This is a genomic window from Rhodococcus sp. A14, from assembly GCF_011603105.1.
GTDB lineage: Bacteria > Actinomycetota > Actinomycetes > Mycobacteriales > Mycobacteriaceae > Rhodococcus_F > Rhodococcus_F opacus.
Genome location: NZ_JAAOQS010000007.1, coordinates 112899 through 159415 on the forward strand (window position 1 = coordinate 112899; position 46517 = coordinate 159415).

Here is a 46517-nt window from a genome sequence, read left to right on the forward strand (position 1 = left end):
GGAGCGGGCCAAGCAGGCCGTCGTCGAGCGCGCCGAAACCTACGACCAGCGGTGGTCCGACCACGCGCCGGTCACCGTCCAGTACCGGTGACGGCCGGTATCTGATTCGTGTCGTCACGGCGCACGTGAAAAGATCAGTACTCATGTCGACCCCTGCAGCTCAGAAACCCACCGTGAAACCGCGGGTGCTCTCCGGCATCCAGCCCACCGCCGACTCGTTCCACCTCGGCAACTTCCTGGGTGCCCTGCAACAGTGGGTGCCTCTGCAGGACGACTTCGACGCGTTCTACTTCATCCCGGACCTGCACGCGATCACGGTGGCGCAGGACCCGAAGGAACTGCGCCGTCGTACGAAGATCGCGGTGGCGCAGCTGCTGGCGCTCGGAATCGACCCCGACCGTGCCACGCTGTTCGTGCAGAGCCAGGTGCCCGAGCACGCGCAGCTGGCGTGGGTCCTCAACTGCATCACCGGTTTCGGTGAAGCGAGCCGGATGACGCAGTTCAAGGACAAGTCGGCAAAACAGGGCAGTGAGAACGCGAGCGTCGGCCTGTTCACGTATCCGGTGCTGATGGCTGCCGACATCCTGCTCTACCGCCCGCAGCGGGTCCCCGTCGGCGAGGACCAGCGTCAGCATCTCGAACTGGCCCGCGATCTCGCTCAGCGGTTCAACACCCGGTTCGGGAAGGCGTTCGTGATTCCCGAGGCCCAGATCATCAAGGGCACCGCCAAGATCTACGACCTGCAGGATCCGACGTCGAAGATGAGCAAGTCCGGTCCGAGCCCGGCCGGCCTGATCAACCTCCTCGACGACCCCAAGGTGTCGGCGAAGAAGATCAAGTCCGCGGTCACCGACAACGAGCGGGAGATCCGCTACGACCCGCAGGCCAAACCCGGTGTGAGCAATCTGCTCACCATCCAGTCCGCGCTGTCCGGGACTCCGGTCGAGACGTTGGTGGCCGGGTACGAGGGCAAGGGGTACGGCGACCTGAAAACCGATACGGCAGATGTCCTCGCCGAGTTCGTGACACCGTTGAAAGCGAAGGTGGAAGGGTACCTCTCGGACGAGGCAGAACTCGATCGGATCATCGCCGCCGGTGCTCACCGCGCCCGTGAGGTGTCGTCGCAGACTCTGGCGGCCGTGTACGAGAAGGTTGGGTTTCTGACACCGAAGGGATGAGCACTGTGGCTGACGAACCGAGTTTTCTCGACAGGCAGCGGGCAGCGCGCCCCTGGTTCGACCATCTGATGCGGGCCGGACAGCGGTATCAGCAGCAGAAGGGTGACTATTACGCGGCGGGGATCACGTATTTCAGTGTGCTCGCACTGATTCCGATCCTGATGGTCGCGTTCGCCATCGCGGGTTTCGTCCTCGCCGGGCAGCCGGAGTTGCTGCAGGAACTGCAGGACAGCATCACCAAGAACGTTCCCGGAAGTCTGGGTGACACGCTCAACACGGTCATCGATTCGGCGATCGCGTCCCGTGCCAGCGTGGGTGTTCTCGGTCTGCTCGGTGCCGCGTACGCGGGACTCGGGTGGATGGCGAACCTGCGCGACGCGCTGACGGCGATGTGGGAGAGCCAGCGCGAGTCGAAGGGATTCGTCCGGACCAAGCTGGGCGACGCGGCCGCGCTGCTCGGGCTGGGTCTGGCGATGGTGGTCTCTCTCGGGTCCTCCGCGCTGAGTAGCGGTCCCGTGGCGCGCACCGTCGTCGAGGTGCTCAACCTCGAAGACGTGACCGGGATCGACGCCGGGTTACGCGCACTGTCGACGGTGGTATCGCTGGTCGCGACGTGGGCGGTGTTCGCCTGGGTGATCGCCCGACTGCCGCGAGAGCCCGTCACGTTCCGCAGTGCGCTCAAGGCGGCCCTGCTCGCGGCCGTGGTGTTCGAGATCTTCAAGCAGGTCGGTGCCATCTACCTCTCGGCGGTGACCGCGGGTCCCGCCGGTGTGGCGTTCGGCCCGATCATCGGTCTGCTCGTATTCATCTACCTGACGTGCCGGATGCTGCTCTTCTCGACGGCGTGGGCCGCGACCACCCGCGCCAGCCTCGCGCTCGCCTATGTGCCGCCGCCGGATCCGGCCGTCATCAACCCCCGGATCGAGGTGCACGAGGGGCCGGGCGTGCGTGGGGGACTCGCCCTGGTCGGTGTGGGCGCCGTCGCGGCGCTCGGGTTGTCCGGACTGTTCACCCGCAACAAGCGCTGAGGCGGGTGCCGCTGCCCCTCAGCGTCTGCGGGACAGCCGGCGTGCGCAGAGCACCAGCACGAGGACGACGGCCGCCCCGACGATCCCCACACCTGCCCGCAGGGCCAGCGTGTTGTCGGGGTGGTCGGAACCCGACGCGACGACGGAACTCGTCGCGGCCGCGGAATCCTGTTGCGGCGGTGCGGCAAGCACCGCGGCAGACCCTTCGTCGGCCGGATGCAGGTCCTCGAGTGACCCCACCCGGGCGTCGCGGTCGAGGGCGAAACCGTAATCGAGCAGTCGTGCCGCCTGCTCCCACGGCCGGATCGGCTGGGCCTCGGCGCCCATCAACGTCACCATCAGGCGGCGACCGTCGTGATCGGCGCCGCCGACATAGGTGTGGCGGGCGTCGTCGGTGAATCCGGTCTTGCCGCCCAGTGCGCCGTCGTAGTTGTAGAGCAGCTGATTGTCGTTGGCCAGTGCGAACGGGGGCCGGTCCTGATCGTCCGGGATCGCCGGGTCCTTCGGGAAACCCGGGAACTGCACCGTCTCGGTGGAGATCAGCTCCGCGAACGTCGGGTTCTTCATCGCGGTGTGGAAGATGAGCGCGAGGTCGAACGGCGAGCTGCTCATGCCGGGGCCGTCGAGCCCCGACGGCGTCGCGGTCCGCGTGTCGTGCGCGCCGAGGGTGTCGGCGAGGTGGTTCATCTTGTCGACCGTGGCGGCGTCGCCGCCGAGTTGCCGGGCGAGGAGGTGGGCCGCGTCGTTCCCCGACGCCATCACCAGGCCCTGCATCAACTGCCGGTTCGTGTACTGACCGTTCTTACCGATCCCGACCGCGCTGCCCTCCACCGCGGCGTCCTCGGCGGTGGCCGTCACGGTCTTGTCGAGATCCAGTTCGTCGAGCGCCACGAGAGCCAGCAGCATCTTGATGGTGCTCGCCGGCCGGTAGCGGCCGTGCGGGTCCTTCGCCGCGAGCACGTCGCCGGTGTCGATGTCCGCGACCACCCAGCCGGACGCCGCGATGTCGGCGGGCAGCGCGGGCGCGTCGTCGGGAAGGATCACCCCGCACCCGGCCAGCTTCGGCCCGCCCACCGGCTCGTCGGGCACCGACACGGCGCTCGGTGTCGGATCACCCGGCTGGGGTACCTCGGACAGGTCGATCGCAGGCGCGGGGGCCGACCGGTTGGGGCAGTTGTCGGTGTTCGGGGTGGTGAACGGTGCGGAGGTGGGGGAGGAGGGCACTGCGGGCGGAATCGCCCCGGCAGCACTCACCGAGAGTCCGGCCAGCAGGGTTCCGGACACGACCGCGGTACACACTCGACGCCACATCATCGAAGAGGCAGCGTATGCGACGACAGGTCGACTTCCGAAAACGGACGCGCGTCGACACGATTTCGTGACGTCGGCGCGACCGTCCCGGAAGACGGACGCCGGATCAGATGAAACCCATGCCCCGGACGGCGTCGCGTTCGGATTCGAGTTCCGCGACAGACGCATCGATCCGCGTCCGCGAGAAGTCGTCGATCTCCAGCCCGTCCACGATCTGCCACGCCCCGCCGACCGAGCGAACCGGGAACGAGCTCACCAGACCCTCCGGCACGCCGTAGGCGCCGGGGGAGGGCAGCGCCACGGACGTCCAGTCGTCCTCGGGGGTGCCGAGCACCCAGTCGTGCACGTGGTCGATCGCGGCGTTGGCGGCGGAGGCCGCGGAGGATGCGCCGCGAGCCTCGATGATCGCGCTGCCACGGTTCGCGACCGTGGGAATGAAGTCGCCGGTGAGCCATTCGCGGTCGGCGGCGAACTCGGCACCGGACCGGTCACCGACCCTCGCATGGAAGATGTCGGGGTACTGGGTGCTCGAGTGGTTGCCCCAGATCGCGACGCGGCTGATGTCCTTCACCGCGGCGCCGGAGTGCCGTGCCAGCTGGGCGATCGCGCGGTTGTGGTCGAGCCGGGTCAGCGCCGTGAACCGGTCCGCAGGGACGTCGGGGGCGTTGTTCGCGGCGACCAGCGCGTTCGTGTTGGCGGGGTTGCCCACGACCAGCACCCGGACGCCGTCCGCGGCAACCTGGTTGATGGCCCGACCCTGCACGGTGAAGATCTGCCCGTTCGCGGCCAGGAGGTCGCCGCGCTCCATGCCCTTGGACCGGGGACGTGATCCGATGAGGAGGGCCACGTCGGTGCCGTCGAAGCCCCGCTTCGGGTCGTCGTGGACCTCGATGTCGCGGAGCAGGGGGAAGGCGCTGTCGTCGAGTTCCATCGCGGTACCTTCGGCAGCGGACACGGCGGACGGAATCTCCAAGAGCCGCAGCCGAATCGGGGTGTCGGCTCCGAGCATCTCGCCTGCGGCGATCCGGAACAGCGCCGCGTAGCCGATGCTGCCTGCCGCTCCGGTGACCGTGACCACTGCGGGACTGGGCGACTGCGCCATGGGTGAACCTCACTGTCCGTCGGGAGCATCTGCTTTCGACACTAGCGCGGAGATTTCACCGTGGGACCGCGCGGACAGTGAGGTTGGACACGACGCAGGGCGCCCCCGACCGGTGTGGTCGGGGGCGCCCGGGAACGTGCTCGGCAGACCCGGGGTCAGCGTGCGAAGAGCAGCGCGCGCTTGACTTCCTGGATCGCCTTCGTCACCTGGATGCCACGGGGGCACGCGTCGGTGCAGTTGAACGTGGTCCGGCAACGCCAGACACCGTCCTTGTCGTTGAGGATGTCGAGACGCTCCGATGCACCCTCGTCACGGCTGTCGAAGATGAAGCGGTGAGCGTTGACGATGGCGGCGGGACCGAAGTAGCTGCCGTCGCTCCAGTACACCGGGCACGATGTGGTGCAGCAGGCACACAGGATGCACTTGGTGGTGTCGTCGAAGCGTGCCCGGTCGTGCTGCGACTGGATGCGCTCACGGGTGGGCTCGTTGCCGGTGGTGATGAGGAACGGCTTCACGGCGCGGAACGCGTCGAAGAAGGGCTCCATGTCGACCACGAGGTCCTTCTCCACCGGCAGGCCCTTGATGGGCTCGACGGTGATCGTGACCGGCTTGCCGTCCTTGGGCAGCATGTCCTTCATGAGGAGCTTGCAGGCCAGACGGTTGACGCCGTTGATCCGCATCGCGTCCGAACCGCACACGCCGTGGGCGCAGCTGCGGCGGAACGTCAGGGTGCCGTCGAGGTAGCCCTTCACGTACAGGAGCAGGTTCAGCATGCGGTCCGTCGGCAGAGCCGGAACCTGGAAGCTGTCCCAGTGCTGGCCCTCGCCGGACTCCGGGTTCATTCGCGCGATCTTGAGGGTGACCATGACGGCGCCCTCGGGCACGGGAGGGAGATCCGACTTGTTCTCGCTCTTGTCGACTGCAGGTGCGCTCATCAGTACTTCCGCTCCATCGGCTCGTAGCGGGTCTGGACTACCGGCTTGTAGTCGAGACGGATGTCGGAGAGCAGGCCGTCGCCCTCCTTGTATGCCATCGTGTGCTTCATGTACTCGGCGTCGTTGCGGTCCGGGTAGTCCTCGCGGGCGTGGCCGCCGCGCGATTCCTTGCGGTTCAGCGCGCCCACGACGGTGACCTCCGCCATTTCGAGGAGGAAACCGAGCTCGACGGCCTCGAGCAGGTCGCTGTTGTAGCGCTTGCCCTTGTCCTGCACCGTGATGTGGTTGTAGCGCTCCTTGAGTGCGCGCACGTCCTTGAGTGCCTGGGTGAGGCGCTCTTCGGTACGGAACACCGAGGCGTTGTTGTCCATGGACTGCTGCAGCTCGCTGCGGATGTCCGCGACACGCTCGTGACCGTGGTCCGACAGGATGGTGGCCATCCAGTCGTCGACCATCTTCTCGGGCGCCTCGGGCATGTCGACGAACTCGCTGTTGTTGGCGTGCTCGGCGGCGGCGATGCCGGCGCGGCGTCCGAAGACGTTGATGTCGAGCAGCGAGTTGGTGCCGAGACGGTTCGCGCCGTGGACGGAGACGCAGGCGCACTCGCCGGCGGCGTACAGGCCCTGGACGATCTCGTCGTTGTTGCGCAGGACCTCACCGTTGATCCGGGTGGGGATGCCGCCCATGACGTAGTGGCAGGTGGGGTACACCGGCACCGGTTCCTTGACCGGGTCCACGCCGAGGTAGGTGCGGGAGAACTCCATGATGTCGGGGAGCTTCTCGTCGAGAACTTCCTCGGGGATGTGGGTCACGTCGATGTAGACGTAATCCTTGTTCGGCCCCGCGCCGCGTCCCTCGAGGACCTCGAGAACCATCGACCGCGCGACGATGTCACGGGGGGCGAGGTCCTTGATGGTGGGGGCGTAGCGCTCCATGAACCGTTCGCCGTCGGCGTTGCGGAGGATGCCGCCCTCACCGCGCACGGCCTCGGAGATGAGGATGCCGAGCCCGGCCAGGCCTGTCGGATGGAACTGGTGGAATTCCATGTCCTCCAGCGGAAGGCCCTTGCGGAAGATGATGCCCATGCCGTCACCGGTGAGGGTGTGCGCGTTGGACGTCGTCTTGTACATGCGTCCCGAGCCGCCGGTGGCGAACACGATGGACTTCGCGTGGAAGACGTGGATCTCGCCGGTGGCCAGCTCGTAGGCGATGACGCCGGTGGCGACCGGGCCGTTCTCCGTCTCGGTGATCGCGATGTCGAGGGCGTAGAACTCGTTGAAGAACTCGACGTCGTGCTTGACGCAGTTCTGGTAGAGCGTCTGCAGGATCATGTGACCGGTGCGGTCCGCGGCATAACATGCGCGGCGCACGGGGGCCTTACCGTGATCGCGGGTGTGACCACCGAAACGACGCTGGTCGATCTTGCCCTCGGGCGTGCGGTTGAACGGCAGACCCATCTTCTCGAGGTCGAGCACCGCGTCGATGGCCTCCTTGGCCATGATCTCGACGGCGTCCTGGTCGGCGAGGTAGTCGCCGCCCTTGACCGTGTCGAAGGTGTGCCACTCCCAGTTGTCTTCCTCCACGTTCGCCAGCGCGGCGCACATGCCGCCCTGGGCCGCGCCGGTGTGGCTGCGGGTGGGGTAGAGCTTGGTCAGTACCGCGGTGCGGGCGCGGGGACCGGCCTCGATCGCTGCGCGCATGCCGGCGCCGCCGGCGCCGACGATGACCACGTCATAACGGTGTTCCTGCATGAAGTCTGTGCTCCCCTAGCTCGCCGAGATATTGGGGTCGAAGGTGAAGATGACGTACGTGCCGAGGCCCATGATCAGGATCATCGAGAGAACGAGGATCGTGGTCAGCCAGAAGCGCGTGGAGTCCTTGCGGGAGTAGTCCGCGATGACCGTGCGGAGTCCGTTTCCGCCGTGCAGCTGGGCAAGCCACAGCATGGTGAGGTCCCAGAACTGCCAGAACGGGCTGGACCAGCGGCCTGCGACGAACGCGAAGTTGATGCGGTGCACACCGTCGTCGAGCATCAGCATGATGAAGAGGTGGCCGAGCACGAGGAAGATCAGTGCGAGTCCGGAGAACCGCATGAACAGCCAGGCGTACAGCTCGAAGTTGTTCTTCGAGGTCCGGCGCGGAGAGCGCGGGTTGTCCAGGCTGGCGGGACGGTCGTAGGTCTTGCCGAGACTCTTGGCTTCTGTCGTCATGTCAGTGCCCCGCAAACATGTTGTAGAAGATGCGGCCGGCGCCCGGGATCATCACCAGGAACCAGATCGCGAGGATTACCCAGAGCATCAGGCGCTGGTACTGCGGTCCCTTGGACCAGAAGTCCACCAGCATCACCCGGACACCGTTCAGTGCGTGGTACAGCACCGCGGCGACGAGTGCGAGCTCCATGAGCCCGACGATCGGGTTCTTGTAGGTCTCGATGACACTGTCGTACGTGTCGGGATTCACGCGCACCAGCGCGGTATCCAGCACGTGCACGAATAGGAAGAAGAACGTCATTACGCCTGTGATCCGGTGCAAAACCCAGGACCACATTCCGGGGTCGCCCCGGTAAAGCGACCGTGTGCGCTCCTTGGCCGGAGCGGCTTCAGTCGTAGTACTCATCGAGTGCTGTGCCTCCAACGTCATTGGTGGACGTGTCGAGTCTGCGCAGCGTTGCGGACATACCACAACTGGGGACCCGACGTGATCCTGAACCGACTTCTCTGAACTCTAAACCCAACGGAAACGGGGGAACTAATTCGAGTCGGGGTTCGTACGCCCCCCGCAAATGAAGTTAGGTTTGCCTCTCCAATACGAATTGGGTCGTCCCGGGCGATTCTCTGCATCCATTCAGCCCACGTGATTGGATGGGAAACTATGGTCGAGATCGATTGGAAACTGTTGCGCGCCAACGCGCATGAGGTGATGGGCCGGGCCTACGCGCCCTACTCGGGCTTCGCGGTGGGGGCGGCGGCGCTGGTGGACGATGGACGAATCGTCGTCGGATGCAATGTGGAAAATGTCTCATACGGGTTGGGGCTCTGCGCCGAGTGTGTACTGGTCGGTAACTTATTTGCCGGAGGTGGCGGGCGATTAATTGCCTTCACCTGCTGTGACGCGAGTGGCGACATACTCATGCCGTGCGGACGCTGCCGGCAAATTCTCTTCGAGCACGGCGGCCCCGCACTGCTCGTCGACCACCGGGCCGGCGTGCGCCCATTGGAACAGCTGCTGCCGGACGCTTTCGGTCCGGAGGAGAAGGGGAGAATCAGCCATGCATGACGCCTCGTCGATCATCGCCGCCAAGCGCGACGGCAGGGAACTGTCCGGTGCAGAGATCGACTGGGTGGTCGAGGCATTCACCCGGGGGGTCGTGGCCGACGAGCAGATGTCGGCGCTGGCCATGGCGATCTACTTCCGCGGGATGACACGCGAAGAGGTGAGCCGCTGGACCACGGCGATGATCTCGTCCGGTCGCCGCCTCGACTTCACCCACCTCGGCCGCCCCACCGTGGACAAGCACTCGACGGGTGGTGTCGGCGACAAGATCACGCTTCCGCTCGCGCCGCTGGTCGCCGCGTGCGGCGCCGCGGTTCCGCAACTGTCGGGACGCGGGCTGGGTCACACCGGCGGAACCCTCGACAAGCTCGAGTCGATCCCCGGCTGGCGCGCCGACCTCGACACCTCCGAGATGGCCGAGATCCTGTCCGATCCCGCCGTCGGAGCCGTCGTGTGCGCCGCGGGCTCGGATCTGGCACCGGCGGACCGGCGGTTGTACGCGCTCCGCGACGTCACCGGGACGGTCGAGTCGATTCCCCTGATCGCCAGCTCGATCATGAGCAAGAAGATCGCCGAGGGCACCGGCGCGCTCGTGCTCGACGTCAAGGTCGGGTCGGGCGCGTTCATGAAGAAGCTCGACGACGCGCGCGAACTCGCCCAGACGATGGTCGACCTCGGGAACGACGCCGGAGTGCGGACGATGGCGTTGCTCACGGCGATGGACGCGCCACTCGGCCACACGGCGGGCAATGCGCTGGAGGTGCGGGAATCGCTGGAGGTGCTCGCCGGGGGCGGCCCGTCCGACGTCGTGGAACTCACTCTCGAGCTCGCGCGAGAAATGTTGAAGGCAGCCGGAATCGACGGTGTCGACCCGGCCGACAAACTGCGGGACGGGTCCGCCATGGACCGCTGGCGGAGGATGATCGCCGCCCAGGGCGGCGACCCCGACGCGCCGCTGCCGACGGCCCGGCACACCGAGGTGCTGCTGTCCGAGTCGGACGGGGTGGTGTGCGGTCTCGACGCCATGGCGGTCGGGCTCGCCGCATGGCGGCTCGGCGCGGGTCGGGCGCGACAGGGCGAGCCGGTGCAGGCTGGGGCGGGCATCGAGTTGCACACGAAGCCGGGGGAGACGGTGTCGGTGGGCACCCCGCTCGTCACGCTGCACACCGACACGCCCGAACGGTTCGCCGCGGCGAAAGCCGCACTTTCCGAAGCCTGGACCGTCGTGGCCGACGCGCCGTCGGTGGCCACGCCGCTCGTCATCGAGCGGATAGAGGATCCCTCACGCTAACGTCGACGCATGACCGCACTGGATCTGTCGGCCCTGCGCCGAGCGCCGAAGGTGTTGCTGCACGACCATCTCGACGGAGGTCTCCGGCCCGAGACGGTCCTCGAACTCGCCCGCGACTGCGGCTACGACGCGCTGCCCGCCGACACCGCGCCCGCGCTCGCCACGTGGTTCCGGGAGGCCGCCGACAGCGGTTCGCTCGAGAGATACCTCGAGACGTTCGCCCACACGGTCGCGGTCATGCAGACACCCGCCGGGCTCGAACGCGTCGCCCGCGAATGCGCCGAGGACCTCGCCGGCGACGGGGTGGTCTACGCCGAGGTCAGGTTCGCCCCGGAGCAGCACCTCGAGGACGGGTTGACCCTCGACGAGGTGGTGGAGCAGGTCCTGCTGGGATTCGAGGCCGGGGAGTCGGCGGCGGAGGTGCGCGGTCAGAACATCCGGATCGGCGTCCTGCTCACCGCGATGCGGCACGCGGCGCGGTCCCGGGAGATCGCGGAACTGGCGATCCGGTTCCGGGACCGCGGTGTCGTCGGTTTCGACATCGCCGGCGCCGAGGCCGGGAATCCGCCCAGCCGCCACCTCGACGCCTTCGAGTACATGCGGGGCAGCAATGCACACTTCACCATTCACGCGGGTGAGGCGTTCGGTCTGCCGTCCATTCACGAGGCCATCGCGTTCTGCGGGACGGACCGGCTCGGTCACGGGGTCCGGATCACCGACGACATCACGATCGGCGACGACGGCGTCCCGGTGCTGGGAAGGCTCGCGAACTATGTGCGGGACAAAAGGATTCCCTTGGAACTGTGTCCCAGTTCCAACGTCCAGACCGGGGCCGTGGACGCACTCGAGAATCATCCGTTCGACCTGCTCGCCCGGCTGCGGTTCCGGGTGACCGTCAACACCGACAACCGGCTGATGAGCGATACCAGCATGAGTCAGGAGATGCTCCGCCTCGTCGAGACGTTCGGTTACGGCTGGACAGATCTCGAGCGCTACACCATCAACGCCATGAAATCGGCCTTCATCCCGTTCGATCAGCGGCTGCAGTTGATCGACGAGGTGATCAAGCCGGGATTCGCCGTGCTGGTGGGCTGAGCGCCCCGAGGGCGGACGCTCACACCGTCCGCAAGCGGGCCTCGAACTCCCGCTCGAGCGTCCGCCACGCCTCGGCCTCCGCGTCGAACGGTGCACTGGGCGCCATCCGCGTCGGATCCGGGTTGAGGACGAACGAGACGTACCAGCCCAGCGGCTCGGACGTCGCGAGTGCGGTTTCCACCGAATCGTCGTCGGCGAAATCGGCTGCATCGGTGAACAATTCGACGGCGAGGTCGAGCTGATCGGCATCGACGGACTCCGGGCCCGCGGCCAGGTCGTCGGCGAGACCGGGCAGGACGTACACATTCTCGTCGGTGACCTCGACCTCGAGCGATCCGTCGACCGCCGCCACCTGGATCTCCTCGTACGTGCTCACCTGCGCGAGGGCGTGCTCGTGGTTGTCGGCGAGATACCGAGCCAGCGCGCGTTCGGACGTGAAGACGAAGATCGCGCCGTCACGCCCGAGGAAGATCGCGTCGTCGTCGAGGTAGCAGCGGAGCGTGAAGTAGGTCTCCCCGGACGTGATGATCTTGACGGGGTCGACACCCACCGCCCCCCAGAACGAGTCGTCCTCCTCCTCGTCCTCGGTATCGAGGTCGAGCGCGACGAACTCTTCGTCTTCCTCCGCCTCTTCGGCCACGTCGTCCACGTCGACGGTGTTCTCGTCGGCGGCCACCAGTTCGGCCTCGGCGACGGCTACCGCCTCGGCGTCCACCTCGGGGGTGGCGACGATGTTGTCGACGGCGTCGAGGACGTCATCCCAGCCCTTCGCGATGGCGGTGCCGATCTGGGCCCACAGCTCCTCGCCCTCACGGCCCTCGAATGCGCTGGCGCCTGCGGGCAGCGCGCCGAGAATGGGATTCGCATTGAAGAACTTGGTGACCGCGTCCAGCTCGCAGACCTCACCGATGTTGCGCACCATGTTGAGCGTGTCTTCGAGTTCGCTCACGACGAGGGCCTCGGGGTCGCTCGCCGCCAGCTCCGGAACACCGATCAGATCGAAGCAGAAGTTCTCATCGGGCTCGAGTTCGGCGGCGGACAGTCCGGACACCACACTCCAGGCAGGGTGCTCGACGAGATCGTTGTCCGTGTTCGTGCGGATGAAAGCAGCGAGTTCTGCCACTGATTCGAACCCATAGAGGTCTTCCTCGTGACCAAGGAATGCTTCCCACTCGTCGTCACCCTCACGCCACCGTGGTGCCCACAGTGTCACGAGGTCGCCGTCGGTGAGACCGAGTTCGATCGGGACGATGTCTCCAGCCATGGCGCGAAGCCTATCGACCCCGCGGCCAAAGTTATACCCGGGCTGTGTGCGGACCGTTTCCGACGCCCGCCGCCGCCGTGTCGCAGCAGCTGCGACCGAGTCGGCCCAACGGGGCGAACGGCGCGTATCGGAGCCTTACCATGACTTTCACAATGCGTCGAACCGTTCGAGGAGGGTGCGTGTTCCGGGCCGGCGAGGTAACTCGACGACCCCGCCGGCGACGGTCGTCCGTCTCCTCGATCGCAGTGCCGGGGATGTGCGCGGCGACCATCGCGTGCGGCGGTCAGACGCCTCCGGTTCGGATTCGCCGGAGTGGGGGACTGAATGGTCCAGCGCCGAACGGCTGTCGTCGACCGCTCGGCTCGACGGTCCCTCACCCGTCGCGCTGTCCATGCCGTTCGCCCCGTCCCCCGTCGCCGCGACGGACGGTCGGAACGATCTGACGTTCGAGGTCCACGTGACGAACACCGCGGCCGTTCCACTGGTCGTGCAGCGCGTGCAGATCGGCTCGGCCGACGGAGCGGACAGCGACCTCGCGAACTACGAGGGCGGGTCGGTCGCGGCGAACATGAACCTCGTGGGTGACAACGCGACCCCGACCGATCGCCTGCAGCCGGCCCAGCTCGGTTTCTTCTTCGTCGACGTCGCCATGGACGAGGCGACCCCGGTGCCGGCAGGGATGAAGGCGACGGTTTCGGTCCGTGCGCTGGAGACGCCGCCGCCGGATCAGCCGATTCCCGGCCTCGCGGGCATGGTCGACGAATCCGGCGGTCCCGTGCCTGCCACCCTCGACACCTCGGTGACCGTCCAGGTCTTCGACGGGACGGTCCCGGTGATCGGCCCGCCCCTCCGCGGGGACGGGTGCGCGGCGATGGAAGGCTGCTGCGCCGACAACACCCATCATCGCCGCGGCGTCTGGTCGGTCGACGGACGGCTGCTGAACTTCGAGCGATACGCGATCGACTTCCTGGGGGTGGACCGCGAGGGCTTCGCGTACCGGGGCGACAACACCAAGGAGAACTACGTCGGGTGCCGGGCCGACGTGATCGCGGTGGCCGACGCGGAGGTCGTCTCGGTTCTCGACGGCCAGGAGGAGAACATGATCGGGGAACCGCGGCCCGAGCGCAACCTCACCGAGGCGACTGGCAACCACATAGTCCTGGACCTCGGGAACGGCGTGTACGCGTTCTACGGCCACTTCGTGCCGGGCAGTATCTCGGTGAAGGAGGGCGATCACGTCGAGAAAGGGGCGGTGGTGGGTCAACTCGGCAACAGCGGACAGTCGACGGCGCCGCACCTGCACTTCTGATGGACAACACGAATCCGGCGTTGGCCGAGAGCGTGCCGTTCGAGTTCGACGCGGTCGACCTGGCAGGGCACGCGACGCTCGAGGACGTCACGTATCTGCCCACTCCGGAACCCCGTACCGACGAAATGCCGCTCAGTCAGACGGTCGTCGACTTCGCTGGGGAGTGACCGTCACACCTTCCCGAACCCGTCCTGCAGCGTCGTCATGCCCCGGGTGCGCTGTCCGGTGGCGAGCCGGGCGGCCTCCTGGGTGGTGCTCGTGATCATCGTCGCGAGTGTGCCGGCCTCGAGCGTCGAGATGGAGTGGTCCATCCAGAGATCGGTCAGCGTGCCTTTCCCGTCATACTGCGGCTGTGACCTGATCGGACTCGCTCGACTCGGCGATACTCGCGGTAGCCGCCCTCAAGTCGTTCATCGTCATCCCCAGTCGGATTTGATCCGTGAATCTTTCGGGGCAAACCAGGTCCTTCAGGTCCGGGTAGCCGATCCCCTGCCTCTGGAATTTTAGGATGTTAGTCTCTCAGTCATGGCGGGGAGGGTGGTGAAGCGGGCGTTCAAGTACCGCTTCTATCCGACCGCGGTGCAGGCGGAACAGCTTGCTCGGACGTTCGGATGCACCCGGTACGTCTACAACCGGGCGTTGGCCGAGCGCTCGCGTGCCTGGTCGCAGGAACGGCGGCGGGTCACCTACGCGGACACCTCGAAGATGCTCACCGGATGGAAGCGGGACACCGAGACCGAGTGGTTGTCGGAGCCGTCGAAGGGGCCGTTGCAGGAGTCGCTGCGGCAGTTGCAGGGCGCGTTCGACAAGTTCTGGCGCAAACAGACCCGCTACCCGCAATTCAAGAAGAAGGGCCAGTCGAAGGATTCGGCGACCTACTACTCGAACTGCTTCACCTACCGCGGCGGGCAGATCCGGTTGGCCAAGCAGTCCGAACCCCTGGACATTCGATGGTCGAGGCCGCTACCGGAGGGGGCCGCGCCGTCGCAGGTGACGGTGTCGCGCAACGCTCGCGGTCAGTACCACATCTCGATCCTCGTCGAGGACACGATCACCGAGTTCGGGCCGACCGATCAGGTGGTCGGGCTCGACGCCGGGATCACCAGCCTCTACACGCTCTCGACGGGAGAGAAGATCACCAACCCGCGCCATGAGCGCAAGGACCGTGAGCGGCTGGCGAAGGCGCAGCGGGTGCTGGCCAAGAAGGAGAAAGGATCCTGTAACCGGGCCAAGGCCCGACAAAAAGTCGCGAAGATACATGGCCGGATCACCGATCGGCGTCACGATTATCTGCACAAACTCTCCACTCGACTGGTGCGCGAAAACCAAGTGATCGCCATCGAGGATCTGAGTGTGCGGAACATGGTCAAGAATCGGTCGTTGTCTCGGGCGATCTCGGATGCGAGTTGGTCCGAGTTCCGGTCCATGGTCGAGTACAAGGCCGATTGGTACGGGCGGCGGGTGGTGGCGATCGACCGGTTCTATCCGTCGTCGAAGACCTGCTCGGTGTGCGGGGGAATCGCCTCGGAGATGCCGCTGACCGTGCGGGAGTGGGCGTGCCGATGCGGCGCCGTCCACGACAGGGATGTGAACGCGGCGAAGAACATTTTGGCCGTCGGACTGACGGTGGCAGCCTGCGGAGATGGTGTGAGACCGCCCCGCACATAAAGTGTGGGGAGGCAACTATCTGTGAAACAGGAACCTCGGGACGCGAGTCCCGAGGGGAATCTCGGTCGTTCACGGCCGAGAGGACGTCAAACCGGTCACCATATTGGATGGGACGGCCGCCCGCCGCCGGTGAGACCCGATTCGGTTCCGCCCCCGATTCGCCGAGAATTGCTCTCCTGCGAAATCTCGCCCCGCGCCCCCTTATTCTTCGAGAATGAACACGCACGTCGTCGACCACCCGCTCGCAGCGGTCCTCCTGACAACGATGCGCGATGCGCGCAGCGACAATGCCACATTTCGCGCCGCCTTGCGAAGGCTGACACACATGTTGGTGTACGAGGCGATGCGCGAGGCTCCGGTCGAGACATTCGACGTGGTCACGCCCATCGCCACGACCGACGGGGTGCGGCTCACCCATCCGCCGTTACTCGTTCCCGTCCTGCGCGCCGGACTGGGCATGGTCGAGCAGGCCAGCAGCCTGATCCCGCAGGCGCGAGTCGGTTTCGTCGGCATGGCCCGGGACGAGGAGACGCATCTGCCGGTGCCGTACCTCGAGTCGCTCCCCGCGGACCTGTCCGGCATCCCGGTGTACGTCCTCGACCCGATGCTCGCGACCGGCGGTTCGATGGTGCACACGATCGAGTTGCTCGTCGCCCGCGGCGCCACGGACGTCACCGCCGTGTGCGTCGTGGCGGCGCCCGAAGGTGTTGCCGCCCTCTCGGCGTCGGGTCATCCCGTGCGACTCGTCACCGCTGCGGTTGACGAGGGGCTCAACGAGGACGCGTTCATCGTGCCCGGCCTCGGCGACGCCGGGGACCGTCAGTTCGGGCCGCGCTGACTCCTCGGCTACAGGGCTTCGGCGAACTCGCGCAACAGGTTCAACCGGGTCGCGGCCCTCTCGCGGGCTGTGGGTAGCGCCGATCGATCGGGCACCGGGACGACCGCCTCCAGGTAGCACTTGAGCTTGGGTTCGGTTCCCGAGGGACGCACGACCATCCGGACGGTGGACCCCGCGAGAACGACCGCGTCGGTGCGGGACTGCCCCCGCAGTTCCGCCAGATCCGTGGCCTCGACGGGTTCGCCGGCCAGTTCGGCAGGCAGATCCGACCGCAGGCGTCGCATCATCGCGGTAATGTCCGCGAGGTCGGTGACACGTCGCGATACCTGGTCTCCGGCGTGCAATCCGAATTCGAGCGCGTAGTCGTCCAGCCTGTCGAGGAGTGTCGACCCGTCTGCCCGCAGCGTCGCGGCGAGGTCGGCGGCCACCACCGCGGCGGAGATGCCGTCCTTGTCGCGCACCGACTCCGGGTCGACGCAGTGACCGATCGCTTCCTCGTACGCGTACACGAGACCCTCGCCGGCCCGCACGAGCCACTTGAAACCGGTGAGGGTGCGGGCGAAGCGGGCGCCGCGGGCCTCGGCGAGCTTTCCGAGGAGGGCGGACGAGACGATCGTCGTCGCGACGAGCGAATCGGCCGGGGCGGACGCGAGGACGTGCTCGCCGAGCAGGATGCCCGTCTCGTCGCCGCGGAGCATCCGCCAGCCGTCCGGTCCGCGCACGCCGACCGCGCACCGGTCGGCGTCCGGGTCGAGGGCCAGCGCGATGTCGGCGCCGACCTCCGCGGCGAGAGCGAGGACGGCGTCCGCGGCCCCCGGCTCCTCGGGATTGGGGAACTGGACGGTCGGGAAGTCCGGGTCCGGGTGGAACTGTGCGGCGACGGTGTGGACGTCGGTGAATCCGGCGGATTTCAGTGCGGTGACCGCGGTCTCGCCGCCGACGCCGTGCATGGCGGTGAGCGCGATGCGCAGTGTCCGCGACCGTCCCGTCGGCAGGGACGCGACCCGGTCGACGTAGCGGTCGAGGAGTTCCTCGGACGCTGGTGTCACCGGGGTGCGCGGCACGAGGTTCGCCGGCCCGACCCGGGTGATCGATGCTTCGATCTCCCGGTCGGACGGAGAGATCAACTGGGCGCCGCGGTCGAGGTAGACCTTGTATCCGTTGTCGGCGGCGGGGTTGTGGGAGGCGGTGATCTGCACGCCGGCCGCGGCGCGGAGGCGGCGGACCGCGAACGCGACGATCGGCGTGGGGAGCGGGCGGGGGAGGAGGACGACCGAGAATCCCGCGGCCGCCAGTACTTCCGCCGCGGCGACCGCGAACTTCTCGGATCCGTGCCGCGCGTCGCGCCCGACGACGACGGTGGAGCCGCCCAGGCACCGGTCTTTCAGCCACGCGCTCAGCCCGGCCGTCGTGCGGATCACGACGGCGAGGTTCATGCCGTTCGGGCCTGCCCGCACCGGCCCGCGCAGGCCCGCGGTCCCGAAACTCAGCGGAGCGGCGAATCGGTCGGCGAGCTCGTCTGCGGAGAGATTCGCGAGTTCCGCCCGGGTTTCGGGGTCGGGATCGGCGTCGATCCAGTCCGCGATCGCATCGTTCATAAGCGTTCCACCAGTTCTCGCAGGAGACCGCCCATGCGGTCGGCGGACGCCCGGCCCGCGGCGAGGACCTCCTCGTGGTTCAGGTGCTCGCCGGTGATGCCGGCCGCGAGATTCGTCACCATCGAGATCCCGAGGACGCGGGCGCCGAGCGCCCGCGCCGCGATCGTCTCGTGGACGGTGGACATGCCGACGAGGTCCGCGCCGATCGTCCGCAGCATGCGGATCTCGGCGGGGGTCTCGTAGTGCGGGCCCGGCAGCCCGGCGTAGACGCCTTCGGTCAGCGACCCGTCGATGTCGCGGGCGAGGGCCCGCAGTTCGGGGTCGTACGCGTCGACGAGGTCCACGAACTCCGCGCCCACGAGAGGTGATCGGGCCGTGAGGTTGAGGTGATCGCTGATCAGCACGGGTTGTCCGACGGTGAAGTCCTCGCGGATTCCGCCGGCCGCGTTCGTCAGGATGACGGTCGTCGCTCCGGCGGCGATGGCCGTCCGCACCGGGTGGACGACGGACGACAGGGGATGGCCCTCGTAGGCGTGGGTGCGGCCGAGCAGGACGAGGATCCGCTTGCCGCCCACCTCGACGGAGCGGATCGTTCCGGCGTGACCCGCGGCGGCGGGCGGTGTGAACCCCGGTAGATCGGCCATCGGGACGGTGCAGAGTGATTCGCCGAACCGGTCGGCGGCGGCATTCCACCCCGATCCGAGGACGACGGCGATCGAGTGTTCGGCGCAGTTCGTGTGCGCGGCGAGCGCGGCGGCCGCGGCGTCTGGCGTTCCCATGAGGCGATAGTCTTCCACTCATGCCCTATCTCGATCGCGACGGCGACGTATTCATCCTGTACCTCGGCAGCGAGGGCGAGACGGACAACGAGAACCGCTTCCATCCGGACTGGATCGACGCCACCCACGCCGCGCTGGACGAGGTGGAAGCCCATGAGGGTCCCGCCGCGCTGGTCACGACCGCGACGGGCAAGTTCTTCACGAACGGTCTGGACACCACGTGGATCTTCGCCAACACGGACAAGCTCCCGGAATACCTCGACCGGGTGCACACGATCTACAGCCGCCTCCTCGCGTTCCCTATGGCCACCGTCGCCGCCGTGCAGGGGCACAGTTTCGGTGCCGGCGCGATGCTCGCCACGTCGCACGACTTCCGGGTGATGCGCGCCGACCGCGGGTTCTACTGCCTCCCCGAGGTGTCGCTGAACATGCCCTTCACCGTGGGGATGTCGGCGCTCCTGAACACCCGTCTGCCCAAGCAGACCGCGGTGGAGGCGATGACGACGGGCCGCCGCTACGGCGGTTCGGACGCGCTCGCCGCGGGCATCGTCGACGAGATCGCGGACGGCGACGGCGTCCTCGCGGCCGCGGTGACACGAGCCGCCGCACTGACCGCCACCCGCGGCGCCAACCTCGCCGGGATCAAGCGCGGAATCCATCACGACGCCCTCGCCGCGCTCGCCACGGTGACGGACAAGAGCAACTTCAGCTTCGGGTGAGAGAATGAGCACGTGAATGCGGATGTCGAGGCGGCGGTCAGGTCAATCGAGACCGATCTGATCGCGCTGTCCCATTCGATCCACAGCGAACCGGAACTGGCGTTCGAGGAGTTCCGGAGCGTCGCGAAGATCACCGAACTGCTCACACGCAGCGGGTTCGACGTGCAGTCGGGCATCGCGGACCTGCCCACGGCGTTCGACGCCACGTTCGGCAGCGGCGACCTCGTCATCGGTATCTGCGCCGAGTACGATGCGCTCCCGGAGATCGGTCACGCGTGCGGGCACAACATCATCGCGGCGTCCGCGGTCGGTGCCGGCTTCGCGCTCGCCACGGTCGCCGGCCGGCTCGGGATCACGGTGCGGGTCATCGGGACGCCCGCCGAGGAGAGCGGCGGCGGAAAGATCGCCATGCTCGAGAAAGGCGTCTTCGACGATGTCGCGGCCGCCCTGATGGTGCATCCGGGTCCGATCGACATCACGGGAGCGACGTCCCTCGCGCTGGCCGACATCGCGGTCACGTTCACCGGCCGCGAAGCGCACGCGTCGGCCGCACCGGAGTTCGGGCGCAACGCCGCCGACGCCGCGACCGTCGCCCAGGTCGGGATCGGCCTGCTGCGCCAACACCTCTCGCCGGGGCAGCAGATCCACGGGATCGTCTCCGACGGCGGCACCGCGCCCAACATCGTTCCCGCACGCGCCGAAATGCTCTACTACCTGCGCGCCGAGACGGCGTGGGCGCTGTCCGAGCTGACGACACGCGCGGAGGCGTGTTTCGCGGCCGGCGCACTCGCCACCGGGTGCACGCACGAGATCCGGACGGTGTCGCCCACGTACACGGAACTGACGCCGGACCCGTGGCTGGTCGCGACGTACCGGGAGCAGATCATCGACATGGGACGGACACCGTTGCCGCTCGAGTGGGAGGGCGTCCGTCCGCTGGGCAGCACCGACATGGGCAACGTCACCAACGTCCTGCCCGGAATTCATCCCGTCATCGGCCTCGATTCGGGCGGCGCGGTGACGCATCAGCCTCGGTTCGCGGCGGCGTGCATCACCGGGTCCGCCGACCGCGCGGTGATCGACGGAGCGATTGCGCTGGCTCGCACGGCAGTTCGCGCGGCAACGGACGACACACAGCGGGTGCGGTTGTTGGAAGGAGTTGATCGCCGGTGAACGCGGCAGTCGACAAATGGATTCTCGCTCACACCGACGAACTCTCCCAGTGGCGTCGACACATCCACGCCAATCCCGAACTCGCGCGACACGAGTACGCGACGACGGAATTCGTGGCGACCCGGCTGGCCGCGGCCGGTCTGTCGCCCGAACTGCTGCCCGGCGGGACGGGCCTCACGTGTGATCTCGGACCGTCGGACGGTCCCCGCATCGCGTTGCGCGCCGACATCGACGCCCTTCCGCTCCAGGAACTCACCGGCGCCACGTACTCGTCGACGGTGCCGGGCGTGTCGCACGCGTGCGGACACGACGCCCACACCACGATCCTGCTGGGAACCGGTCTGGCGCTCAGCGAGATCCCCGACCTCCCGGTGGGTGTCCGGCTGATCTTCCAGCCCGCCGAGGAGGTCATGCCCGGCGGTGCGCTCGACGTCGTCGCTGCCGGACGGCTCGAGGGGGTGTCGCGGATCTTCGCCCTCCATTGCGATCCGCGGCTCGCGGTCGGCCGGGTCGGGGTGCGGCTCGGCGCGATCACGTCCGCGGCCGACACCATCGAGGTCGTGCTCGACTCACCGGGCGGCCACACGTCGCGTCCGCACCTGACCACCGACCTCGTTTTCGCGCTGGGCACCGTCGTGACCGGGTTGCCGGGCATGCTCAGCAGGCGGATCGACCCCCGCACCGGCACCGTGATGGTGTGGGGTGCCGTGAGCGCAGGCCGGGCGCCCAACGCTATTCCGCAGACCGGCATGATGACCGGCACCGTGCGGACCGGCGATCACGAGACGTGGGAGATGCTCGAGCCGCTGGTCCGGGAGATCGTCCACGGTCTGCTCGCGCCCACCGGGGTGCGGTACCAGCTCAACTACCGCCGCGGCGTCCCGCCCGTCGTTAACGACGAGGTGTCGACGCGCATGTTCGAGGACGCCATCCGCACGGTCGGCCCGGACGCCCTCGCGGACACGCCGCAGTCCGGCGGCGGCGAGGACTTCTCCTGGTATCTCGAAGAGGTTCCCGGTGCGATGGCCCGGCTCGGCGTCTGGTCGGGCGTCGGCGAGCAACTCGACATCCACCAGCCCACGTTCGATCTGGACGAGCGGGCGCTGGGCGTGGGGGTCCGGGTGCTGTCGAGCCTCGTGCTGGGCTGAGGCGCGGCGTCAGGCGGTTCTATTCGGTGCCCGGTCCGACGTTGCGGCTGTTGCGGGTGCGCAGGTCGCGCACATAGTCGGAGGGGGCCCCGGCGATCTCTGCGGCGTCGGCCATCACCCCGAGGTAGCGAGCGGACGGCAGGCCGCCCTCGTACGCGTCGAGCACGTACAACCAGGCGAGAACGGGTTCGCCGTCGGTGTCCACGCGGACGCGGATCTTGCGGTGGATGCCGAGTTCGGAGCCCTCCCATCGGTCGAGGCTGACCTCGTCCTCCTCGGGGACGTCGTAGAGCACGACGAACACCTTGGAATCGGGGTCTTCGACCACGGTGGCGAGTGCGCCCTCCCAGCCGATGTCCCCGCCACTGAACGTCAGTCGCCAGCCGTGCAGCCAGCCCGTCCCCGCCATCGGCGAGTGTGGGCAGCGCTGCAGCATCTGCTCGGGATGCATGTTGGACCCGTAGGCGGCATAGATCGACACGGCGGCAAGCCTAAACGGTGGCTAGTAATCTGTTGCATGCAGTGCACGACACGACGCGCTGCGATCGCAGGAAGAGCCGGCCGGAGACCCCGGTCGACAGTTGAATTGGAGGACAGATGACCCGAATCGTGATCATTGGTGGCGGGCCTGCCGGATACGAGGCAGCGCTGGTGGCCGCACAGCACGGCGCCTCCGTCTCCTTGATCGATTCGGACGGGGTGGGCGGCGCCTGCGTTCTGTTCGACTGTGTGCCGTCCAAGACGTTCATTGCCTCCACCGGCGTGCGCACCGACATGCGGCGCGCCACCGACCTGGGCATTGCGCTCGATCCCGAGCAGGCCACGGTCGCGCTGCCGCAGATCCACGCCCGCGTGAAGAGCCTCGCGCAGGCGCAGTCTTCCGACATCCGCACCCGCCTGCAGACGGTGGGTGTCGAACTGCTGTCGGGCACCGCCGAGATCGCCGACCCGCGACTGGGCATGGCGTCCCACCAGGTGTGTGCCACCCTCGGGAACGGCGAGAAGAAGACACTCGACGCGGACGTCGTCCTGATCGCCACGGGCGCGAGCCCCCGGGTGATCCCCGGGGCGGAGCCGGACGGCGAGCGCATCCTGACGTGGCGCGACCTCTACGACCTCGAGGAGCTGCCCACGCACCTCGTCGTCGTCGGTTCCGGTGTGACCGGTGCCGAGTTCGTGTCCGCCTACACCGAGATGGGCGTCAAGGTCACGCTGGTGTCCAGCCGCGACCGCGTTCTGCCCGGTGAGGACGCCGACGCCGCCCTCGTGCTCGAGGACGTCCTCGCCGAGCGTGGCGTCACCCTGGTCAAGCACGCCAGGGCCGATGCCGTGAAGCGCACCGAGGACGGCATCGTCGTCGTGCTCGCCGACGGCCGGACGGTCGAGGGCAGCCACGCCCTGATGACCGTCGGTTCGGTTCCCAACACCCAGGGTCTCGGACTGGAGAAGGTAGGCATCGAGCTCGACAAGGGCGGATACCTGCGCGTGGACCGTGTGTCGCGGACGCCGGTGTCCGGGATCTACGCGGCGGGCGACTGCACCGGTCTGCTGCCGCTCGCGTCCGTCGCCGCCATGCAGGGCCGCATCGCGATGTACCACGCGCTCGGTGAGGGCGTCAGCCCCATCAAGCTGAAGACCGTGGCCTCGGCCGTGTTCACCCGCCCCGAGATCGCCACCGTGGGCGTCAGCCAGGCTGCGATCGACGACGGCGAGGTGCCGGCCCGCACCGTCATGCTCCCGCTCAACACCAACCCGCGCGCCAAGATGTCCGGACTGCGCCGGGGCTTCGTGAAGATTTTCTGCCGTCCGGCCACCGGTGTGGTCATCGGCGGCGTCGTGGTGGCCCCCAACGGCTCGGAACTGATCCTGCCGATCGCGATCGCCGTGCAGAACAACCTCACCGTCAACGATCTTGCCGCGACGTTCTCGGTGTACCCGTCGCTGACGGGTTCGATCACCGAGGCGGCACGCCAGCTGATGCGGCACGACGACCTGGACTGATCCCGAAGTGTGGGATATGCATTTCACATAGTGGCTCCTCCGGTGAGATAGTCGGGGCACGGTTCGAAATCATCGACCCGTGCCTCGGCGCTCTCCCGCCCCGCAGACCCAGGACGGACAGGGTGTTCCTCACCTGATCCCTGCTTTGACGTGCCTCCTGGGAGTCGACATGCCGCAATCACTTGCCCGCCGCATGGATGGTCTGCACAGCTCCGCCATCCGTGACCTTCTCACCCTCACCGCCCGGCCCGACGTGGTCAGCCTCGCAGGCGGGCTGCCCGACCCCGAATTCATTCCGCGCGAACGGATCCGGAAGGAAGCCGAACTCGCGCTCGCGGACCCGGCCTCCGTCCAGTACGGCGAGACCACCGGGCTGCGCCGGCTCCGCGACGTGCTCGCCGCCCGGGAGGGCGCGAAGATCGGCCGGCCGCTCGGCGCCGCCGACGTCGTCGTCACCCACGGCTCGCAGCAGGCGCTGAGCCTTCTCGCGCAGGTGCTGCTCGATCCCGGCGACGTCGTGATCGTCGAGGAACCCGCCTACACCGGAGCGCTACAGGTGTTCCGGGCCGCGGAGGCCGATGTCCGGTCCGTCGCACTCGACGCCGACGGGATGGACACCGACGCCCTGCAGGGCATGCTCGAGGACGGATTGCGGCCCACGGTGGTCCACACGGTGAGCAACTTCCACAACCCTCGCGGCGTCGTCCTGGCGCCCGGCCGCCGGGAACACCTGGCCGCACTGGCGGACCGTTACGGCTTCTGGGTGATCGAGGACGACCCGTACGGTGAACTCTTCTTCGACGGGCCACCGCCCGCACCCGTCGCCGCGTTGTCGGACCGGGTGATCCGGCTGTCCAGTGCGTCGAAGATCCTGGCGCCTGCGCTGCGGGTCGGGTGGCTGCACGGCGACCGGCGGGTGTGTGAGGCCGTCGAGCTGCTCAAGCAGGGCGCGGACCTCTGCGGTTCATCGCTGACGCACCAGATCGCCGCCGGACTGCTGTCGGACGAGCCGTGGCTGGGCCTGCATCTGGAGATGCTGCGCGCCCGCTACGGGTCCCGGGCCCGGGCGCTCGCGGACGGCGTCACCTCGACGTTCGGCGACCGCGCCCGCGTGTCGTCGGCGGCGGGCGGGATGTTCTGCTGGACCGAGCTCACGGACGCGGACATCGACACGGCGGCACTGCTGCAGACCGCCGTGGACCACGGTGTCGCCTTCGTCCCCGGATCGGCTTTCGGCGTCGCCGCGGAGCACCGGAGCGCTCTGCGGCTGTGCTTCGCGACCTGTTCGGAGGACGTGCTGACGGGTGCTGCGGCGAGACTCGGCGACGCGTACGCCGATCACGCCCAGTCGTAGGTCCGTTCGACCGCCTTGTTCCACTCGGCGTAGAGCCGGGTGGACTCGGCCTCGTCCATCGCGGGTTCCCACGTCTTGTCGACGGCCCAGTTCGCGCGGATGTCGTCCTCACTCTCCCAGAAGCCGACGGCCAGCCCGGCGGCGTACGCGGCGCCCAGAGCCGTCGTCTCGTTGACGACGGGACGGATGACGGGCACGGCGAGAATGTCCGACTGGAACTGCATGAGGGTCTCGTTGACGACCATGCCGCCGTCCACCTTGAGGGAGGCTAGTTCGACGCCCGAATCGGCGCGCATCGCCTCGATCACCTCGCGGGTCTGATATGCGGTGGCCTCCAGGGCGGCCCTGGCGAGATGGCCCTTGTTCACGAACCGGGTGAGGCCGACGATGGCCCCGCGGGCGTCGGGCCGCCAGCGCGGTGCGAACAGTCCGGAGAACGCGGGCACGAAGTAGGCGCCGCCGTTGTCGTCGACCGACTTGGCCAGATCCTCGATGTCCTTGGCGGACTCGATGATTCCCAGGTTGTCGCGCAGCCACTGCACCAGTGAGCCGGTGACGGCCACCGACCCCTCGAGGGCGTAGACGGCCGGCGCGTCACCGATCTTGTAGCAGACCGTGGTGAGGAGTCCGTGCTTGCTGTGCACGGGTGTGGTCCCCGTGTTGAGCAGCAGGAAGTTCCCCGTTCCGTACGTGTTCTTCGCTTCGCCCTCCGACAGGCAGGCCTGCCCGAACGTGGCGGCCTGCTGGTCGCCGAGGATTCCGGCCACCGGCACGCCGGGCAGCGTCCCGTGCGGGCGTCCGACGCCGTAGACCTCCGACGAACTGCGGATCTCGGGCAGCATCGACATCGGGATGCCGAAATCGGCACAGATCTCCGGATCCCAGTCGAGGGTCTCGAGATTCATCAACAAGGTGCGGGAGGCGTTGGTGACATCCGTCACGTGCGTGCCCTCGGTGATGTGCCACAGAATCCAGCTGTCGATGGTGCCGAAGCAGAGCTCGCCCGCGTCCGCCTTCTCCCGTGCGCCGTCGACGTTGTCGAGAATCCACCGGACCTTCGGCCCCGAGAAATACGTGGACAGCGGCAGGCCGGTGCGCTTCCGGTACCGGCCCGGGCCCTCGTCGCCGCCGAGTTGCGTGCACAGTTCGTCGGTGCGCGTGTCCTGCCAGACGATGGCGTTGTACACGGGTTCTCCGGTGTTCCGGTCCCACACGACCGTCGTCTCCCGCTGATTGGTGATGCCGATCGCGGCGATGTCGCGTTTGGTGAGATCGGCCTTCGCGAGCGCGGACGCCACCACTTCACGGGTGTTGATCCACAGCTGGGTCGGATCGTGCTCCACCCAGCCTGCGCGCGGAAAGAACTGCTCGTGTTCCTTCTGGGCGATGCTGACCACGGCGCCGTCGTGATCGAAGATCATGCAGCGGCTGGAGGTGGTGCCCTGGTCTATCGCGGCGATGTACTGAATCACACGCATGAAGCTACTAGCCTGGCAGAGAATCCGTCGTCATCTCACAGGAGCCCGAGTTGAGTAGTCAGCCAGGTGTGCAGTTCCTCGGTCCCCGGCAGCGTGATGCCGCATGGGACAAGCTGCAGACCGAACAGTTCGACGTCGTCGTGATCGGCGGTGGTGTGGTGGGAGCCGGTGCGGCCCTCGATGCGGCCACCCGCGGGCTGAAGGTGGCGCTGGTCGAGGCACGCGATTACGCGTCCGGGACGTCGAGTCGCTCGTCGAAGATGTTCCACGGCGGTCTGCGCTATCTCGAGCAACTCGAGTTCGGACTGGTCCGGGAGGCACTCCGGGAGCGTGAGCTGTCGCTGACCACCCTCGCGCCGCACCTGGTGAAGCCGCTCAAGTTCCTGTTCCCGATCACCCACCGCGTGTGGGAGCGGCCCTACATGGCGGCGGGCATCTTCCTCTACGACCGGATGGGCGGCGCCAAATCGGTTCCGGCGCAGAAACATCTGACGCGCGCGGGTGCGCTGCGGATGGCGCCGGGGCTCAAGCGCAACTCGCTGACCGGCGGCATCCAATACTACGACACCGTCGTCGACGACGCGCGCCACACCATGACCGTCGCCCGCACCGCCGCTCACTACGGGGCGGTCGTGCGCACGTCCACGCAGGTGGTCGGATTCCTCCGGGAGGCGGACCGGGTCTCCGGAGTGCGCGTCCGGGACTGCGAGGACGGCCGCACCGCGGACGTGAAGGCGCACGTCGTCATCAACGCCACGGGGGTGTGGACCGACGAGATCCAGGCGCTGTCGCGGCAACGCGGCCGGTTCCGCGTCCGCGCGTCCAAGGGCGTCCACATCGTGGTGCCGCGCGATCGGATCGTCAGCGACGCCGCGATCATCCTCCGCACCGAGAAGTCGGTGCTGTTCGTGATCCCGTGGGGCAGCCACTGGATCATCGGTACCACCGACACGGACTGGAATCTCGATCTCGCGCACCCGGCGGCCACGAAGGCCGACATCGACTACATCCTCGGTCACGTCAACAAGGTGCTGGTGACGTCGCTGACCCACGACGACATCGACGGCGTCTACGCGGGCCTGCGTCCGCTGCTCGCGGGGGAGAGCGACGAGACGTCGAAACTCTCGCGGGAACACGCCGTCGCGCGGGTGGCGCCGGGCCTGGTCGCCATCGCGGGCGGCAAGTACACCACCTACCGGGTGATGGCAGAGGACGCCGTGGATCTCGCCGCCGACGACATTCCCGCGCGGATGGCGCCGTCCATCACGGAGAAGGTGCCGCTCGTCGGCGCGGACGGTTATTTCGCGCTGGTCAATCAGACCGTTCACCTCGGCCAGATGTACGGCCTTCACCCGTACCGCGTGAAGCATCTGCTGGACCGGTACGGTTCGCTGATCGACGAGGTGCTCGATCAGGCGAGCGGGAAACCGGAACTACTCCAGCCCATCACGGACGCACCGGCCTACCTGCAGGTCGAGGTCGTGTATGCGGCGGCGGCCGAGGGCGCCCTCCATCTCGACGACATCCTCGCCCGGCGCACGCGCATCGCCATCGAGTACTCGCATCGGGGTGTGAACTGCGCCGAGCAGGTGGCGCAACTGGTGGCCCCCGTCCTCGGCTGGGACGCCGACGCCGTCGACCGTGAGGTGAAGACGTATCAGGCGCGGGTGGAGGCGGAGGTGCAGTCGCAGGCCCAGCCGGACGACCTGTCGGCCGACGCGTTGCGGGCGGCGGCGCCCGAGTCGCGGGTGGAACTGCTCGAACCACCGGTCAGTGTGTCAGAAATACCTTGATGACCACGATGATCGTCGCGATCACGGCGAGGCCGAACGCGGCGAGGTGCGTGCCGTTCGTGACCCTTTCGCGGCGGAGGCGGCTGATCACGTAACTGATCGACCCGATACGGGCGATCATCACGATCTCGGCGGTCAATTGCGCGGTTCTCGGTTCCAGCCAGCCCAGCAGGGCCGTGCCGAGGATCACGGCAGGCACCACCGCGGACGTCAGGACGGGGACACTGTCCCGTAGTTCCCGTAGGCGTTCGGTGCTGGACAGTGATCTGCCCAGCCGGAGCGTCTGGCCTACCGACTCGGCGAACACGTGGGCGAGAAACGTGGACAGCGCGGCACCGACGACGATGGCGATGCCCAGGGTCTCCTGGGATTTGGTGACCGGGATGAGCGCGGCGAGCACCAGGATGTTGCCGTAGATGTAGGCGCTGATGCGGCTCGCCGCATGGTCGGGCGACAGCGGCTCGTCGCTGATCAGCGGCGGGCGGTTCAAGAGCCTCGGAAGGTCCCAGTCCATCCTTCGAGCATTCCACGATCTCGTCGGTCAGCGGGTGTGGACGAGCGATTTCGGGGCGTGGGCGGCGACGACTCCCGACAGAGCCATGACGACGAGGGCTGCGACAGCGATGTATTCCATGTGACCGAGCATCGTCCCGGAACCCGTGAGCGGTGTGGGCGTTGTCTGTGAGCTCCCTGGGAACTCAGACCTTCGGGCTGTAGTGCTGGGGGTCGTCGCGCCGGCCGAGCGGTGGAAGATTGCGTCGGGGTGTGTGGACGAGCGGAGCGTGCGCGGGGGCGCGTCCGGTCTCGCGGTCCCAGCCTGCGCGGGCGCGCGGGTGGTAGCGGTAGCGCCAGGGCACGAGCCGGAAGACGGCGCCCACGGCGCGGCCGGCGAGGGTGTGCAGGCGCTCGTCGCGTGTGGTCCAGCGGTAGCCGAGGAGGTCGCGGACCGGTTGGTCGTACATGCCGACCGTCAGCCACACGAAGCCCTTCGCCACCGGGATACGGAGGATCGCCCAGATCGGGTCGGGTAGCCACGACAGGAACGGGGGAACGCCGAGACCGGACAGGTCGAGGACGTCGCGGGTGGCCTTGTTGTCCTCGAGGACGTTGCGGCACATGTGATCCCAGTACTCCTGGAACGCCTCCCAGGTTTCCGGGACGGGGCGCATGCTCATTCCGTACAGGCGGTACCACTGGATGTGCTCGGTGAACAGCCGGCTCTTCTGGTCTTCGGTGAGGCCACCCATGAAGTGGTCGCCCGTGAGGATGGTGCCCATGAAGAACGTGGCGTGCGCCCAGTAGAACGTGTCGGGGTCGAGGGCGTGGTACCTGCGGCCGTGTTTGTCGATTCCCTTGATGTTGTCGTGATACCCCCGCACCTGCTCGGCGGTCTGCTGAGCACGGTCGCCGTCGAAGACGACGCCGCCGATCGGGTACAGCGACCGGTAGAGCCGCTCCCATCGCTCGTCGAAGAAGCGGGAATGTTCCTCGACGCCCGCGCCGAGTCCGGGATGCATGTTCTGCATCGACCCGGCCCAGACGCCCTGCAGCATTCCGCGCCAGTCGCCGAAATACTTCCAGGTCAACGAGTCGGGGCCGAGGGGGACTGGGGCGGAGGCCGGGACGGGCGTACCGTCCGGGTTCAAGTGACTACGCACGTTGTCAGACTAGGATCTGACAACACACGTAGTCAAGGATCGGAGCGAGAAAAGTGACGCTGGAGGACCGGCGGGAAGCACGGCGGAATTCGCTACTCCGCGCGGGCGTCGCGCTGCTCGGAGCCCCGGACGGGCCCGCGGTGAACGTGCGCGCGGTCTGCCGCGCCGCGTCGCTGACCGAACGGTACTTCTACGAGTCGTTCCAGGACCGGGACGAATTCGTGCGCTCGGTCTACACCGCAGTGGGTGACGAGGCGCAGGCCGCTCTCGTGGAGGCGGTCGCGTCCACCGAGACCGCGCGGGAGCGCGCCGAGGCCGCCGTGGACGCGTTCGTGAAACTCATGGTCGACGATCCCGCCATGGGCCGCGTGCTGCTGCTCGCACCGCTGTCGGAACCCGCGCTGAGCAGGCGGGGCATCGACCTGATGCCCGGCTTCGTCGCACTCGTGCACGACCAGCTGTCCGCCGTCGACGACGAGGTGGAGAAACAGCTCGTCGCGGTCGGTGTGGTGGGCGCGCTCACGACGCTGTTCATCGGATATCTCGACGGAACTGTTGCCGCGTCGCGCGAGCAATTCGTCGCTCATTGCGTCACTCTGGTGGTGGAGGCAAACAAGGCCGGCCACGAGTGAGGTGCGCATGCCGTTCCAGGTATCCGTGGACGATCCGACTCGCCCGCAACCCGAGCTTCGGGTACTCGACCGCAAGTTCTTCCAACTCGTCGGCGAGTTCGTCTACGTCCACGGCGACACGGTGGTGACGGTGCCCGGTTGCGCCCCGATGCCGTGCCTTCTCCGCACGGATCTGGCATCGATCCCCGCGCCGCTGCAAGGCCTGCTCACCCCGTACGGCCGGCAGCTGCTTCCGGCGATCATGCACGACGACCTCTGCAAACGTGCGAGCGCGCAGGGACCGGCGGGAAACACGCTGCGACGGCACGCGGACGAACTGTTCCGGCTCGCCCTGCTCGACGAGGGCGTCGGACCGTTCCGCAGCCGCATCTTCTGGGTCGGCGTCGAGGTCGGCCGGTTCTGGACGTTCACCGACGTCGCCCGGTTCCTGCTCATCGCGCACCAGGTGCTCGGGATGCTGTGCTGGGTAGTGGGCGTGCCGTGGGCGTTGGCGACCGCGCACTTCGGCCTGGCCGCGCTCTTTCTCGTGCTTCCGGTCGTGCTGTCGCTGTTGTGGCGCAGAGACTTTCCCGTCGCCCTGCTCGGGTGCCTTCTCCTGCCCGTCATCGCGCCGACGTATCTGCTGACGATCGCCACGGCCGCGGTGCTGTGGGTGCCGGACGGTGCCGCGTGGTTGTTCGGCCGCAGACGGACTCGCAGACCGCCGCCGCTCGGACCGCCGACCACCGTCCTTCGCTAATCCACCATCGGCGGCTGACAGTACGTGCAGAAGAAGATCTGCTGCTGACCGAGGTCGTGGCCTTCGATCACCGTCCCGCAACGGCGGCAACGCTTTCCGGCACGCCCGTACACCCACGGCCGATGTCGGACGGAGTTGTTCTTGTCGATGTGAATCATGCGATGCGCGAGCGTGATCAGCGCGGGCAGGTCGGCCACGCCGCTGGACGGAGTGTAGGGATGGACGCCGCGGAGGAAGCAGACCTCGTTGCGGTACACGTTGCCGAGACCGGCCAGGTTGCGCTGGTCGACCAGGGCGAGACCGATGGGCTGGTCACCGGCCGCCCGCAGGTTGCGGATCGCCGTGTCGGCGTCCCAGTCCGGCCCCAGCAGATCCGGGCCGAGGTGGCCGACCGCGGAATCCTCGTCGTCACGCCCCAGGATCTCGGTGATGCCGAGCGAGAATCCGACCGCCACCCTGTCATCGGTGGCGAGCACGATCCGGGCCTGGTGCGTGGGACGGCGCCACTTCGTGTCGTGCGCGTAGACGTGCCACGCGCCTTCCATCTTCAGATGCGTGTGGATCGAGTAGTCGCCGACCCGGATGAGAAGGTGCTTCCCGCGGCTGACCACCTCGTCGACGAGTTGGCCGGACAGGTCGACGGTGGCGTACCGGGGGACCCGCACGTCGCAGCGGGTCAGCACCTTGCCCGCGAGGGCGTCGCGAAGCGAGTTGGCGGTGCGCCAGACGGTGTCGCCTTCGGGCATCTCAGGCTCGCAACCGGAATCCGCGAGGGGTGGGCGAGAAACCGGCCTCGGTCAGGATCGGCGCGAAGTCGCTGCCGTGGATGGTGTCGCCGTCGACCTTCTCGACGACGATCTTGTCGATCCCGCCGCGCTTGACCACACCGGCGAGCGTGACCGCCGCGGTGCGGAGAACGCCGGGGTCGTCGGTGAAGGTGAGGATGGTGCGCCCGCCGCGCTCGACGAACAGGATCAGTTCACCCTCCACGAGCACCACCAGACCGCCGGCCTTGCGTCCCGGCCGGTGCGCGGGCGCGTCATCGCCGCGCTTCGGCCAGGGGAGAGCCGCACCGTATGGGTTGGCGGGATCGCTGGCGGCGAGAGTCACAGCGGGCAGGGTGGTGTGCCTGCCCTCGAGCGAGTCGCCGTAGCTCCGGAGTCGGTCCACCACGGGCGGGGTGGAGAACTGTGCACCGCCGAGCGACTCGACGAAATGTCCTCGCCGGCAGCGGCCGTTGTCCTCGAACGTGCCCAGCACCTTGTACATCAGCGCGAATCCGCCGGGAACGTTCTCGGTCATCACGGACCCGCGCGTCACCACCCCGTACCGCTCCAGGAGCAGTTCGGCCGTGGCGCTGGCACGCAGCGTGGCATCGGATTCGGCGGCGGGGAGGATCGACCACCTTCCCCCGACCGTGGGCGGTGCGGTGCGCACCGGGACCGTCAGGCTGCGGTACGCGCGGGCGCGTGGGGGTCGTCGCGGCGACCGGTGGCTCGTGGTGGTCCTGGACGTGTCCGACAGCAGGGCACGCACCGGGGCGAGCGTGTCGTTGCCGATGTGGCCCAGCCACACCAGATCCCACAATGCGGTGGCCAGCGCGGTGTCGTCGGACATCTCGAGGGTGTCCGCGAGTTGCCGGAAGAAGTACGCGCCGCCGCCGGACAGCGTGTCGAGCACCCGGCGCTGGACATCGGACAGATCCGATTCCGCGGGCGTGGTCAGCGTGAGCGGTGCGGTGTCGGCGGGGTGGAGGCACACCCACCCGTCCTTGCCGGAGATGCTGCCCGCGCCCGACCACAGGACCTCGCCGGTGGAGGTGAGTTCGTCGAGCATGGCGGGGGAGTAGTCGGCCACCCGGGACGGCAGGATCAGTGACTCGAGTGCCGAGGCGGGCACCGGGACGCCGGCAAGCTGTTCCACCACGGTCGCGACGCCGTCGATGCCGCGCAGCGTGCCCCCCACGTGCTGCCAGCCCGGGAGGAAGCGGCCGAGCGTCGCGGTGCTGACCGGTTCTACCTCCTGCCGCGCCGCGGCCAGCGAGCGCCTGCGGAGTCGGCGGAGAACCTCGGCGTCGCACCATTCGCTTCCCGTCGCGCCGGGGCGGAACTCGCCCTCGACCACCCGCTTGCCCTGCGCGAGTCGCTGCAGCACGTCACGGGCCACCGCGGAACCGAGCCCGAAACGGGCGGCGGCGTCGGTGATCGTGAACGGACCGTGGGTGCGGGCGTACCGGCTGATCAGGTCGGCCAGCGGATCGTCGACGGGTTCGATGAACGCGGCGGGAACACCGATGGGTAGCGGCACCCCGAGCCCGTCGCGCAGGCGGGCAGCATCCTCGATGGCCGTCCACCATTCGTGACCGGCGAAGGAGACGGCGAGCGCCCGCTTCGCGCGGACGAGTTCGTCGAGCCAGGGGGTGGGATCGCTGGTCGACCGTGCGGCGACCTCGTCGGAGGTGAGCGGACCCAGGAGGCGCAGCAGGTCGGCGACGCCTTCGAGATCTTTCGCCTTGCGGTCGGGAAGCAGGCGCTGGAGTTCGAGTTCGGCGTGGGCGATGACGTCGGCGTCGAGCAGTTCGCGCAGTTCCACCCTGCCGAGCAGTTCCGCGAGCAGCGTCGAGTCCAGGGACAGCGCCGCCGCCCGGCGTTCGGCGAGCGGGCTGTCGCCCTCGTACATGAACTCGCCGACGTAGTTGAACAGCAGCGCGCCGGCGAACGGCGACGGCGACTGCGTCTCCACCTCGACGATGCGGATCTGGCGACGCGCGAGCCTGCGGAGCAGGTCCTTCAGCGCCGGTAGGTCGTACACGTCCTGCAGGCACTCGCGGACGGTCTCGAGCAGGATCGGGAACGTCGGATACCGGCGGGCCACGTCGAGCAGCTGGGCGGACCGCTGCCGCTGCTGCCAGAGCGGTGCGCGCTTTCCGGGGTTGCGGCGCGGCAGCAGCAGCGCCCGGGCCGCGCACTCACGGAACCGGGACGCGAACAGTGCCGAACCGCCGACCTGTTCGGTGACGATGTCCTCGATCTCGTCGGTGTCGAAGACGAATAGGTCGGCGCCGGGCGGGGTGTCCTCGGTGTCGGGAAGACGCACGATGATGCCGTCGTCGGAGGCCGTCGCGTTCGAGTCGAGGCCGTACCGCTCGCTCAGCCGCGCACTCACGGCCAGCGCCCACGGAGCGTGAACACGCTGGCCGTACGGCGAATGCAGGATCAGTCGCCAGTCGCCGAGCTCGTCACGGAATCGTTCGACCACCAGGGTGCGGTCGGTGGGGACCTGCCCGGTGGCGGTCTTCTGCTCGGCGACGAGCTGAACGAGATTGTTCGTGGCGTTCTCGTCGAGCCCGCCGGTGCGGCAGCGTTCCTGCACCTCGATCTCGTGCCCGAGAGAGATCTCCTGAAGGAACTGCCCCAGCGCCTCGCCCAGTTCCGCCGGCCGGCCCAGGCCGTCACCGTGCCAGAACGGCAGCCGCCCCGGCTGCCCGTAGGCGGGGCTGACCAGCACCCGGTCGAACGTGATCTCCTCGATCCGCCAGCTGGTGGCCCCGAGCGCGAAGACGTCGCCGACCCGCGATTCGTACACCATCTCCTCGTCGAGTTCGCCGACGCGGGACGCCTTCTCACCGACCATGTAGACCGTGAACAGACCGCGGTCGGGGATGGCGCCACCCGAGGTGACCGCCAGCCGCTGCGCGCCGGGGCGTCCGGTGAGCGTATTGGCCTCGCGGTCCCAGACGAGGCGGGGCCTGAGCTCGGCGAACTCGTCGGACGGGTAGAGGCCGGCGAGAAGGTCGAGGGTGGACTCGTACGCCGAGCGGGGCAGCGTTGCGAAGGAACCGCTACGCCGGACCGTCTCGAACCAGTCGTCCACGTCGATCGGCTCGAGCGCGGTGGCCGCCACCGTGTGCTGGGCGAGGATGTCGAGCGGGTTGGCGGGGACGGCGAGCGCCTCGATCTTCCCGGTGACCATGCGCTCGACGGTGACCGCGCAGTGCACGAGATCGGTGCGGTGCTTCGGGAACACGACACCCCGCGAGATCTCCCCGACCTGGTGTCCGGCGCGGCCGACTCGCTGCAGACCGTTCGCCACCGACGGTGGTGCCTCGACCTGGATCACCAGATCGACCGCGCCCATGTCGATTCCGAGTTCGAGGCTGCTCGTCGCGACCACGCACCGCAGTCGCCCCGACTTCAGGTCGTCCTCGATCAGGGCCCGCTGGTCCTTGCTGACCGACCCGTGGTGGGCGCGGGCGAGGAGGGGGTCCGCGCCGAAATTGACCTCGGACGGCGTGCCGATCTGCGAGGCCGGTTTCGGGTTCTTGTCGACGGCGGTCCCGGCGCGTTCGGCGTAGATCTCGTTGAGCCGAGCCGTCAGGCGCTCGGCGAGGCGCCGCGAGTTGGCGAACACGATGGACGACCGGTGCGCCAGGACGAGGTCGACGATCTGTTCCTCGACGTGCGGCCAGATCGACCCCGCCTGCGGGGTCGCCGACGCCGAACCCTCGGCGGGTTCGGCGAGGCCGAGTTCGGTCATGTCCTCGACCGGCACCTGCACGGTGAGGTCGAACGTCTTCGGCGACGGCGGCGCGACGATCCGGATGGGGGCCGAACCGGACAGGAACCGGCCCACTTCCTCGTGCGGGCGCACCGTCGCCGACAGCCCGATGCGCTGCGCCGGGGTGGCGAGAAGCTGGTCGAGACGTTCGAGCGACAGGGCCAGGTGGGCGCCGCGCTTGGTGCCTGCCACCGCGTGCACCTCGTCGACGATGACGGTGTCGACCTGGGTCAGCGTCTCACGCGCGGCGGACGTGAGCATGAGGAACAGCGACTCGGGGGTGGTGATGAGGATGTCGGGCGGATTCTTGATCAGGGCGCGCCGGTCACCTGCCGGTGTGTCGCCGGAGCGGACGCCCACCGAGATCTCCGGCGGGGAGAGCCCGAGCCGCTTGGCTGTCTGCGTGATCCCGACGAGCGGGGCGCGCAGGTTGCGTTCGACGTCGACACCCAGGGCCTTGAGCGGGGAGATGTAGAGGACCCTGGTCTTGCGGTCCGTTCCGTCGGTGGCGGCGAGTTGGTCGAGGGACCACAGGAACGCGGACAGCGTCTTGCCCGAACCGGTCGGGGCCACGACGAGCGTGTGCGCGCGGCTGGCGATCGACTCCCACGCACCGAGCTGCGCGGCCGTCGGCGCCGGGAAGGCGCCGTCGAACCACTCGCGGGTGGCAGCGGAAAACCTGCCCAGGACGTCGCTCACCGTTCCATAGTGCACCGGGGGTGTGACAGGCAGCGGGAACATACCGTGCGGTCTCTGGAATCCAGTTCGGTCTGGGATGTTCATCCCCGAGGTGGCACGGGCGATTGCGTCGGGACTCGCGTCGTTTCTGCTCTCGGTCGGCGCTGGAATGCCGACGACGGTCACCTCGATGCTCAGTGGTGAGATTCCGCGGAGGCACTGTCCGGCGCGCGGCGCGCGGCCGTACTCGCCGACAAGGCCAGCTCGAGAAGTCCCTCCGCCGCGCCGGTGCAGTCTCGCTGCGGCTGATCGTCGAGAGTGTCGAACGCTCGTTACCCGCGGCGCTCGGTTGCAACTCACCGAACAAGCTCCTGGTCGAGGTGCTGCGCGTGTCGGCAGCAGACGCGTCGGCACGGGTGGCGGCCGCCCGCGACCTCGGTCTGTTTCATACAGCTTCGGGCGAGCAGATGGAGGCAGCGCTGCCGGAAACCGCCTCCGCGCAACGGGATGGCGACATCGGTGCCGACCATGCACGCGTAATCCGGAAGATCATGCGAAAGATCCCGCATGCGGTCACCAACGCCGACGTCGCATTGGCGGAGTCCATCCTGGCGCAGTGTGCGAGAGAAGGTACACCCGAAGATGTCGAGAGTGCCGGCCACCGCCTCCTCGCTCATCTCGATCCCGACGGAAACCTGGGTGACGATCGTGATCGCTCCCGGCGGCGTGGTGTTTCGCTGGGCCGTCAGGATTCCGAACTGATGTCGAAGATCTGCGGTGAACTCGACCCCACAGCGCGCGCTCTGCTCGACCCGATCCTCGCGAAATGGGCTCGCCCCGGGATCAACAACCCGGACGACCCGGAGTCACCGTCTGGCGACGCCGACAATCCGTCGATCGAACGTGAAGCACTGGTGGCGGCGGCAGCGCGTGACACTCGCACTGCTGCGCAGAGAAACCACGACGCCCTCAGCGCGATATTCCGGGTCATGCTGGAATGCGAGATCCATGGCCGGCATCGGGGTCTGCCCGTCACGGTGATCATCACCATGACTCTCGACCAACTCGAGAATGCGGCAGGCGGCGTGACCACCACGGCCACCTGCGGACTCCTTCCCCTCGGTGACGCGCTGAAGCTCGCCGAACGCGCCCACCCGGTGCTCGTCGTGTTCGACCACGACGGCCGGCCCCTGCATCTGGGACGGCGCCGACGAGTGGCGAGCGCGGACCAACGCCTCGCTCTCATCGCCGCCGAAGGCGGATGCACACGACCTGGTTGCGCGGCCCCGGCCAGCATGTGCGCGGTGCACCCCCTGCAGGAGTGGCGCAACGGCGGATACACCGACAGCGCACCGAATGGATTCCACCACCGGACATCGACCCGGACAGAAACCCGCGAATCAATCACCGACATCACGCCGGTGAGCTGATCGCCCGCGCTCGCCGAAAAGCCCGCGACCGGGCATGTGCCGAGGACGGTGTGCCCTAGCTGTGCGCCGCCCCTCACACTGTCGTGAGTTTCGCCGTCGCCGGAGCGAACGACGGCGACGGCAACTCGACGGTGGCGGGCTCGTGCTCGGAGACCACCACGTAGGCGCCCACAGCGAGTAGCGCCAGAGCAACTGCGCGGATCAACTTGAACACGTTGTCTCGCTTCGGTCGAAGGGGCGGTGTGTCACGGGTGTAGCCGTCAGACAGTAGACGAGGGCACCGACAGCTACGGTGGAGTAATGACTGCTGCAGGGGACAGCCGCGAACTCGACCGACTCCGGGAGGCCGCACAAGCCCGCCTCGAGAAGGGGGTGGGGGACGGAAAGCTGACATTGGAGGAGTATTCGGAGCAAGCCGCGATCGTCTGGTCCCGCGACGTCGACGTCGAAGGTCTTCGGCGGCTGGTCCCCGTCGAAGCTCCAGCGGCGCCGGTGTCGCGACCTCAGTCCACCATCGTCGGAATCTTCGGCGACACCAAGCGTTCCGGCCGCTGGTCGCTCGCCGTCAAGACACTGGCCCTGCTCGTGTTCGGGGACGTGAAGCTCGACCTCCGGTCGGCCGTGATCGGCGCCCGCACGTCGACGATCACGCTCGTCACACTGTTCGGCGACAGCACGATCACCGTTCCGGAGGGCGTGCACGTCGAGGTGGGTGGTTTCGACCTCTTCGGCGACCGCGAACTCGACGCCGGTGCACAGGATCCCGGGCCCGCAGCCCCGACGATCCGCATCGTGTCGTACTCGCTGTTCGGTGACCTGAGGGTCCGCACCCGCTAGTCGCGGCCGAGGCGCTCCAGCAACGCCGACTTGATCGCCGGACGTCCCGCTGCGACGAGCGTGAAGGTGGCTTCACGCATGAGGCGTTCGGCGGTGTTCCCGGCGAGCAGTGACGAGCTGCCCTTCGCCGTGACGAGGGCGGTGGCGGTGCGGATGGCGAGTTCCGAAGCGCGGGCCCGTGCTTCGGCGATCTCGGCGCGGCCTTCGAGTGCCGCGTTCAGGTCGAGTCGTGCGCGTGCGGCCTGCTCTTCGAACGGGTCCGCGTCGACGCCGAGAGCCTCCAGTTCGCTGATCGCCCGGCGGGTGATCCCCATCGCCATGCACCCGTTGATCCACGAGCCGAACAGCTGGCTCTTCGCGAAGTCGTCGGGGGAGACGACGGCACTCACCAGATCGCGTGGCACGGCGAGCCCGTCGAATGTCAACCGGACCGTGTTGGACCCGCGGGCCGCGATCAGCGGGAGTTCCTCGGCGGTGAGTCCCCGAAGCGGTTGCGCGGGAATGATGACGTGCACGATGGAGTCGTCGAATTCGTCGCGCGCCGACACCTGGAGCAGATCGACGATGCCCCAGCCGGTGACGAACGGCGACACCCCGTCGAGCACGTAGCCGTCGTCGACGCTGCGTGCCCACAGAGTGGGCGGGACGGGAATCGCTCCGGCCAGGGCGACACCGGCCCGGACGGTGCCGTCGATGAGCCCGTCGAGGTAGCGACCCTGCAGAGACGTGTTCGGCGAATCGGCGAGACCGGCGACGACGCCGTGATGCTGCATCCACGTGAACGCCGTCGTGAGGCAGCCGCCGCACAACGTCTCGATCACGTCGACCAGCACCGACGGCGTCACACCTTCTTCGCCCGGTGCCGCGAGTCCGTAGAAGCCGTCGGCGGCGAGAGTCTCGAAGTGACTGTCGGGAATCTCGCCGTCGGCATCGACGCTGTCGGCCACCGGGAACAACACGTTCTCGGCAATCTCACGCGCCATCTCGGTCCAGTTGCTCACGCCCCGAGAGTAGCCGGTCGACGCCGCCGATCAGGTGAACTCCACCCCTTGCGCGAGCGGGAGTCGATCGGAGTAGTTGACGGTGTTCGTCGCGCGGCGCATGTAGGCCTTCCATGCGTCGGATCCGGACTCGCGTCCGCCGCCCGTCTCCTTCTCGCCGCCGAACGCCCCGCCGATCTCCGCACCCGACGTGCCGATGTTGACGTTCGCGATGCCGCAGTCGGAACCGTCTGGCGCGAGGAACCTCTCGGCCTCACGCTGATCGGTGGTGAAGATCGACGACGAAAGCCCTTGGGGCACTTCGTTGTGCAATGCGATCGCCTGGTCGAAGTCGTCGTAGGTGAGGACGTAGAGGATCGGTGCGAACGTCTCCTCCTGCACCACCGACGTCTGCGCGGGCATCCGGACGAGGGCGGGCGAGACGTAGTAGGCGGAGTCGCTGCCACCGCTGCGTTCGCCGCCGCAGACAACGGTCCCGCCGTCGGCGCGGGCCTTGTCCAACGCGGTCTGCATGGCCTCGAACGCGGAGCGGTTCACCAACGGACCGACGAGGACACCGTCGTCGAACGGGTTCCCGACCTTCAACTGGCCGTACGCCGAAGAAATGCGCTGCACCAGCTCGTCGGCGACGGAGGAGTGCACGATCAGCCGCCGCAGGGACGTGCAGCGCTGGCCCGCGGTGCCCGCGGCGGAGAAGACGATTCCCCGCACGGCCAGATCGAGATCGGCGGACGGGGCCACCACCGCTGCGTTGTTGCCGCCCAGCTCGAGTAGACATTTGCCGAAACGCGCGGCGACGCGCGGACCCACGGCGCGACCCATCCGCACCGACCCGGTGGCGCTGACCAGCGCCACGCGTGCGTCGTCGACGAGACGCTCGCCGACGTCCCCCGCGCCCTGGACCAGGGCGTGGATCCCGGCGGGTGCACCGACGTCGCGGGCAGCGCGCGCCAGCAGCGCATCACAGGCGATCGCGGTGAGCGGAGTCCGATCCGACGGCTTCCACACCACCGTGTCGCCGCAGACCAGCGCGACGGCGGTATTCCACGACCACACCGCGACGGGGAAATTGAACGCCGAGATCACCCCGACGACTCCCAGTGGGTGCCACGTCTCCATCAGCCGGTGTCCCGGACGTTCCGAGGCCATCGTCCTGCCGTACAACTGGCGTGACAGACCGACCGCGAATTCGCAGATGTCGATCATCTCCTGCACTTCGCCCTGCGCCTCGGACGGAATCTTGCCCGCCTCGAGGGTGACCAGTTCCGCCAGGTCCGTCTTGTGTTCCGTCAGAAGCTGACCCAGGCGGCGCACCACCGCGCCGCGTTGGGGGGCGGGAACGGTACGCCACTCGAGGAAGGCGTCGTGCGCTGCGGTGATCGCCCGGTCCACGTCGTCCGTGCTGCTCGCGGTCACCGTGCGCAGTTCGGTCCCGGTGATCGGGGTTCGCGCGACGAGCGGTCCACCGGCGTCGGTGATCTCGGCGCCGCACCGGATCAGTGCTTCCTCGGCGCGTCGGCACAACTCCTCGGGGGCGGGAAGGTTCACGATGCTGTCCTCTCTCGGGTTCGATCCTGCTGCTGTCGGTAGAGCGTGAACGGGTCGTGCACAGGCCGGCCGAGGGTCTCGGCGAGCCATGGTGGGTGGTCGGGGCCGGAGTCCACCGCCACCGGGAGGTAGTCCTCGTAGAGAATGGGCTCCGCGACGTCTTCCTCGCCGGAGAGTCGGTGGCTGAAGTACGCCAGCCCGCTCGCCTCGAGTTCGGCTTCAGTCCGCGGAAACTCGCGTTCCCAGCGGGCGGAGTCGGCGTCCGCCAGACGGTCGCACAGTTCCCGTCCCTCGGGTGTCAGTGCGATGCCGCGCGACTCCGCAACGACGACTCCGCGTGGTTCGCCGGCGGCGCGGAACGACGCCTGCCGCTGAAGTACGTCCGGGCCGCCCCATGCGGGCGGTCCCTGGATGCGGCCGATCATCGTGAGGCCGCGGCGCGCCGCACGCAGGCACAGGTCGTCGAGGTCGAAGACCCGTGGCGCCAGATGGACGACGCGGACGCTCGTGCGCCCACCGATGTCGGCGGCGACGGGGGAGATACGTTCGAACTCGGCGTGCCAGGACCGGTCGGCCGCGGTGTCCGGCGATGCGAAGGCCGTGGCCGCCAGTGCGACGAACCGCTCCGCCGTCGGTGCCGTCAGCCCGCCTTCCTCGGTCGCGAGCGCGGCCAGGTGCAGCACCTCCGTGGGAAACACCGTGCGCGCGGCGAGAACGTTCTCGAGGCGGCGCTGCCGGTCGCAGTCGAAGAACCGGCGATCGGCGGTGGTGAGCATCGACGTGAACATCCCGAACGGGTTGCGGGCCAGTTCGATCGGATCGACGGGACGAAACGCCGTCGAGACGACGGGCGCGGGTGCGGGCGCGTCGCGCAGGTCGTAGCAGCCGACGGGGTGCATTCCGAAGCCCGCGAACAGGATGGCCGCCTGGCGCAGCTCCGTGGGTCCACCGAGCCTGATCGCGCCGCGGCGTTCGGATGTGATCCGGGCCAGGCCGCCACGGCGTTCGGCGTCGGCAGGGTGTCGCGCCGCGAAGTCCGCGTTGACCGCACCGGCCACCTCGGCCAGTGTGTCGTATGCGGGCACCTCCCGGCCGTACGTCGCGGCCAGTGCCCGGGCAAAGCGGGCGCGGAGCTCCCACGTTTCAACCATGATGCACCTCCGCTGGGCTAGCCTGCGCTGGTGGTGGAATCTTTTCGTAGCGACGCACCCCATACTCCTCTCGACGACATCGATCGGGTACTGATGCAGGAGTTGGTGGCCGACGGCCGGGCGACTCTGGCGACACTCGCCGAGAAGGCGGGGCTGTCGATCTCTGCCGTGCAGTCCAGGGTGCGCAGGCTCGAGGCCCGCAAAGTGATCCGCGGGTACACCGCGAAGATCGATCCGGATGCGCTCGGGCACGGTCTGTCCGCATTCGTCGCGATCACTCCTCTCGATCCGTCGCAGCCCGACGATGCACCCGCCCGGTTGCGGAACCTCCCCGCAATCGAAGCGTGCCACTCGGTCGCGGGGGAGGAGAGCTACGTGCTGCTGGTGCGCGTCGCTTCCCCGCGGGAGCTGGAACACCTGCTGCAGGAGATCCGTGCCACCGCCAACGTACACACGCGCAGCACCATCATCTTGCAAACATTTTACGACAGATGAGCCCTGTTCCGGATATGTTGCCGAATCGTCGCCGGTTCACAGGAATTTTGACGTAATCTCGTCGGTATGAGCACAGCGATTCGATTTACCGGAGATGGGGGCGAGCTGCCGGCGAGCCAGGTGCACGACGTGCTGCGCGAGCGCATTCTGGTCGACGGTTTCGACCTGGTGCTCGACCTGGAACACTCACGCGGTACGCATCTCGTCGACCAGCGCGATGGCACCAGCTACCTGGACATGTTCGGATTCTTCGCCTCGTCCGCGCTGGGGATGAACCACCCGGAACTGGCGGACGACGACGCCTTTCGCCGGGAACTGGCGGCGGCGGCGATCAACAAGCCGAGCAATTCCGACATCTACACCGTCCCGATGGCACGGTTCGTCGAGACGTTCGCCCGGGTGCTGGGCGATCCCGCACTGCCGCATCTCTTCTTCATCGACGGGGGCGCACTCGCCGTCGAGAACGCTCTGAAGGTGGCGTTCGACTGGAAGAGCAGGCTCAACGAGAGCCGCGGCCTCGACCCGGCGCTCGGCACGAAGGTGCTCCATCTGACCGAGGCGTTCCACGGGCGCAGTGGATACACGATGTCGCTCACCAATACCGAGCCCGGCAAGGTGGCGAGGTACCCCAAGTTCGACTGGCCGCGCATCGACTCCCCGTACCTCGCGGACGGGCGGGACGTCGTCGAGGCCGAGCGTCACGCACTGGACCAGGCGCGGCGCGCGTTCGCCGAGAACCCCTCGGATGTGGCGTGTTTCATCGCCGAGCCGATCCAGGGAGAGGGGGGAGACCACCACTTCCGCCCGGAATTCTTCCGGGCGATGGAGGCGCTCTGCCGTGAGAACGACGCGCTCTTCATTCTCGACGAGGTGCAGACCGGGTGCGGTCTCACCGGCACTGCCTGGGCGTACCAGCAATTGGGAGTGCATCCGGACGTCGTCGCGTTCGGCAAGAAGACTCAGGTCTGCGGCATCATGGCCGGCGGCCGGGTGGACGACATCCCCGACAACGTGTTCGCCGTCAGCTCGCGGATCAACTCCACCTGGGGTGGCAACCTCACCGACATGGTGCGGTCCCGCCGGATCCTCGAGATCATCGAGGAGGACCGGCTCGTCGACCGGGCCCGGATGACCGGGGCGCATCTCCTCGAACGACTGCGGGAACTCGCACGCGCGAATCCCGACGTGACCGAGCCGCGGGGACGCGGCCTCATGTGCGCGATCACCCTCCCCACTCCGCAGCGGCGGGACCGCGTCGTCGCCGACCTCAGGGACCGGGAGCGGGTGCTGATCCTGCCGACCGGCAAGCGCGGGATCAGGTTCCGCCCACCCCTGACGGTGACGACCGCGGAACTCGACGCCGCCGTGGATGCACTGGCCCGAGTGCTGGGCGGTACCGTCGACGCATGACGCCGATACCGCTCACGTCCGTGCCCAATCTGCGAGACGTCGGTGGCTACCGAACCCGGGACGGCGCGAAAGTGCGCACCGGCGTGTACTTCCGTTCGACCGATCTCAGCCGTATCGCGGACACGGACATGCCGCTGCTCGACGGCCTCGGGATCCGGACGGTGTACGACCTGCGCACCGCGGACGAGCGCGACGCGGCGCCCGACAAACTCCCGGACGGCGCTCGCGCGGTGGTGTTGGACGTGCTCGCCGACAAGGGGATCCGGTCCATCCCCGCGCAGATGCTCCAGGTGATCGCCGATCCGATGATCGCCGAACGGGAACTCGGCGGCGGACGCGCGATCGAGTACTTCGAGGGCAGCTACCGCGACTTCGTCGTGATGCCGAGCGCGGTGTCGTCGTACCGGGAGTTGTTCGGCGACCTGGCCTCGAACGGCAACACGCCTGCCCTCGTGCACTGCACCACCGGCAAGGACCGGACGGGATGGGCCACGGCCGCGCTACTGCTTCTCCTCGGAGTCGGTGAGGACGACGTGTTCCACGACTACCTGCTGACCAACGAACTCCTGCTTCCGTCGTTCGCGGGCGTGTTCGAGAAATTCGTCGACGCGGGTGGAGATCCGGCGCTGCTCGAGCCCGTGCTCGGAGTCCGTCAGCAGTACCTGGAGGTGTCCCTGGCCACCATGCGCGAGCAGTACGGGACCGTCGAACGGTACTTCTCCGACGGACTTGGCCTCGACGCCGGCGTTCAGACTCTGCTGCGGGAGCGCATGATCGCGGACTGAGCGGCCAACCCGATCGCCACACCCACCATGTCGGCGCAGAGATCCCAGACCGATCCGTGCCGGCCGATCGGCAGCACGCCCTGCAGTATCTCGGTGATCACCGCGAACGCCGCGAGCCAGAGCACGGTGATCCGTGGTGTCAGGAGCGCGTACCGGGAGGCGGCGGCCAGCGCCGCGAACAGCAGGGCGTGCACCACCTTGTCGGCATGTTCGGGACCCGACGGCGTCGCGGACGCAGGGGACAGGAGCATGACCAGTGCCAGCACGGTGAGGGCCGCCACCGGAACGGATCGCATAGTCACCGCCGGACCGTGAACCCCAGTGCGCCCTCGGCAAACCGTTGCACCGCATCCGATCCGCTCGCCAGCGCGTCCTCGTGGCCGGTCCGCGCCCAGCCGGTGAGGGTCGCGGACTCCCCGGACGGGGTGAGGCCCACCTCGGCGAGCAGTTCGCCGGTGTTGGGCTGGCAAATCGCCCACGAATAGTGCTCGTCGCTCAGCCACTGCGCCGTACGGCGGGCGACGTACTCGGGTTCGGCGATTCCACCGTCCGCGAGCGCCGGGCGATCGTCGACCCGTTCGTCGGCGCGCAGCGCGCGCAGGTACCAGCCACCCGCATTGACCTCGACAGGTTCCATGTCAGCGGTCCCGGTCGCGGCGGCGATCGCGACCGTGGCGGTCGTCGCGGGTGCCGAACAGGATGGCGCCGGCGGCAGGGATCATCAGGAAGAACAACCAGCTGTTGTCGACCGGGACGACGAAGAACAGCACGAGGGCGACGAGCGGGATCACCGACATCACGATGCGACGCCAGTTCTGGTCGTTGTCGGTGCCGGCCGATTCGGCCTTGGCGGGCGCGCCGACCGTGGTCGCGGGGAGGTCGGTGAACACTCGGTCGAGCTCGCCGCGAGTGGTGGCATTCGTGACCGCGAGACTGCGCTCGTCGAACTCGGGGACCGTCAAACGGCCCGCCGCGAAATGTTCGCTCAGCAAGTTCAGGGCCTGCTCACGTTCGGCAGTGCCGATACGGATCTCGGGAACGTCAGACATGCGTACAGACTACTGTGAGTCCTTCTCGACCCCGGGGGCCGAGAAGGACTCACGAGTGGGTGCAGGTGCCTATTTCAGTTCTGCGAGGACGGTGCCCTGGGTGATGGCGGCGCCGGGTTCGACGGCGAGGCCGGTGACGGTGCCGGCCTTGTGGGCGTTGACGGGGTTTTCCATTTTCATGGCCTCGAGGACGGCGATGAGGTCGCCCTCGG

47 protein-coding genes (1 of these 47 only partly in view) are annotated in these 46517 nt (G+C 68.1%); 23 read left to right on the forward strand and 24 right to left on the reverse strand.

The genetic code is table 11. The annotated features are described in order from the left end of the window. The 3 genes in view from G9373_RS06355 to yhjD are tightly spaced (at most 52 nt apart) and all read left to right on the forward strand, a layout consistent with a single transcriptional unit that may run on beyond the window. On the forward strand, positions 1-91 hold the end of the coding sequence (locus tag G9373_RS06355) for an exodeoxyribonuclease III (RefSeq protein WP_007296656.1). It extends 716 nt beyond the left edge of the window; only the last 91 of its 807 coding nucleotides appear in the window; its start codon lies off the left edge, out of view; it ends in the stop codon at positions 89-91. Positions 92-143: 52 nt separating this feature from the next. Beyond that, on the forward strand, positions 144-1178 hold the full coding sequence (gene trpS / locus G9373_RS06360; protein WP_005256998.1) for a tryptophan--tRNA ligase: 1035 nt from the start codon (positions 144-146) through the stop codon (positions 1176-1178). Positions 1179-1183: 5 nt separating this feature from the next. Next, positions 1184-2206 carry an inner membrane protein YhjD gene (gene yhjD / locus G9373_RS06365; protein WP_272943268.1) on the forward strand — a complete coding sequence of 341 codons (1023 nt, stop codon included), beginning with the start codon at positions 1184-1186 and terminating at the stop codon, positions 2204-2206. Positions 2207-2224: 18 nt separating this feature from the next. Here yhjD and G9373_RS06370 read toward each other — a convergent pair whose 3' ends face one another. The 6 genes from G9373_RS06370 to sdhC form a co-directional block, all read right to left on the reverse strand. Next, positions 2225-3505 carry a D-alanyl-D-alanine carboxypeptidase family protein gene (locus tag G9373_RS06370; RefSeq protein WP_120659313.1) on the reverse strand — a complete coding sequence of 427 codons (1281 nt, stop codon included), beginning with the start codon at positions 3503-3505 and terminating at the stop codon, positions 2225-2227. A gap of 118 nt (positions 3506-3623) precedes the next feature. Then, positions 3624-4619, reverse strand: coding sequence for a malate dehydrogenase (locus tag G9373_RS06375; RefSeq protein WP_005564174.1), 996 nt, complete (start codon positions 4617-4619; stop codon positions 3624-3626). Positions 4620-4774: 155 nt separating this feature from the next. Beyond that, positions 4775-5554 (reverse strand): succinate dehydrogenase iron-sulfur subunit, encoded by a 780-nt coding sequence (locus tag G9373_RS06380; RefSeq protein WP_005256985.1) that lies wholly within the window; start codon positions 5552-5554, stop codon positions 4775-4777. Next, the gene (gene sdhA, locus G9373_RS06385) at positions 5554-7305 is read right to left on the reverse strand and encodes a succinate dehydrogenase flavoprotein subunit (RefSeq protein ID WP_005256984.1); all 1752 of its coding nucleotides are present in this window, start codon (positions 7303-7305) and stop codon (positions 5554-5556) included. The genes G9373_RS06380 and sdhA overlap by 1 nt, the downstream gene beginning before the upstream one ends. A 15-nt stretch (positions 7306-7320) precedes the next feature. Then, complete coding sequence (locus tag G9373_RS06390; protein ID WP_005239887.1) at positions 7321-7764, reverse strand: succinate dehydrogenase hydrophobic membrane anchor subunit; 444 nt, start codon at positions 7762-7764, stop codon at positions 7321-7323. 1 nt (position 7765) lies between these two features. Beyond that, positions 7766-8170, reverse strand: coding sequence for a succinate dehydrogenase, cytochrome b556 subunit (gene sdhC, locus G9373_RS06395; protein ID WP_005239889.1), 405 nt, complete (start codon positions 8168-8170; stop codon positions 7766-7768). Positions 8171-8425: 255 nt separating this feature from the next. Between sdhC and G9373_RS06400 the strand changes: the two genes are divergently transcribed. Genes G9373_RS06400 through G9373_RS06410 form a run of 3 tightly spaced genes read left to right on the forward strand, consistent with a single transcriptional unit; the run spans position 8426 to position 11213 of the window. Continuing rightward, the gene (locus G9373_RS06400) at positions 8426-8830 is read left to right on the forward strand and encodes a cytidine deaminase (RefSeq protein WP_005239890.1); all 405 of its coding nucleotides are present in this window, start codon (positions 8426-8428) and stop codon (positions 8828-8830) included. Continuing rightward, positions 8823-10118: a thymidine phosphorylase gene (locus G9373_RS06405; RefSeq protein ID WP_120659312.1), complete on the forward strand. Its 1296-nt coding sequence runs from the start codon at positions 8823-8825 to the stop codon at positions 10116-10118. Before G9373_RS06400 ends, G9373_RS06405 begins: the two co-directional genes overlap by 8 nt. 9 nt (positions 10119-10127) lie before the next feature. After that, positions 10128-11213, forward strand: coding sequence for an adenosine deaminase (locus G9373_RS06410; protein ID WP_005256982.1), 1086 nt, complete (start codon positions 10128-10130; stop codon positions 11211-11213). Between the two features lie 19 nt (positions 11214-11232). Here the strand turns inward: G9373_RS06410 and G9373_RS06415 are convergent, their stop codons facing one another. Next, entirely contained in the window at positions 11233-12477 is a 1245-nt protein-coding gene (locus tag G9373_RS06415; protein WP_007296661.1) for a hypothetical protein, read from the reverse strand. Between the two features lie 274 nt (positions 12478-12751). On the opposite strand from G9373_RS06415, the gene G9373_RS48125 reads away from it, so the two are divergent. Continuing rightward, positions 12752-13786: a M23 family metallopeptidase gene (locus G9373_RS48125; RefSeq protein ID WP_346842809.1), complete on the forward strand. Its 1035-nt coding sequence runs from the start codon at positions 12752-12754 to the stop codon at positions 13784-13786. Beyond that, positions 13786-13953, forward strand: a complete 168-nt coding sequence (locus G9373_RS46275; RefSeq protein ID WP_240960392.1) for a hypothetical protein — start codon at positions 13786-13788, stop codon at positions 13951-13953. Before G9373_RS48125 ends, G9373_RS46275 begins: the two co-directional genes overlap by 1 nt. Positions 13954-13956: 3 nt before the next feature. Here the strand turns inward: G9373_RS46275 and G9373_RS06425 are convergent, their stop codons facing one another. Then, entirely contained in the window at positions 13957-14097 is a 141-nt protein-coding gene (locus G9373_RS06425) for a hypothetical protein (RefSeq protein WP_240960393.1), read from the reverse strand. Positions 14098-14311: 214 nt separating this feature from the next. Here G9373_RS06425 and G9373_RS06430 point away from each other — a divergent pair, with 214 nt between their 5' ends. Together G9373_RS06430 and upp are read left to right on the forward strand one after the other, a co-directional pair. Beyond that, positions 14312-15454, forward strand: coding sequence for an RNA-guided endonuclease TnpB family protein (locus G9373_RS06430; RefSeq protein WP_167114450.1), 1143 nt, complete (start codon positions 14312-14314; stop codon positions 15452-15454). 214 nt (positions 15455-15668) lie between these two features. After that, positions 15669-16292 carry a uracil phosphoribosyltransferase gene (upp, locus tag G9373_RS06435; RefSeq protein WP_095867340.1) on the forward strand — a complete coding sequence of 208 codons (624 nt, stop codon included), beginning with the start codon at positions 15669-15671 and terminating at the stop codon, positions 16290-16292. Between the two features lie 8 nt (positions 16293-16300). Here upp and G9373_RS06440 read toward each other — a convergent pair whose 3' ends face one another. Beyond that, positions 16301-17890, reverse strand: coding sequence for a phospho-sugar mutase (locus tag G9373_RS06440; protein WP_167114453.1), 1590 nt, complete (start codon positions 17888-17890; stop codon positions 16301-16303). Further along, on the reverse strand, positions 17887-18669 hold the full coding sequence (locus G9373_RS06445; protein ID WP_167114456.1) for a purine-nucleoside phosphorylase: 783 nt from the start codon (positions 18667-18669) through the stop codon (positions 17887-17889). The genes G9373_RS06440 and G9373_RS06445 overlap by 4 nt, the downstream gene beginning before the upstream one ends. 20 nt (positions 18670-18689) lie before the next feature. On the opposite strand from G9373_RS06445, the gene G9373_RS06450 reads away from it, so the two are divergent. From G9373_RS06450 to G9373_RS06460, 3 genes are read left to right on the forward strand one after another with little or no spacing between them, the layout of a single operon-like run. Next, complete coding sequence (locus tag G9373_RS06450) at positions 18690-19388, forward strand: enoyl-CoA hydratase-related protein (protein WP_065490393.1); 699 nt, start codon at positions 18690-18692, stop codon at positions 19386-19388. Positions 19389-19400: 12 nt separating this feature from the next. Next, the gene (locus G9373_RS06455; RefSeq protein ID WP_167114459.1) at positions 19401-20561 is read left to right on the forward strand and encodes a M20 family metallopeptidase; all 1161 of its coding nucleotides are present in this window, start codon (positions 19401-19403) and stop codon (positions 20559-20561) included. Further along, on the forward strand, positions 20558-21709 hold the full coding sequence (locus tag G9373_RS06460) for a M20 family metallopeptidase (protein WP_005256968.1): 1152 nt from the start codon (positions 20558-20560) through the stop codon (positions 21707-21709). Before G9373_RS06455 ends, G9373_RS06460 begins: the two co-directional genes overlap by 4 nt. A 19-nt stretch (positions 21710-21728) precedes the next feature. Here the strand turns inward: G9373_RS06460 and G9373_RS06465 are convergent, their stop codons facing one another. After that, on the reverse strand, positions 21729-22190 hold the full coding sequence (locus G9373_RS06465) for a gamma-glutamylcyclotransferase (protein ID WP_005256966.1): 462 nt from the start codon (positions 22188-22190) through the stop codon (positions 21729-21731). 116 nt (positions 22191-22306) lie between these two features. Here G9373_RS06465 and G9373_RS06470 point away from each other — a divergent pair, with 116 nt between their 5' ends. Together G9373_RS06470 and G9373_RS06475 are read left to right on the forward strand one after the other, a co-directional pair. Beyond that, a complete protein-coding gene (locus tag G9373_RS06470) occupies positions 22307-23710 on the forward strand; it encodes an NAD(P)H-quinone dehydrogenase (RefSeq protein WP_120659307.1) in 1404 nt (467 codons plus the stop codon). A gap of 169 nt (positions 23711-23879) precedes the next feature. After that, positions 23880-25064 carry a PLP-dependent aminotransferase family protein gene (locus G9373_RS06475; protein WP_167114462.1) on the forward strand — a complete coding sequence of 395 codons (1185 nt, stop codon included), beginning with the start codon at positions 23880-23882 and terminating at the stop codon, positions 25062-25064. On the opposite strand, the gene glpK is transcribed toward G9373_RS06475, so the two are convergent. Continuing rightward, positions 25049-26542, reverse strand: coding sequence for a glycerol kinase GlpK (gene glpK / locus G9373_RS06480; RefSeq protein WP_167114466.1), 1494 nt, complete (start codon positions 26540-26542; stop codon positions 25049-25051). The two genes, G9373_RS06475 and glpK, sit on opposite strands and share 16 nt — an antisense overlap. A 50-nt stretch (positions 26543-26592) precedes the next feature. Between glpK and glpD the strand changes: the two genes are divergently transcribed. Further along, the gene (gene glpD, locus G9373_RS06485; RefSeq protein WP_005239930.1) at positions 26593-28335 is read left to right on the forward strand and encodes a glycerol-3-phosphate dehydrogenase; all 1743 of its coding nucleotides are present in this window, start codon (positions 26593-26595) and stop codon (positions 28333-28335) included. Here the strand turns inward: glpD and G9373_RS06490 are convergent. Both G9373_RS06490 and G9373_RS06495 read right to left on the reverse strand, forming a co-directional pair. Beyond that, positions 28313-28849, reverse strand: coding sequence for a hypothetical protein (locus G9373_RS06490; protein WP_005256959.1), 537 nt, complete (start codon positions 28847-28849; stop codon positions 28313-28315). The genes glpD and G9373_RS06490 overlap by 23 nt on opposite strands. A gap of 184 nt (positions 28850-29033) precedes the next feature. Then, positions 29034-29993 carry an oxygenase MpaB family protein gene (locus tag G9373_RS06495; RefSeq protein WP_051055275.1) on the reverse strand — a complete coding sequence of 320 codons (960 nt, stop codon included), beginning with the start codon at positions 29991-29993 and terminating at the stop codon, positions 29034-29036. Positions 29994-30046: 53 nt separating this feature from the next. On the opposite strand from G9373_RS06495, the gene G9373_RS06500 reads away from it, so the two are divergent. Both G9373_RS06500 and G9373_RS06505 read left to right on the forward strand, forming a co-directional pair. Then, complete coding sequence (locus G9373_RS06500; RefSeq protein WP_005256957.1) at positions 30047-30625, forward strand: TetR/AcrR family transcriptional regulator; 579 nt, start codon at positions 30047-30049, stop codon at positions 30623-30625. A gap of 7 nt (positions 30626-30632) precedes the next feature. Next, a complete protein-coding gene (locus G9373_RS06505) occupies positions 30633-31364 on the forward strand; it encodes a DUF1353 domain-containing protein (protein ID WP_037203752.1) in 732 nt (243 codons plus the stop codon). Here the strand turns inward: G9373_RS06505 and G9373_RS06510 are convergent. Together G9373_RS06510 and G9373_RS06515 are read right to left on the reverse strand one after the other, a co-directional pair. Next, positions 31361-32110, reverse strand: a complete 750-nt coding sequence (locus tag G9373_RS06510) for an Fpg/Nei family DNA glycosylase (protein ID WP_167114469.1) — start codon at positions 32108-32110, stop codon at positions 31361-31363. The genes G9373_RS06505 and G9373_RS06510 overlap by 4 nt on opposite strands. A 1-nt stretch (position 32111) precedes the next feature. Then, positions 32112-36620, reverse strand: coding sequence for an ATP-dependent helicase (locus G9373_RS06515; protein WP_346842810.1), 4509 nt, complete (start codon positions 36618-36620; stop codon positions 32112-32114). Between the two features lie 179 nt (positions 36621-36799). On the opposite strand from G9373_RS06515, the gene G9373_RS06520 reads away from it, so the two are divergent. After that, positions 36800-38029 (forward strand): DUF222 domain-containing protein, encoded by a 1230-nt coding sequence (locus G9373_RS06520; RefSeq protein WP_242323153.1) that lies wholly within the window; start codon positions 36800-36802, stop codon positions 38027-38029. Positions 38030-38102: 73 nt separating this feature from the next. Here the strand turns inward: G9373_RS06520 and G9373_RS06525 are convergent, their stop codons facing one another. Next, entirely contained in the window at positions 38103-38243 is a 141-nt protein-coding gene (locus G9373_RS06525; RefSeq protein WP_155756156.1) for a hypothetical protein, read from the reverse strand. Positions 38244-38329: 86 nt separating this feature from the next. On the opposite strand from G9373_RS06525, the gene G9373_RS06530 reads away from it, so the two are divergent. Then, positions 38330-38866, forward strand: a complete 537-nt coding sequence (locus tag G9373_RS06530) for a LiaF domain-containing protein (protein ID WP_005265533.1) — start codon at positions 38330-38332, stop codon at positions 38864-38866. On the opposite strand, the gene G9373_RS06535 is transcribed toward G9373_RS06530, so the two are convergent. Genes G9373_RS06535 through G9373_RS06545 form a run of 3 tightly spaced genes read right to left on the reverse strand, consistent with a single transcriptional unit; the run spans position 38863 to position 42566 of the window. Then, a complete protein-coding gene (locus G9373_RS06535) occupies positions 38863-39867 on the reverse strand; it encodes an acyl-CoA dehydrogenase family protein (RefSeq protein WP_120659303.1) in 1005 nt (334 codons plus the stop codon). The two genes, G9373_RS06530 and G9373_RS06535, sit on opposite strands and share 4 nt — an antisense overlap. A gap of 30 nt (positions 39868-39897) precedes the next feature. Next, on the reverse strand, positions 39898-41415 hold the full coding sequence (locus G9373_RS06540) for an aldehyde dehydrogenase family protein (RefSeq protein WP_065490409.1): 1518 nt from the start codon (positions 41413-41415) through the stop codon (positions 39898-39900). Beyond that, on the reverse strand, positions 41412-42566 hold the full coding sequence (locus tag G9373_RS06545; RefSeq protein ID WP_054248899.1) for a DUF1338 family protein: 1155 nt from the start codon (positions 42564-42566) through the stop codon (positions 41412-41414). Before G9373_RS06545 ends, G9373_RS06540 begins: the two co-directional genes overlap by 4 nt. A gap of 30 nt (positions 42567-42596) precedes the next feature. Here G9373_RS06545 and G9373_RS06550 point away from each other — a divergent pair, with 30 nt between their 5' ends. The 3 genes from G9373_RS06550 to G9373_RS06560 all read left to right on the forward strand — a co-directional run bounded on the left by G9373_RS06550 (position 42597) and on the right by G9373_RS06560 (position 45256). Then, positions 42597-43061, forward strand: a complete 465-nt coding sequence (locus G9373_RS06550; RefSeq protein WP_037208656.1) for an Lrp/AsnC family transcriptional regulator — start codon at positions 42597-42599, stop codon at positions 43059-43061. 66 nt (positions 43062-43127) lie between these two features. Then, positions 43128-44471, forward strand: a complete 1344-nt coding sequence (lat, locus tag G9373_RS06555; RefSeq protein WP_054248898.1) for an L-lysine 6-transaminase — start codon at positions 43128-43130, stop codon at positions 44469-44471. Continuing rightward, a complete protein-coding gene (locus G9373_RS06560; protein ID WP_005563265.1) occupies positions 44468-45256 on the forward strand; it encodes a tyrosine-protein phosphatase in 789 nt (262 codons plus the stop codon). The genes lat and G9373_RS06560 overlap by 4 nt, the downstream gene beginning before the upstream one ends. Here the strand turns inward: G9373_RS06560 and G9373_RS06565 are convergent. The 4 genes from G9373_RS06565 to G9373_RS06580 form a co-directional block, all read right to left on the reverse strand. Further along, positions 45220-45552, reverse strand: coding sequence for a VanZ family protein (locus tag G9373_RS06565; RefSeq protein WP_005563267.1), 333 nt, complete (start codon positions 45550-45552; stop codon positions 45220-45222). The two genes, G9373_RS06560 and G9373_RS06565, sit on opposite strands and share 37 nt — an antisense overlap. Before the next feature lie 2 nt (positions 45553-45554). Further along, positions 45555-45893, reverse strand: coding sequence for a hypothetical protein (locus G9373_RS06570; RefSeq protein ID WP_005563268.1), 339 nt, complete (start codon positions 45891-45893; stop codon positions 45555-45557). A 1-nt stretch (position 45894) separates the two neighbouring features. Further along, entirely contained in the window at positions 45895-46305 is a 411-nt protein-coding gene (locus G9373_RS06575) for a DUF1707 domain-containing protein (RefSeq protein ID WP_005563269.1), read from the reverse strand. 69 nt (positions 46306-46374) lie between these two features. Then, a partial coding sequence (locus G9373_RS06580) for a biotin/lipoyl-containing protein (protein ID WP_164061674.1) occupies positions 46375-46517 on the reverse strand: 143 nt, incomplete at its 5' end.

Excerpts from the sequence above, each read along its gene's own strand:
- trpS (WP_005256998.1), top strand. The coding sequence starts at position 144 with ATGTCGACCCCTGCAGCTCAGAAACCCACCGTGAAACCGCGGGTGCTC.
- G9373_RS06375 (WP_005564174.1), bottom strand. The coding sequence starts at position 4,619 with ATGGCGCAGTCGCCCAGTCCCGCAGTGGTCACGGTCACCGGAGCGGCA.
- G9373_RS06380 (WP_005256985.1), bottom strand. The coding sequence starts at position 5,554 with ATGAGCGCACCTGCAGTCGACAAGAGCGAGAACAAGTCGGATCTCCCT.
- sdhA (WP_005256984.1), bottom strand. The coding sequence starts at position 7,305 with ATGCAGGAACACCGTTATGACGTGGTCATCGTCGGCGCCGGCGGCGCC.
- G9373_RS06390 (WP_005239887.1), bottom strand. The coding sequence starts at position 7,764 with ATGACGACAGAAGCCAAGAGTCTCGGCAAGACCTACGACCGTCCCGCC.
- sdhC (WP_005239889.1), bottom strand. The coding sequence starts at position 8,170 with ATGAGTACTACGACTGAAGCCGCTCCGGCCAAGGAGCGCACACGGTCG.
- G9373_RS06400 (WP_005239890.1), top strand. The coding sequence starts at position 8,426 with ATGGTCGAGATCGATTGGAAACTGTTGCGCGCCAACGCGCATGAGGTG.
- G9373_RS06405 (WP_120659312.1), top strand. The coding sequence starts at position 8,823 with ATGCATGACGCCTCGTCGATCATCGCCGCCAAGCGCGACGGCAGGGAA.
- G9373_RS06410 (WP_005256982.1), top strand. The coding sequence starts at position 10,128 with ATGACCGCACTGGATCTGTCGGCCCTGCGCCGAGCGCCGAAGGTGTTG.
- G9373_RS06415 (WP_007296661.1), bottom strand. The coding sequence starts at position 12,477 with ATGGCTGGAGACATCGTCCCGATCGAACTCGGTCTCACCGACGGCGAC.
- G9373_RS46275 (WP_240960392.1), top strand. The coding sequence starts at position 13,786 with ATGGACAACACGAATCCGGCGTTGGCCGAGAGCGTGCCGTTCGAGTTC.
- G9373_RS06425 (WP_240960393.1), bottom strand. The coding sequence starts at position 14,097 with ATGGACCACTCCATCTCGACGCTCGAGGCCGGCACACTCGCGACGATG.
- G9373_RS06430 (WP_167114450.1), top strand. The coding sequence starts at position 14,312 with ATGGCGGGGAGGGTGGTGAAGCGGGCGTTCAAGTACCGCTTCTATCCG.
- upp (WP_095867340.1), top strand. The coding sequence starts at position 15,669 with ATGAACACGCACGTCGTCGACCACCCGCTCGCAGCGGTCCTCCTGACA.
- G9373_RS06440 (WP_167114453.1), bottom strand. The coding sequence starts at position 17,890 with ATGAACGATGCGATCGCGGACTGGATCGACGCCGATCCCGACCCCGAA.
- G9373_RS06445 (WP_167114456.1), bottom strand. The coding sequence starts at position 18,669 with ATGGGAACGCCAGACGCCGCGGCCGCCGCGCTCGCCGCGCACACGAAC.
- G9373_RS06450 (WP_065490393.1), top strand. The coding sequence starts at position 18,690 with ATGCCCTATCTCGATCGCGACGGCGACGTATTCATCCTGTACCTCGGC.
- G9373_RS06470 (WP_120659307.1), top strand. The coding sequence starts at position 22,307 with ATGACCCGAATCGTGATCATTGGTGGCGGGCCTGCCGGATACGAGGCA.
- G9373_RS06475 (WP_167114462.1), top strand. The coding sequence starts at position 23,880 with ATGCCGCAATCACTTGCCCGCCGCATGGATGGTCTGCACAGCTCCGCC.
- glpK (WP_167114466.1), bottom strand. The coding sequence starts at position 26,542 with ATGCGTGTGATTCAGTACATCGCCGCGATAGACCAGGGCACCACCTCC.
- G9373_RS06490 (WP_005256959.1), bottom strand. The coding sequence starts at position 28,849 with ATGGACTGGGACCTTCCGAGGCTCTTGAACCGCCCGCCGCTGATCAGC.
- G9373_RS06505 (WP_037203752.1), top strand. The coding sequence starts at position 30,633 with ATGCCGTTCCAGGTATCCGTGGACGATCCGACTCGCCCGCAACCCGAG.
- G9373_RS06510 (WP_167114469.1), bottom strand. The coding sequence starts at position 32,110 with ATGCCCGAAGGCGACACCGTCTGGCGCACCGCCAACTCGCTTCGCGAC.
- G9373_RS06530 (WP_005265533.1), top strand. The coding sequence starts at position 38,330 with ATGACTGCTGCAGGGGACAGCCGCGAACTCGACCGACTCCGGGAGGCC.
- G9373_RS06545 (WP_054248899.1), bottom strand. The coding sequence starts at position 42,566 with ATGGTTGAAACGTGGGAGCTCCGCGCCCGCTTTGCCCGGGCACTGGCC.
- lat (WP_054248898.1), top strand. The coding sequence starts at position 43,128 with ATGAGCACAGCGATTCGATTTACCGGAGATGGGGGCGAGCTGCCGGCG.
- G9373_RS06560 (WP_005563265.1), top strand. The coding sequence starts at position 44,468 with ATGACGCCGATACCGCTCACGTCCGTGCCCAATCTGCGAGACGTCGGT.
- G9373_RS06565 (WP_005563267.1), bottom strand. The coding sequence starts at position 45,552 with ATGCGATCCGTTCCGGTGGCGGCCCTCACCGTGCTGGCACTGGTCATG.
- G9373_RS06570 (WP_005563268.1), bottom strand. The coding sequence starts at position 45,893 with ATGGAACCTGTCGAGGTCAATGCGGGTGGCTGGTACCTGCGCGCGCTG.
- G9373_RS06575 (WP_005563269.1), bottom strand. The coding sequence starts at position 46,305 with ATGTCTGACGTTCCCGAGATCCGTATCGGCACTGCCGAACGTGAGCAG.